Origin of the sequence: Wolbachia endosymbiont (group A) of Hylaeus communis (assembly GCF_947251915.1) — a bacterium.
GTDB lineage: Bacteria > Pseudomonadota > Alphaproteobacteria > Rickettsiales > Anaplasmataceae > Wolbachia > Wolbachia pipientis.
In genome coordinates this window covers 230686-288356 of sequence record NZ_OX366396.1, presented here as the reverse complement: position 1 = coordinate 288356, position 57671 = coordinate 230686, and the positions used below count along the sequence as shown (strand labels likewise).

Here is a 57671-nt window from a genome sequence, read left to right as displayed (position 1 = left end):
TAAAAAGCTATTTTCATACCTAGTAAATACTTGTACCTCATTGTTATTTGCTAGTTCATGAGCAAGAGTTTGGCTATAAACCTCTGAACCAGCACTATAATAAGGAGGGTAACCATGAATAACTTTTAATATTTTCATATATTACCATATCTATATTGTTAGGATATTGTTGTGTATTGTTTTGTAGACTTTTTATAAATTTACTTAATCCTACTTCTAATGAATGTTTTGGAGACCAACCAAGTAGCTCTTTAGCTCTAGTAAAATCACCATGGAACTTAGTTACATCAAAATTTCTTGGAGGATAAAAATCAATTCTAGAACCACTTTTCGTGACTTTTAATATTGTTTTTGCTAAGTTTTCTAAAGTACATGGGCTATTAGTAGTAAGATGAATAGCAGGAAGAGAAGATTTTTCGCTTTGTAAATATTTAACAGTTAAGCATATACCCTCTATAACATCATCCAAATAGGTAAAATCAAAAACACATTCTTTACCTTCTATTTTAATTGGATCACCTCTTAATGCATTAATACAGAGTGCAGGAATTACTCTACTGTTATGATCTAGTAAACCACCGTATACATTTGAAAAGCGTAATATTGCTACATTAAAATCTTTTGAACTTGTTATTTGTTCCTCAATAAATGCTTTACCTTTTGCATAATTATTTATTGGATCGATACTAGCAGATTCTGTAACTGGCAGTTCCTTCTGCTCTCCATAGACTTCCCTACTACTTGCATATATAAACCATGGTTTATTTGAAAGTGACTTACATAACCCTAAAAACTGCATTGTACCATCAACATTAATTTTTCTACACAGTTCAGGATAAAGTTCACCATGTATAACTCGAGAAATTGCAGCCAGATGAATAATTCCTGTACACTTAGCAAGTAGTGGTACTATATCTTCTGAAAAAAAACTGAGTGGATTGTTGTGAAACCTAATATCACAGCTTATTACTTCATGGCCCTGGTTTTCTAACTTTTTCACCAAGGTTGACCCTATCAAACCTGCAGCACCTGTTATTAATATCCCCATGTATACCCTCTCACTACAACTAGGAAAATTTGTCGTACCAATTATCTTACGAGTAAGAATCAAAAGGTATTATAAAACCAGTATAAAACAAATGTCAACTTAAATTAATGAATAAAAAAATGTAGTTATGAAAGAAAAGTTGGCCGCCTTTTTTTTGAAAATAGTGTTCGGCTTTAATCAAATCCTCTTTATTATTTACTCCCATTGCTTCTCTTTCATCAGAAACTACATAACCTACACTCAAGTTATTGTTTGCTGCAATGGGTACTATATCATTAAGACAATATTCATTGGTCGAATTATTAAATTTTATTTCTTTTACTAAGGTAAAAAGATCTTTAGCATATGAAACTATTATTCCAGAGTTTGCAAGAAGCATTTTATCTCCATTTTTTAGGATTTTTTGAACATTTCCGTAATTATCAATTACTAATCTTCCATATTGTTCATCTTGACTATTGAATCCAAGAAGAACTAAATTATTATACTTTAAACAATCAGTCATTTTCATAACTGTATCACTAGATATAAAGGGAGTGTCTCCATACTGTATTAAAACTATGTCTTGATCAGATAACTCCTCCAGATTTTCTAGAGCAATTTTAACTGCAGTGCCAGTACCTGTAATATCTTCTTGAATTATTAGTTTTATATTGTATTGATCGATTATACTTTTTAGGGTATCAAACTTTTCTAAATCTTTTAGAAGGGAGTTGTTAACAACAATTGATAAGCTTTTTAGACTCAGCGATTTTGCATTAGAAATTATATGCTCTAAAAGAGTAAGATTTCCCACTTGGTGCAACGCTTTTGAATATTCAGAATTCATTCTACTGCTCTTTCCTGCTGCTAATATTATCAAAATGTTACTCATACATGACTTAGGGATTGATTAGATAGTAAGTTAATTTATAATTAATAAGATGTAAAGCCCACTATAATTTTCTAAATGATCTAGATCTTGGCACCCTCATTAGAGTTTCATTTAAGAGAGCTATAACTTCAAACTCTTTACTCGATTTTCTACGCTGACATCTTGTAAACTCTGATCTGGACTTTTTAATATTTCTAATAATCTACTTGCAAGGTTTGAGTGTTTATTAATTACTGCAACCTGGACTAATGACTTGCCTTGATCATCACGAGCATTTGTTACAGCTACGCGCTCATCAGGTTTTATTGCTTTCAGCTTACTGATAATTTCAACATTACCATTTTTTGCATTCTCAAACAGCTCTTCTACTAATTTCAATAGGTTAGTAATATTCTGGTCTCGAGAAAGATCAAGTGGTGTTTTACCTTCTTTATTCTTGATGTTATAAATTGCACCATGTTTCAACAAAGACTTTACAGCTTCAAAAAAGCTATTTTCAGTAGCAACATGCAACGATGTAGTGCCTTTAACTATTGTTTTAGCATTAATAAAATCACTCAATTTATTGTGGCTTACACGTTGTAACAAAGCTTCAATAATTTCTTTATGACCTTTGGAAGCAGCAGTGTGTAATGGTGTATTACCTTTGTTAGTAACTTTAGTAGCATCAGCTCCATTTGCTAGCAAGATATTTACAACTTTTATATGCCCATTATTAACAGCATAATGTAATGGCGTTCTTCCATCCACGTTTTTCGAATTAGTGATTGCTCCATCTCTAATTGAACTCTCAATTCCTAAATAATTATTATCTTCTATAGCCTTAAATAACTTCTCAGTCAATTTTAGTAATTTTATAACTTCTGGGTTTCCTCTTCTTTCTGCAAAGTGTAATGGTAAAACATATCTATCTCCTTCAGCTCCAGCATTAAAGTATGCTCCGCTCATAAGTAGAGACCTAACTATATCTAAATTACCAATTTGTGCCCCTAAGTGTAAAGGCGTAGCATTTTTATCCATTTTTGCATTAACATCCGCTCCATTTATAATAAGAGTTTTAACTACCTTAGGATGACCATATTGAGCTGCAAGATGTAGGGCTGTGCCTTTATTTTGATTTTCTTTTACATTTACATCAGCACCATGTTTCAATAGAACGGTTGCTATCTGATCATAACCTTTTTCTGCTGCAAAATGTAAAGGAGTCCAATTTGTGTGATCTAGAGCATTAACTTCTGCCCCTTTTTTTAAGAGCAATTCAACCACCTCTAAATGATCATGGTCTACTGCAAAGTGTAGAGGTGTAGTACTTTTAACTGTTTTAGCATTAATGTCTGCTCCTTTATTAAGCAAAGATTTAGCAACTTCTAAATTACCATCATATGTTGCACAATGTAGAGGAGTCCAACTTCTGTTATCTAGAGCATTAACATCTACTCCATTTTCAACCAAGAAATTCATTATTTCCAAGTGATTATGCTCTGCGGCCAAATGTAGAGCTCTTCTACCATCATCCATCTTTGCATTTATATTTGCTCCTTTTGCAATTAAGCTCTCTACTATTTTTAAAGAAAAACCATTATATGCTGCATTATGTAAAGGAGTCCAATTCTGATCATCCACGTTGTTAATGTTTGCTCCATTTTTAATTAAAAAATCACTCACCTCGAAATGACTTTGCTGAATTGCTAGATGCAAAGGTGTAAAACCTTCGTTTTTTTTAGCATTAACATTGGCTTTTTTCTCTATTAGTAGCTTCACTACTTCTAAGTGACCATTCTGAGATCCTATATGTAAAGCTGTGGAATTATCGTGGCCTTTAGCATTAACATCAATTCCCCTTACTAGAAGAAGAGACTTAACTACTCCAAAGTGATTACGTTCTGCTGCTAAATGCAGAGGTGTAAGATTCTCATAATCCTTAGCATTAACATTAGATTTTGCTTTTATTAAAATGTCTACTAACTCTAAAAAGCCATTTTGAGACGCTAAATGTAGAGGTGTAATCTTATCACCTGTTTTTGTATTAACGTTTGCTCCCGCTTCAAGCAGAGCCTTAACTATATCTAATCTACCAGTTTGTGTTCCCAGATGTAAGGCTGTAATGTTCGCATCAACTTTATGATTACCTACTCCTAAAGATCCAGCATTAATATCAGACCCATGTGAAACAAGAGCTTTAACTACCTCGAGATTACCATTTTGTACTGCAGAATGCAAAGGTCTTGCTCGATCATTATTTACAGCATTAACATCTAATCCCTTTTCAATAAAAACATTTACTATATCTAGATGACCATTCTCTGCTGCTAGGTGTAAAGGTGTATTAAGTTTATCTGTTTTAGTACTAAGATCTGCTCCATTTGCAATCAAGGTGTTGACTATATCTAAATAGCCTTGCTGGGATGCAAAACTTAAAGGTGTAAAGCCTAGAATGGCCTTATGGTTTACATCTGCTCCATGAGCAATAAGAAAGTTAACCATCTCTAAGCGATTTTTTGCAATTGCAAAATACAGTGGCGTAAAGCCATCGTACTTAATCTCTGAATTAATATCTAAACCTTCTCCTAATAAAGTGTTGACTAAATCCAACTGACCATTTCCTGCTGCTAAATGTAGCGGTGTAAGACCAAGATGTTTCTGAGTTTCATAATTTTCATTTAAAAACTCTACAAAAAATTGCAGCTGATCCAGATTATTAGATATTCTATTAGTAAACATAAAAGCCTCGCATTGAAGAATTTATGTAAAATATAGCATCTACAAGTTTTTAAGCAAGATAAATCTTCTTCTTAAAAAAGATACTGTAATCCAATCTGTGTGCTTATAACTTTTTTATTTGATCATGAGTGATCAGCTGTCTCAGCTGCAATAGAGACACCTGCCTTAAGTAGCTACGTCAATTTTCTCTTTTTTTTCGCTGATGATGATGTCTTCATTCTTCTCAGTAACCAACATTCCTTTTAGAGTATAATCGTTACGTGCACCAAGAAACTTGGAAAGAACAATAGGAAATCCACTTAAAAAGCATTAATAATTATACACAATTCTGAAGAAATATTCAATCTTTTTATTGTTTTGAATGTGTTGATGAAAAAAACGTCTGTCAGAGATCATCTGAGAATTGCATTTTAGGCTTTAGATGTAGAAGGGGTCTTATCGTCTTTTTATAAATACTCTAAAAATAGGCTTAAATCGCCAAGAGATGGATATCATGAATTTAGTAGCGTAAAAACATCAAAGATACCTCATATCATAAAGTTTAATGTCAACATTTGGTAGCAACATTCCCGATTTACAAAGCAGAGGCAATAAAGGTTGCAAATAATCTACGTATGTTGGACGTTTCTGTTGATGCTATTTCTAAAATAACAGATTTATCTATTGAGGAACTTGAAAATCACGCTTCCAAAACTTAACCTGAATTAAAAGCAACATTAGTTTACTGATTTCTACACAATATATTAAAATATCAACGAAGGTGATTACATAATTAATTATCTGCATTGCTGAATGAAATTCTTGTGCTTCTGTATTCAATATATAATATTAAAAAAATATTTTAGTAAATTTATTAAAGTAGATACTAGAAACTCGCTTATTTCGTTTTTCTAGCTCAGTTATAGTTTTGGATTTTGCTTGCAGAATTTGTCTATCACTTTCTGGTTATCCTCTATCATTTTACTTGCCTCTTGCTGAAGAAATTTGATATTTTTGAGTGTAATATTGTCCATCTCAGTCGATGCTACTTTCAATTGCGATTGTATTCTTATGTATTTATCATCTATTACTTGTTCTAGTTGATAATCAACGCAATCCAATCCAGAAGCAAACATCACATTCAGTAGTGGCTTGATCCACCCTATTTTGCCAAATCTCCTTGAGTTAGCATACTTTATACTTCTATTTGTTCCACCAGTGCCTATTGATAGCAGTATAATCTCATCATTTGGAAATAACCTTTTACCACTTGCATATGCACAAGCCGCTGGATTATTGGCAAACACTCCGCCATCTATCAACACTCTCTCTCTTTGGCTAATTTTTAGACGTTTTGGTGTGAAGTACGTTGGAGCAGCTGTTGTAGCTCTGAGTGCATCTTTTAACTTAATGTTTTCTTCTTTCCAACTTTTGAAGAAAAATTCACAACTATTGTGAATGCCATAACTGGTGAGCAGTAGATTACTAGCAACATCGGCCATAGTGCTTTCGCCGAAGTATTTGTTGAGAATAAATTCCATATTTTTATATGAGTACTGAGAACCACTCAGCCAAGAAGCGATTGATTTTCTCCAAAGTGATGCTTGAAAGATATATGGTCCATACTCTTGGTAAAGTTCAACCAAATCATTGGCAGAGTATTGAAGTTTATTGCTTTTACAAAGTCCAGCAACAACAATTCCACCGGTTGAGGTTCCTGCCATTAAGTCAAAGATCTGGGAAATTGGCTTTTTTGTCCTAGATTCAATTTCTGCTAGAATAATGGCAGGAATTATTCCTCTAATTCCTCCTCCATCTACAGATAAAATGTACTTTGTCATTTGTTATAGTTATTTTTGTCTCTGCTCAAGCTCGTTAACTTCTTCAGCAAGGTTTTTGACCCTTTCTTCAAGACGATAGATGATTTCTGTAGTCCTTTGGTTTTGTTCTATAAATTTATCATGCATGTGTACTCTTAAGTCGAGTTTGGCCAGCCACCAGATAAATGCTATTGTTTGTATTACCATAGTAGCAATTACTGCTACAGGGATCTTTCCTGTACTTTGGTTTTTCATCTTAAAGTTCTCTTGCACAAATAGCTGCGTATTGATATATACAAGATTCATCAAAATTACGTCCAAAAAATCTTTTCTAAAATAAAGTTAATTGGTTGCACTGAACAAGCGATGCAAATAATATAAGAGACATGAAATCTAGCCTTTTTCGAAAATTATTAGTAAATTCGATAATACCAATAATATGTACTATCTTTTTGTTTCAACATTTTAGACCTTCAAAAAACATACCAATAAAAAGTAATGCAAATGGCAATAATCTGGAAAGATTGTCTACTGCAGCTAAAAAATGTAACTTAGATACTGTAAAGTCCTTAATAAAAAATGTGGTAGATATCAATGCTACTCATCATTTTGGCGCAACATCATTACACTATGCTACAAGCGGAGGCTGTTTAGAAGTTGTAAAATTTCTAATTAAAGAGGGCATTGATATAAATATTACTGATGCTTTTGGCTGGACAGCTTTGCACTATGCTGCACAGGAAGGACGTTTGGAAATTACTAAATTTCTACTGGAAAATGGAGCACATTCTCTTGCTAAAAATAAAGATAAAAAAACTCCTTTAGATCTTGCTGTAGAGGAATTAAACAATAATAAAGAAAAAAAAGATATTTATGAGGAAATTATCAATTTACTTTCCCATAACTGCTGTTAATATAGTACGATAGCCCAAATTATCAATTACATGCCCAGCCTTATTTATTATCCAATCACCATAAACTCCTTTGCGAAACCCCAAAAGGTTGATCTTTGCTTCGGCAAATAATTCAGGACTTCCTGGCATTGTGATATTATAGCTCTTTTTACAATAATCCGAACAGACCGTAATATGCTACTGGCCTGCTATAGCCATAAACACATATCTTATCGCATTCGGACTATTATAAGAAAGGCTATAAGTGTTACTGTACTGCTCATCAGCTGATTTAATTTTGCAGATGCTGCACTTTGCGCCAAATCACTGCTTGCATAAACATCTCGCAGAATATAGCTTGGTTCCTGATCACCTACTTTTTCTGTTATAGTCTCTGCTTTTTCATAATCATACCAGTAGGCAATAACCGAGCCATATTGATTACGCTCATTAAATCTTACTTTCCAATTTGTAATATCTCCAGGTGTGAAAGTAATAGTGCTTAAAGTTTTTCCGGTAACTGATTTTGCTTTTCCTTTTGAAACAAACAGTATAGCATTTCTCATAATAGTCCGAACAGGTCATAGGAAGGCAGAATCAACAGCACGACGAAAGGATTCGAATAGAGGAATGTTTTTCCTGGCTCTGTTTTTTATAGCAAACCAATGATGCTCAATTTTGTTGAAATCTGGAGAATAAGGCGGCAGATACAAAATTTCTGCACCAACCCCTTTAGCAAGCTCGATAATCTTATCAGACTTATGAAAAGTAGCATTGTCAAGAATGACAGTCTGTCCAGGTTCCAAGATCGGTGTCAAAAATTGCTCAAACCATCCATTAAAAACATCCATATTACAGTGGCCTTCAAAGGTTAACGGAACAACTATCTTTCTTCCACTTAAGGCTGCAACCATACTGATTCGTTGAGTTTTCTTTCCAGATTTTAAGGCATAAAACCGCTGTCCTTTCTGGCAATATCCGTAGGGGTAGTCTTCGGTGTTATCAATGCCAGACTCATCTATATACACTAAGTTTTTAGGTTCTTTTGTCGCTATAATTTTCAAAAATTCAGCACGTTTTTCTTCGTTTCTTTCCTTGTATCCATATGTCTTTTTTTGCGCGTAAATTCAATTTTTTTAAGGGCTCGATAGATCGTTTGGATACTAACGTTGTTCCAAAGTTTAGCCATTTCCGATAGAGTCTTTCCTCCGTGTTCTCTGGCAAATTTGGCAAAGGTATCCCAGTCGGTAATTTTGTGATTGTAACCCCCATTTCCAAGTTTTTTTGATTGAAAGTCTCCTGTTTCTTTTCTTCTTTGCTGCCACTCCCATAAAGTAGTTCGTCCAATCTTAAATCTTGCTGCCACTGTTTCTCTGCTTTCTCCTTCGTCTAGCGCTTCCATTGCTTTTTTTCTTAAATCATAACTATATGCTGCTGGCATTCAACCTCCTTATCATCATCTACCCTTATCCTATCACATCCGGACTTTTATGGAAAGAGCTCTAAGAGGTTGTCCGGAAACAAGTAAATTCAAGCATATTCCCTCTTTAACATAACCCTACTCATAGCTAGGTATATGAAATTCTCAGTGGATGTTGTGAGTAAATCATACTCCTTCGATAGCCTTCTATTCCTATTAACCCAAGCAAAAGTCCTTTCTACAACCCATCTTCTTGGCTGTACTTTAAACCCTTGTTCTCTTGTTGGTAGTAGCTCAGGTGGCGTATCTTTGTGCACCCAAAATCTACATGTAGGCCTTTTAACAATTTCAATATCTATGTCATATTCTTCCTTTATGTGATTCTTTAAATTTCTTCCTTGGTATCCCATGTCAGCCCACATTTTTTTAACTTTAGTATATTTTGTTCTCATATTGTTTAATGCTATTTTAATACCATCTCTATCATTTTCGTTAGCAGCGCCTACGTAACAACCTAGTATAAAACCCTGAGTGTCTGTAATTATATGCCTTTTTCTACCCTTTACTTTTTTACTTCCATCATAGCCTTTGATCCCCCCTTTTCTGTAGTCTTTACAGATTGACTATCTACTATACAGGCACTCGGCTGCTCATTCCTTCCTATTTTTCTTCTACTATATTTTGTAATTTCATAATTCATTTTCTCAAAAATTCCCTGCTTCTTCCATTGCCTGAACTGCTCATACACAGTCTTCCATAGCGGAAAATCATTTGGTAAATACCGCCATTGACACCCTGTACGCAATACATAGAAAATTGCTTCTAATATTTCTCTTTTGCTATACTTTGGCGGCCTTCCTCCTTTCTTGTATGATACTCTGAAGTGTTTTTCTATTCTTGCCCATTCCCTTTCGCTTAGATCTGTTGGATACTTTTTTCTCATCTTTACCCCGTACTAAAATTTCAGATATTATAGCCTTTTACTTATTTCCGGACAACCTCTAAGTTATTTATACTACTTTTCTCCGGTTGCCAATACATTACCCTTCTTCCTGACCCTGCAGCGTCCCAGGCTGAGCTTTTTATCTTTTGTTTGTTAAATAATTGCTTGAAGGTTTTTAGCAGCATTTATAAAATTCCTTTATTGGTTGAAAAAATAATCTTTCTCTTTGGCTTCATACCTGCAACTTTTAACTCAGCCTTAATTCGTTGTCTTAAATTCAATAAATCATTTATTTGAACTTCCCCGTACCGCACAACATGGTCACCATAAGCAATTGATACCACTCGTTCTCCGCTTTGCAGTTTTTGAATTGCTTTCTCAACTTGAGTTAAATATTCTTCACTGTACATTTTGACTACTAAGCCATTTACTCTGTCTTAATTTTTTGGGCTTTTTACTTTCCATTTTTCCACTCAAACTATTCCATTTACTCTCTGGCCAACGATCGATTCCAAGCGCAATAGATGCAGCTCTTGCATAAATTCGGCAATCTAGTACTTCATTTCTTTCTCTTACCTTTTGCCACTCTTGTTTGGTATATCCTTTCACCACTTTGCTGACTAATTGCTCTGCCGTTAGCTGCTTAAAATATTCAGGTGCATATTCTGGAAAGTGACAATATCCAGGTAGAGCTTTTCCTTCTTCTTCTTTTAAAATATTAAGTAGTTGAAAAAGCTCTGACTTTAATATCGATACTCCTACTGGCCAGAGCTTTATTCCTCTCTTTAGCTTTTGACCACCAACTGTTATATCTACTCTGCTTGGGCTACTCAGCGGCACTAGTGCTTTATTTGCACCTTTTACTGCCATTACTCTTCCAGATCCTTGATGACCTCTTACCCAATTGTATACTTCCTGTGTTGCATACCCAGCATCAACTGCCATCATGCTTATCATGTATTCAAGACCATTTTCACCGATAAAATGATGATTGAGTAACTCCGAAAGTTTTTTCCATACTTCTCTACCCCCAGTATCTCCTTCAAATACTCGATAGTCTATTGACCAACTTTCGCGGCTTTTTCCCCAGGCTACAACTTCTACTTCTAAACGATCTTTTTGTACATCTACTCCTGCGGTAAGTACCACTTCTCTCCTAGGTACTGTGCCTACGGGAAAAAATTCTCTCCTGTTAAATAATTGCTTCCAATCTGGTACTTCTCCCTTATCTACCCAGGTTTCTCCAAGCGTTGTGTTGATCCAAACTTTCAGTAATTGTTCACTTTCTTTGGCATGCAGAAAATCCTCTACTGCTTGTTGCCAACTATACCAGCCAACTGGGCTATAAAGACTTGAAAGATGAAATCCTTTTTTCTCCCCTTCTTTTACCCCTATAGCTCTCCATTCTCCACGCTCAAGCATCTCTGTCTTTTGATGATTTTCTATCTTTCCGCTACATTCTATGCAAATATAATGTGCTGTTCTCGAATCATTATTTTCCCATTTTATTTGTGACCATTTTAGAACTTGATAGTAATTACAATACGGACATGGTACAAAAAAGTATCTCTTATCTGTTGCTTCAAATTCTTTCTCAATTCTGCTTATTCCATGAATCGTTGGTGTTGATACCAGAAAAATCTTTCGACGTGCAAATGTATTGGTTCGAGCTATGCTGAGTAAAACTGGATCTCCTTCTCCTCCTGAATCTCCAGGGTAAGCATCTATTTCATCAAGAAAGAGGTATTTTACTGGCATAGATCTCAGTCCTACACTGCTATTTGCTCCAGTTATTACTACTATTCCACCTGGAAACTCCTTACTCTGTACAGTATTGCCTGAATCTCTTGACCTTGGGTCTTTTACTTTACTTTTTAAACATGGTGTACTCTCTATTAATGGTGCAAATCTTCCCTTCGACCAACGCTTTCCCATTTCAACTGTTGGCTGTACTACTAGCATTGGCCCTGGTGTTTGGTCTATAATATAGCCTATCCAATTATTTCCTGCTTCTGTTCCTCCAATCTGCGCTCCTTTCATGAATATTACTTTTTCCGCTGGAGAAGATGGAGATAGTGAATCCATGATTTCTTTTAAATAAGGAGTTCTCTCTGTTCTCCACTTTCCTGGCTCTGATGCTGCAGTTGGCGCTAAAACTCGATACTCATTCGCCCACTCTGATACTTTAAGCTGCGGATCTGGTCTTAAACCTTCAGAAAAAGCTCTAGCATATATCATTGCCTGCATCTACTCACAATTGGTTCTAACTCAACACCATTAACAGTAGGACTACACTCTTCCAGTTCCATAAACATCTTTTTCTGAAATTCGTTTTCTATATATCTTTTTCTTATCTCACTTAGCATTATTGCTACAGCAAGAGCAAATATCCCTGTCATTGTTGCAAAAATGATTGCACTGCTTATTGTTGTTGCTGTTAAACCTATATATGCTGCTACTGCTATTGCGCTGACCGTAATATAGATGCAGATAATGTTATTATGCTTTTTCATCCTTTTATCTGCTATTTCTCTCTGTGCTATATATTTATTATTAAGGGTTGGAAATTTGACAGCTGTATCTCTACAGAGCAATGCCCCATTTTTTTCAGTAAACAAAACTTTTAGTAATTCTAAATTGTTTGATTTGATTGCTAAATGTAAAATAGGTGTATAATTTGCTCCTTTTTTCAGCAATAACTTTACTACATGTAAATGCCCTTTTTCTGCAGCAAGGTAAATCGGTGATAAACCTTTATTATTTGAAATATCAATATCAATTTCTTCCTTTAAAATTGCATCTATAAGCTCAATTTCTCCTTTTTGTGCAGCTAAATGCAATAGACTATTCTTTTCAGAACCGTATTTATTACTCATCAAAGCCTTTTTTATCTCAGGTTTAGCGTAATCAAATGGTGTCTTGCCGCTATCGTCTTGTACCAGAGGGTCTATATCTTCTCGCGTTAGTAAAACTTCTATTGTTTTAAGTCTTTCAGCATAGTGTAGTGGTGTTTTATTTTCGTAGTCTTGCAAATTGACTTGAGCATTAGGCTCCCTTATTAAGCATTTGAGGATATCCAAACACAAATCTCTTTCATCGTAATTAGTATTACTTACAGCTATATGAATAGGTGACAATTTCATTGAGTTTTGTCCCATGCGCGCGCTATTTACATCTGCTCCAAGCTTTAGCAGTAACTTTACTATCTCCAACTTTTTGTTATTAACTGCATAGTGCATTGGTGTCTGATTTCGTGCATCAAAGACATCTATTTCAGCGTTTCCTTCTTCCACTAAAATTTTGACAACATTTCCATGTCCTATGCCTGCCGCTAGATGTAATGGCGTATGATGCAAAGCATTTCGTACATTAACGTCAATACCTTTTCCTATCAAATATCTAACTGCATTAACTTCACCTATCATTGCAGCTAAATGAAGTAAGCTATCTTGTTCTGATCCGTATTTGTTATTAATTAGCGCTTGTAATATTTCTGCTTTTTTCCCTTCTTTGGCGTAATCAAGAGATGTTTTACCGTCATTATCTTCTACAAAAGGATTAATGTTCTTCTTTGTGAGTAACAAATCTACCATACTTAATTCGTCAAACTCTATAGCACAATGTAGTGGTGTCTTTCCATTCAACCCTCTAACATTAACATCTAATCCAGGTTGATTGATGAGACACTTTATTAACTCTAAACTTAAGTTATCAGCCATTTTACATTCAAAATCTTTTTATATTTGAAATCTATTGTTAGATAATTCTTGGAGTGAGTTTGTAATCTCTTCAGTTAGCACCATATGAATCTTTTCAGTGTCACTCAGTGATGCAAGCAGCGCTGAAACTCTATTTGGAATATTAAGCAAATTATTACGAACAACTCTTGCTACGTTAAATGCTTCAGTTTTTACCTCTTCAATTGACACAAATTTGCCTATTTCAGCTTTCACTTTAGCTTCCAAAAGTTTACCACGCTCCGTTTCATTTTTTATTCGCGTTTTTAGCAATATCGTTGAAAGTTTTTCTCCGCGCTCTTTTCTCCTAAGTGGTTGACTTGGATCTCTTATTGCTGCTACCGCTTCATTTGCTTGTTCTCGGTCAATAAGTCCATCTTCCAGCTCAACTATTCCTTTTTTTACTAAAGAACAGACATATTGCCTCGAAAACCCTTTTTCCCTTGCCCACTCTGCTTGCGTAATTCTCACCTTTTTTTCTCCTTTTTAGCACTGCTCAGCTATAATTTCGTAAGTAGTTAACATTTGAAATATATCTAACGCTAAAGAAGGCCCGAGGTCAGGACCACCAAACCCGCCAGCATGGCCGGAAGGACCCACTTTCTATGGTGTTTTTAATATATTAAAATCTTTACTAAAATTCATAACATAGAACATTAAAGCTAAAGAGTCCGCTTCATTATCATCCATTGGACAAAAACCCTTTTCCTGTACTGCCTCAATGACATCAGCTTTACTTGCATTACCCTTGCCAGTTATAAAACGTTTAATAGTCTTAACCGAAACACCTTGATAGGGAATATTGCTTTCCTCACACCAAGCAGAAAGGTGTGCTAAAAACCCTCCATAGATATGTGCAGCATCAGTTCCTAGATGTCTTCTCACTTCTTCAAAGTACACAACTTCAATACCTGGAAATTTATACTTAAGTGCATTAAGCCAATTACGAAAATTTAAAAACTGCATTCCACCACCACTAAACCTGCTAACATGAAAACTCTTACTTCCACTTTGTACTATTCCATCATGTAAAATAGTCCAACCAGTTTGTTTACCAAGATCTAGTGTAAGCATTCCCCTTTCAATCGTCAGGTACATATATATACAAGATTTGAAAAAATTACGTCCAAAAAATCTTTAATTTTCGAAATTTAACAACTAAAAACTAACATGAAAACTCTTTTACAGCCAGTTTGTTTGCCAAGATCCAGTGAGCTTTCAATTGTTGTGTACATATATATACAAGATTTGGAAAATTTTTGTCCAAAAAATCTTCAATTTTTGAAAAATTTTTTATAATTCTTGAATTTGAAAACCTTCTAAACATGATTTTTCTACTTTTAGAGGTTTTTTTATTATTCTAATCTTATATTTTATATGTTTTTATATATGTGTATATTTTTATATATGTATTATATATAAGGGTTTCAGGAAGCTAGAATCCTCCATATTGGCGGACTTCAGATATGCCGTTCCTAGGAACGGTTTTAGGAACGCATGGTGAAAACCCGCCATATAGGCTAGTTCTAGATTCCTGATTCCTGATTTAGGAAGCCAGTAATTAGGAACGGAACTTAAGGTTATAGAGAGCATACTTTTCAACTATTTTCCTCTTAAAAATTTAAGCTATTCTTTTAATAGCGAAATCCACATTTTTAGCTCTTTAGGTGATATTGAATTTCAAAATATGAAATTCTTATATATTTTTAATATAACTTTAGGAAGCCTGAGCTACCCATTCTTAAAATATTGAAATCCATTTAAAATAGGTTCCAAAAACCTAAACTGTATTATTTTAAATTGCATCAGTATTATTCTCAAAAAAAAATAACAGAATATCAATAGATTAAAAATCGCATCAGTATTATTTATTTTTGCTCCTGTCCTACATAACAGCATTAATAACTCTCATCCTTAAAAGCATCAATTTGTTTTTAAGGAAAGTTATGAAATTACAAAACTACCATATAGTTATTAAAAATGTAAAATATCAAGCTTATAGACTGAAACTTGCTAAGTGCTTTATTAATGAAGCTCACGAAGATCTTGAGCAAGAACTCTTCTGTGAAATTTGGCCATGCCTTGATCAGTATGATGAAGATAAAAGTAGCTTTAACACCTTTGTAGCAAGATTAACTGAAAATAAAGCTATTAACCTGTTAAAGAAACAGCGATGTGCAAAACGTGACATCAATAACTATATTAGCATTGATGTAACAGAGCTACTTGAGAGTGAAATAACAAAACGCATTGATGTAGACTATATGATCTCGGTTTTACCAAAGGAATGGCAAAATATATGTGAGCAACTTAAATTTTTCAACTTACATGAAGTTGCCAAGATGAACAACGTTTCAAGAACCACTTTAAACAATATTATCAAGAAGATACGTGCCAAACTTTCTCCTATTTACTACGCAGGCAAAAAGAAAAATTGAACAAAATTTTTGCCTTTCTTGTATATATATACATCGTAGCATGGATAAATAATGGTTCTTACAATTTTGAATAATAATGAAAGATTGCAAACAATATCAACTGTAAAAATGGTCATCTTTGGCCCTTATGGTATTGGTAAAACAAGTCTCCTAAAGACCGTAGATGAACCAACACTTTGCCTTGCTTTTGAAGCAGGGCTTCTTGCCGTTCAAGACTGGCAAGGAGATTCAATTAGCCTTCGCACTTGGAATGAAGCTAGAGATATTGCTTGTCTTATAGGGGGGTCTAATCCTGCGCTGAAGTCTGATCAAGCATATAGCCAAAGACACCATGAACATGTATCTCGTAAGTACAAAGATCTTTTTTCGGAGTTTTCTAAATACCGATGCATCTTTGTAGATAGTATAACCGTTGCTTCACGTTTATGTCTATTATGGGCAAAAATGCAACCTGAAGCTTTTTCTGAGAGATCAGGAAAGCAGGATATGAGAGCTGCCTATGGATTACTTGCTCAGGAAATGATGGCTTGGCTCAATCAATTTCAACACATCAGAGACAAAGACATCATCATAGTTGGCACTTTAGGTCAATATCTCGATGATTTCAATCGTCCAATTTGGCTACCTCAATGCGAAGGGGCTAAAACTGCTAGTGAAATTCCTGGAATAGTTGATGAAGTAATCAGTATGGTTGGAATCAAGAGAGATGATGGAACGGAGAAACGCTCTTTTGTTTGCCATACTCTAAATCCTTGGGGATACCCAGCTAAGGATCGTAGTGGACGCCTGAGTATGCTTGAAGAACCACACTTGGGGAAGCTGCTTACAAAGATTAAAAGCAAGTTTTAAAATTTAAACATGGAGAATGATATATGTTAGAAGACCTGTTAACTGACTTTAACACTGTAAAACCGCAAAGTAGATTGATACCAAAAGGTACAATAGTAAAGGTAAAAATGACAATCAAGCCTGGAGGTCATGAACACTGGTTTACTAAAAGCCCCACTACTGGTAGCATTTATTTAAATACAGAATTTACCGTTATTGAAGGTCTATACGCAAAGCACAAGATTTATCAGATAATTGGTATTAAAAGTAGTAAAGCAGAAGATACTTGGGGAGAAATGGGTCGCTCTATGCTTCGCAGTATCTTGGAATCGGCACGTGACATTCATCCACATGATAACTCAGAAAGTGCAATCCTTGCTCGTAAGCTAAATTCAGTTGCAGAATTAAATGGGTTGGAGTTTACAGTAAAGGTAGGTGTTATAACTGATGAATATGGAGAGAAGAACAAAATTGCTTCGGTAATTACTCCAGAATACCGTAAAAATTATGAAATTGACAGAGTACCATTTTGAAGTACGACGAGGAAAAGCTTTGGTCTGCTGTCGTTACTAGAGGTATTCAGGACGCAGTAGGAAAAACCCCAAAGCTAAGAGAAGAAGCAATTAATTGGCTGAATTCAAAATCTTTTGAAACTGTTTGTGAGCTAGCTAATCTCAACTTTAAACGTATGAAAAGTATGTATGGGAGTTTTATGTCTAAAAAGCAAGAAAAGATAAAAGCATTATTAATTGATAATATCAAAGAGTGTGTTTCTTACCTACTTCCAAATGGTGAATTTTACCGAGATAAAACTTATATTGGAAACTTAAATGGAAATACAATTACAGTTAAAATAGTAGGTAAGGAAGCTGGTGATTGGCGTAATTTTACTGAAGGGACTAGCGGTGATATTATTGATCTTTAGGTTTTAATTAAAGGTGATATAGATTCTGCTAGGAAGTGGCTCAATAAGAAATCAAAGAGTGGAGAAAAAAGGGAGAGAGCAGAAAAAATATTTTCTGTAAAGCAGTACTTGAGTGATCAATCACCAATACCAGAAGACATAATAGCTCCACGAATTCTCACTCCAGGTGGTCTTTTAGTCATTGGTGGTACTCCAAAGGTTGGCAAAAGTTATTTTCTTCTCTCTTTGCTTGCACATCTTGCAGCAGGAGTATCGTTTCTTAAGATGAAGTCAGCAAGGCCACTAAAAATAATCTATCTGCAAAATGAGATGGAGTACAATTAGAGGTTGTCCGGAAACAAGTAAAAGGCTATAATATCTGAAATTTTAGTACGGGGTAAAGATGAGAAAAAAGTATCCAACAGATCTAAGCGAAAGGGAATGGGCAAGAATAGAAAAACACTTCAGAGTATCATACAAGAAAGGAGGAAGGCCGCCAAAGTATAGCAAAAGAGAAATATTAGAAGCAATTTTCTATGTATTGCGTACAGGGTGTCAATGGCGGTATTTACCAAATGATTTTCCGCTATGGAAGACTGTGTATGAGCAGTTCAGGCAATGGAAGAAGCAGGGAATTTTTGAGAAAATGAATTATGAAATTACAAAATATAGTAGAAGAAAAATAGGAAGGAATGAGCAGCCGAGTGCCTGTATAGTAGATAGTCAATCTGTAAAGACTACAGAAAAGGGGGGATCAAAGGCTATGATGGAAGTAAAAAAGTAAAGGGTAGAAAAAGGCATATAATTACAGACACTCAGGGTTTTATACTAGGTTGTTACGTAGGCGCTGCTAACGAAAATGATAGAGATGGTATTAAAATAGCATTAAACAATATGAGAACAAAATATACTAAAGTTAAAAAAATGTGGGCTGACATGGGATACCAAGGAAGAAATTTAAAGAATCACATAAAGGAAGAATATGACATAGATATTGAAATTGTTAAAAGGCCTACATGTAGATTTTGGGTGCACAAAGATACGCCACCTGAGCTACTACCAACAAGAGAACAAGGGTTTAAAGTACAGCCAAGAAGATGGGTTGTAGAAAGGACTTTTGCTTGGGTTAATAGGAATAGAAGGCTATCGAAGGAGTATGATTTACTCACAACATCCACTGAGAATTTCATATACCTAGCTATGAGTAGGGTTATGTTAAAGAGGGAATATGCTTGAATTTACTTGTTTCCGGACAACCTCTTAGAGCTCTTTCCATAAAAGTCCGGATGTGATAGGATAAGGGTAGATGATGATAAGGAGGTTGAATGCCAGCAGCATATAGTTATGATTTAAGAAAAAAAGCAATGGAAGCGCTAGACGAAGGAGAAAGCAGAGAAACAGTGGCAGCAAGATTTAAGATTGGACGAACTACTTTATGGGAGTGGCAGCAAAGAAGAAAAGAAACAGGAGACTTTCAATCAAAAAAACTTGGAAATGGGGGTTACAATCACAAAATTACCGACTGGGATACCTTTGCCAAATTTGCCAGAGAACACGGAGGAAAGACTCTATCGGAAATGGCTAAACTTTGGAACAACGTTAGTATCCAAACGATCTATCGAGCCCTTAAAAAAATTGAATTTACGCGCAAAAAAAGACATATGGATACAAGGAAAGAAACGAAGAAAAACGTGCTGAATTTTTGAAAATTATAGCGACAAAAGAACCTAAAAACTTAGTGTATATAGATGAGTCTGGCATTGATAACACCGAAGACTACCCCTACGGATATTGCCAGAAAGGACAGCGGTTTTATGCCTTAAAATCTGGAAAGAAAACTCAACGAATCAGTATGGTTGCAGCCTTAAGTGGAAGAAAGATAGTTGTTCCGTTAACCTTTGAAGGCCACTGTAATATGGATGTTTTTAATGGATGGTTTGAGCAATTTTTGACACCGATCTTGGAACCTGGACAGACTGTCATTCTTGACAATGCTACTTTTCATAAGTCTGATAAGATTATCGAGCTTGCTAAAGGGGTTGGTGCAGAAATTTTGTATCTGCCGCCTTATTCTCCAGATTTCAACAAAATTGAGCATCATTGGTTTGCTATAAAAAACAGAGCCAGGAAAAACATTCCTCTATTCGAATCCTTTCGTCGTGCTGTTGATTCTGCCTTCCTATGACCTGTTCGGACTATTATGAGAAATGCTATAGCAGTGGTTGTGGGAATTGTTGGATTAGCTTGTGTGAGTTATGCGTTGTATGATGTCCTAAAGCCGAATACGACGCTAGAGAAAGTAGAAAGTGTGGAGCAGCCTATTCAGTCTTCTTTGAATCTAACATAAAAGGCTATGCTCAAAAAACTATAAGCGTCAAGTAAATTTCAAATAAGGTAATTTCTTTAGAAGAATCTATAAGTTATTAAACTTTCTGCAATTCTTTTATCTCACTTATAGAAAGACCAGTAAACTTGATAATAGTGTCAATATCAACATTATTAGCCAGCATTGTTTTTGCTACTTCAACTTTTCCTTCAATTTTTCCTTCCTCTTTACCAATTTTTTTGCCTTGTTCAGTAGCATCATCGAGTCTTTGAGCGAGGACAGCCTGTTCATCAAGAATACGTTTTATTTCCTGTTCGTAGGCAATAAATTCTTTCTCTGACCAGTTAAATCTATTTAGCTCTTCATAGGCTTTTTTGATTATAAAATCACTCCCTATTATTTTTTCCAGCTCCTCTTCACTGGTTTCCTCTGCATACCTAAAGAAATAGACCCACTTTTCAACTATATTCTCCAACTGATCTTCCTTAGTTTTTGGAAATTTTGGCAATTCAATAAATATAAAGTAGAAATCTTTTAAATCATGTTCATTAGTGTCTTCATCCCGAATAGTATGCTTTGATTTATACTCAGATTTATCGGGAAACAAGATACAATCTGCTATAGCAATAAAGATAATTTCCTTAAGGTCATGGTATTGATCACCCTTGTCAGCTTGTCTTGAATAAGCTTTAGCAGCATAGTACTGAGCACGTTTCTCGAAGCCTTTAGTTTTAGCGACCTGCATTTCGACGATCACTTGCAGTCCATTTTCATCTCTGCAGAGAACATCAACAATACTTTGCTTTTTAGCGGCGATATCAGGGTCTTGAATAGTACTTAAAAACTCTATATCCTTTATTTCATTTTTACCAGTGAAGCCAAGGATATCATTGAGGAAGTGAATAAGAATATCCTTATTTTTTTCAGTACCAAAGATACGCTTGAACGATATATCATTTTTGGGGTCAAGAAATTTAGAAAGAGCCATAATAAGTAAACCTATAGGACGTTAACAATTATACACAATTCTGAAGAAATGTTCAACTTCTTTATGCTAAAGTCTATTAAAGTTAGCTGAATTTCAAGAGTTGGTGAAGAATCTACTTGAGGTAGGTGTTCCTATTAATATAGGCGACTGACCTAAAAAATCTTAAAGCTAGTGGTATGCTTGAAAGATCATAAATATCAAGTAATTTTTTTAGAAGAATATCTAAATTATTAACTCAATATCTAAACAGTTATTCTACTTCTGCTATCCTTTCTCAACTTGGGCTATTTTAAACTTCCACAGCTATAGGATCAACACCATTTTTAACTTCAACATTACTAAGCGCTGTATTTGCCTTATATGAACAGTAAAATCCTACTGCAAGAAAAGTTAATGCAGCTACAGCAAGTGAAATACATATTACTAAATGAAACATTGTTAAACTTGCACCAACAGCAAATACTCCTGACAACACAAAAGAAACAGAGGCATAATTACTTTGCCTTTTACTATGAGTGCTTGCCTTCGACAGCTTTTGATTTTTACAACTTAGCTCCTTAATCTGATTTTCCAGCTTGCTTTTGTTTTCAAGTTGTCCATGTGTATTATTTAACTCTTTACTTTTAAGTTTATTGTTTAACTCTTTGACTCGAACATCATTACTTTTTAGTTGATCATTTAGGCCTTCAATGTGACTGTCTTTATTTCTTAGTTGCTCATTTAGTTCTATGATGTTACTGTTTAGGTTCCCAATTTGACTGTCTTTTTCATTCACGATTTTTCGTGTAACCTCTAGATCATTCTGCAGTTTAGTATCTTCTTCAGTTGTAGTCTTTAGGGTATTTTTTATAGCATCAAAATTGCTCTGTAGTTTAGTATTTTTTTCAGTTGTAGTTTTTAAATTGTCCTTTAATTGAGTATTTTCTGCAGTAAGTTGAGTTACTTCGCTAATTCTTATACCCAATTCTTTCTGTACACTATCCAACTGCTCATCTAGTTGATTTTTTTCTTGAGTAAGTTGATCTATTTGACCATTTAGCTTGTTAATCTCTTCTTCAGCTTGAGCTTTTGTATTCTTAAGTTGTTCAGTAAGGTTAGTTACTTCATTAGCTTTTCCAACTGATTCTTGCTGTAGCTTTTCAAGCTGAGCTTGTGTCCTCTCAAGAGCTTGAGTTCTTGCATTCAAAGCTTGATTTGCAGCATCCATCTCTTTATCTTTACTTGCAAGCTGTTCTTGTAGCTCTTCGATTCGACTCTCTAGTCCTTTACTTTTGTTTTCAGATTCCTGCAGCTTTGTCTTCAGGTCGTTATTTTCATTTTTAGGCTTTTTCAGCTTTAGCTCATTCTTTAGTTCGGTGTTTTCTTCAGTTGTAGTCTTTAGGTTATCCTTTAATTGAGTATTTTCTTCAGTAAGGTGAGTTACTTCACTAGTTTTTGTATCCAGAGCTTGATTTGTATCATCAATACTTGCTTGTTGATTTAATGTCTCGTGCTCTAACTTTGAAACCTTTTCATTCACATTATCCAGCTCTTTCTTGCCGTTTTTAAGATCAGCCTCTTTCCTCTTAAGCTCCTCAGTTGTTTTATCCAATTCTTGCTTTACACTATCCCGCTCCCGTTCTAACTGAGCTTTTGTACCCTCGAATTCTTTAGTTTTTGCATCTGAGTCTTTCTGTAGCTTTTCAAGCTGAGCTTGTGTGCTATTAAGTGCCTTAGTTTTTTCAACCAAGTCTTGCTGTATACTATTTCGCTTTTTCTCTAGTTGACTTTTTTCTTCAGTAAGCTCAGTTACTTCCCTAGTTTTGCTATTCAGCTCTTTCTCTTTCTTCTTGAGCTCATCTTGCAGTTTTGTTTTCTCTTGCTCTAATTGAACTTGTACACCCTTCAGCTCTTCCTCTTTCTCTGCAAGCTGAGTTTTCATGCTTTCAAGTGCCTGAGTTTTTTCATTCAATTCTTTTTGTAGCTTTTCAAGCTGATTTCTTGTATTCTCAGATTTCTCTTGTCCTAATGAGCTTTTGACTTGCTGTTCTGTATTTGTAGGCATTTTACCCTCCCTGGAATTATGGCTTATAAGGTTCTGTATTGAACTCCCCATTCTATTTAAGGTATCATTTTTTTCTTCTTTTGCAAAAGTCTTTCTGTCTTTAAGTTCTGCAATTTTCCCATCCAAGCTTTTCTGTGCACTATTTGGTTCTTTTCCTAGTTGATTTTTTTCTTGAATAAGGTCATCAGTCTTTGCTTGTTGACTTGGTTCTTCTTGTTCCAATTGTAAAGCATTTTGCCCTGTAATGTCTAAGTTCTCTTTTCTATCTTGTGAAGTATGACCTTGAAACCTAATAGATGAGGCTACTGTTTTTTTATTTTCACCGTCACTACTGTTGCTTTCAGTTACTATAACTTCAGAATGTGCTTTACTACTATCACCTTGCGCATTCGACCCAGTTGTATTGTCTAAAGAGTTACAACCTAAACTCAAATCTTCCATTTTAAGATCTTTATTCTTCTTGCTCAACTCTTCTGAAAACTCTTTTGCTTTTTTAACTTGATCATACAATATTTCTTTGAAATACTTACTAAGCTCATCACCTTGATCAGTAACGAATACACGATGTTTAGCATTATACGAAAAAGTCTCATTGAGAATGGAAAATTTTATACCGTGATGTGCACTTAGAGCCTTGTTTAAATCTCCTACTTGTTTGTCTATTAATTGCTCAATCAGTGCTTTACTTTCTTCTAAGAATTTGCACATATTACCCAATTCTTCTGACAATTTACCATCATCTACTAACTCTGCTAAAACTTCTTTCAACAAGCCATCTACTGCTGGATGCCCGTGCTGTTTTCTTTCTTGCAAATAAAACTTCAAAATCCCTAGACAATCACTTGATGAACACTCCTGATCAAAGCGCTGATATTCAAATGACAAGCCATGATCAATTTTTGCCCATTTTCTTTCTGCTATGCCTGTGTCATTTGTTTCCGTCATTCCAAAATTTCCTAAATGAAAATCAAATTCCCTAAATATTAAACATGCAGCTAAAAACTTAGCGAAGTATTTGGAATTTTCTACGCTTTTTTGCAACTCCTCTTAGAATTTATGTTGAGCTTCATCTGAATATTTTTCTTGTTTGATATTGCTTTTGTCACGTGCTTCTATATATAGATGGTTAAATGCATTAAAGTTAGGCAGAAATTCCGAACCCAAAAAGATTTGATCCTGATCGTCTTCAATTAGCCAAATTTTTGGTGATTTGCCAAACAGTGCTAGTCTATATAGCGGACCAGCAATAACTTCTGTTATAAATGATCGTACAGAGTCGTCATTGTCAACATTCAATGGCTTAATAAAAAAATCTACTCCTTTGCGCATAGCAAACCACCCACGAGAAGAAGCCTTAATATCTCTGCTTTCGATTGCTTCGAACTCTGAGTATTTGTGAGGGATTCTACTTTCTAAACATTTTTCTAAGGCCTTTTGTATTTCCTCTCTAGGTTCAACGTCACGTGGCACTTCTGTAAACTTAGTCATATCTTTATACTTTTGTAATTGCTCAACAGTTGTAGGAGAAGCATTTTCTGAAATAGTAGCAAAACTTTCACGAAAAGGCTTTGTATTACCTTTAACTAAATTCAATACTTTTCCTAAAAATATAATGTTATCAGCACTCGATGCAGTTTTCAACATTAAATCGTAAATTTCCCTTCTACCGCGAGTTCCTATGCTTTTCAGGATTTGTTTCTTTAACGTCTCAATAATCTTATCATCTGTAAATGCTTCTTTGTAGATTGTTTGAATTGCTTCATTTTTGTCCTCAATACATTTTTTGCATAAGTATTCAACAATCGGGAAACACTCTTGACTTATTGCAGCTTCTAATAAAGTAATACAACTCTCCTTCAACAGAGTTTTGGTAGCTGGATCATTGATATTCTGTTTAGCATCTCTTTCAAACACATCTAATACTTTCTTGATAAATTCCTCATTTTGTACTAATGACGCTGCTTCAAGTACACCATACGTAGGATCAGAAGTATTATTTTTCAAAATTTCTTTTAGATTTTGAAGAGTATCTTCATTAGCAAAAACTTTATCCAGTAATTCTTGTTCTTCCCTTAGCACTATAACTGAGAAAAACCCAACTTCACCATTTTCAAGTCGGATTGCTTGATTTTTTAAACTTTGATAAAGATCGGGAAATTTCCCTATAAAGGTTTCAATATACTTTTCACCACCAACAAGCAGATGTAAAAGATTCAAGTTTCCTTTAGCAAAAAGCATATCATGGTATTTCTTTGTTAGCTCATCATTAGCTGCGATTGCCAGCAGTAACAATTCTTTTACTGAGTACCTGCTACCATTTTCTTGAGATTGAAGCACCATTAATATACGGCTTAGTACATATTGGTCTCTAACTTGCGATTGTAAATTCAAAACCTTCTTAGAGAATCCCACGAAAAGCCCTGCTTCTTCTGGATCATCAAAATTGCAAATCACCTGACTTTCGTAATCCTGAATATTATTTACAACCTCAGTCAATTTTGCATCATCATTTTCATTTGCTGCTTTATCTAGAATGTCCTGTATTTTATTCAAAGTTAAATTGTCAGGAATAATGACAAATGAATCCTCTAAACTTTTAGACTCTCTTCCCAATTTTTGATTAAATAAATTCATAAGCTCAATATTACCTTTATCGGTAGCAATTTGCATTGCATCAGGTTCTCCTATATTAGGATCAGCCCCTTTATCTAAAAGCAACTTTACAATTTCAGTACTTTCCAGGGTTACATTGCTTGAAAAATGTTTTAGCATCTCGGTATTTTGTTCAGGAGAAGTATGCTGCAACAGAATCCCCATCGTCTCCTTTTCATATTCGCTGTAGCTATCAGCAATAATTGCTTGTTCTAATTCAGGGGTAACATCAATTTTTGCTCCATATCGAAAAAGCAAACTTGCTAGATTGTGGTCATTGTTTTTTAGAGCAATAAGAATTGGTGTTTTACCCGACAGGGCACTCACTTTATTAATATCAGTTCCATGCTTTAATAGTAATTCTGCAACATCTTTGTTCTTTTCTCTGCATGCATAACTTAAAGCTGTACCACTAGAACAAACATCGGCATTAAGATCAATTTTACCACCTTCTGACAAGACATCTTTGTAAAATTCGAACCAGCCAGCATCTTTACATGCGTTTGTAACAAACAATCTTAATAAGAGTAGTAGTTTGACACCCTGTACCCGATAAGATATATTAAGGTTCTTCATCTCCCTTACTAGCTCTTTTGCTGATACCAAATCTTCACCTTCAAAAGCTTTTAGTAATTTAAAGTACAAATCTTTTTGCCCTGTATTAGCTTGCCTAAGCTGTTTCTCTATTTTGGTGAATTTCCTTGCATCTTTACACGCTCTTCTTTTTCCTGTAGATGGAATGTCTTTAACTTGAACTTTTGGCTCAAATTTTAGCTTTCTTTTTTGTTCTAATTCCTCATGAATAGAACCCTTTAATTCTTCATAGCGCACAGGCAAACTAGTATTAACTTGTTGATTTTCACTATTAGTACCAAGAACCATATTTCTCACTCATTGCAATTAATTTAGTCTATCACTAAAAAAAGATTATGTCAAACAAATTACGAATTTTGGTAAAATGCTAATACCAACCTTCGTTATTGGTTTTGCCCTATTACCTACGAGATTTGGTATTACATGTCCATTTTTCCATATCCTACAATACAGGCAACATTTTTTAGGCAAAACATTGCAATAACTAGTATCAGCAACAATTTAATTGTTTACTCTTTATGAAAAATCGTAAAGAAGGTACGTATCTTTGTGAGAACTTTTTACGTAAAAGCGGTGTTTCAAAAATAAAAACGCAAAATTATTACAACAAAGTTAGGCAAATTAGTTCATATGTAAATTTAGTTAAAGTAGGCTAAAATAGCTGCTTTTACAATATAGTAGAATTATTATAAAGAAAAGTTCGAACAGGTTATTTGGTAGTCCAATCCATACCAAAAAAACTTGTTCTCACCGCACTTGGTTTTGAGCGCTGAAAATGGTTGATTTACTTGAGATATTAATAATATAGTTTACTGAATTAATAGTAATTCATTTGAGAATAAAAAGAAAAATTTATGATAATTTTACATTTCAAATCGATATTGTTCTTTTTATAAAAAATATTCCTATACTGCGCAAGGTCAAGTTTTAACCACATCAATTTTTCTTTCAAATTAAATCTTATCTTTTACAATGGGTCTTACGTTTAAATTATTTGATACCCAAAATTAAGGAAGCCATTTTAAACGGCACACAACCTCAGCATCTAAAACTAGCTGATTTGAAGGAAATATCACTCTCATGAGAGGAGCAAATGAAGGTGCTTTACGGACAAGAGTCTTAATAATAGTCTTCTATATTATTGTTAATAAACACCACCATAAAATATCTTACTATTACCCACAAATAAAAACATAGTATTGTATTTACTCAAATAATTTAATTTTATTAACCTGAAAGCTTATTGGATTAAAATTATTAAACTAAGAGTTATAATTTTAGCAACTAAAAGCTGTAAATTGCACCATATAAACAGTTATTTCAAGCAAAAGTTATGCCATTAAGAGCTACGCAACAAACATTTATATTTGTGGGTAATAGTAAGATAAAATATGCAGAAACAACCTAGAAGACCGATTACAACCAATGCGTAAATATAGAGTAAAGAAAACTTCATCCACCTATTAACTTCTACCTACTACCTCTACTATTGCTATGGTTATAAACTCTACTCACTCCATCAATTTTATCTAATGCAGACTGCGGGTTACCCAAATCAATTGATATCACTCTTTCTCCGCCTAATTGTAATGCTCCTCCACCTCCACGCTGTGGGTATTGGAGTCCTAAAAATTGTAATAGTAATGGATCAATTTCATGTTGAATTCCTGGATGATCTTGAATCAGTCTACCCCTAGGAGAAGATAGAGGATCATTTTGGAATAATTGTGAAATATTTCTTCTCCGATTTTTAAAGTGTTGTTCATTTCTTTGAGATTGTCTAGTGTCATTTCCAATGCCTACACTAAGAAGACCACGTATATAACCTATAATACCCTCACCTTTCTCTCCAAAGTTATTATTTCCCTGTAAAGCTTGATCAATAGCTTGGTTAATATCCCTAGCATTTTCGTATACCCATATGCCACAATTATGGCCATCTGTTTGCTGATGAACGGAAACATTATGGACATTACCATCGTTAATATCACATTCTCTTAAAGCTCCTCGAATATTATTGTCAATACGACTATCTGGACCAAGTGAATCAGCATAATACCCATAATAATTTCCATTTTGGTGTACAATAACTAATGTAACCCAATGATGATTACCTACATTAATAATAGCAATTAATCTATCTTTTTCACCCGAATCTACTTTTTGTTTAAAGTTAGCTATGTGACTACTTAATAAGCCCCTACCTGTTGGATCATTTTGATTTCCATCGACTCCTACTGAAGTTATTGTAAAATCATGACGATTATTAGTTGGATTAGATCGATCATCATAGAAAGTATATTGTTGTGCAGCGAAAAACATGTCATGAGTTTGTAGCCAATAACGATCATTTTGATTATCTGTTGCAAAGTCTAGTGCAAGTAGATCATGCACATCTTCTATCTCACGAGCGTTGTTTCTACGAAGGATAGCATTTATTTGTTGTAATATTACTTGTGCTGTAGGAGTACCACCTATCCTTATTGACTTGAATGTTTCTATTACCTGTGCTTTAATACCTTCCAAGTAACTAAACGGAACATGTAGATTGCTGCCTATATTAAGCAAAAAAATCGCATTTTGTCCTGGTGCTTTTTCTTCGTAAAAACGCCTAAAGTTTACACGAGCCTGATCTGATAATAGACCTTCTGGGAAAAGTATAAGATTACCTGCTTCGCGTGCATCTCTATTAAACACAATAGGAAATAAAATCACCTCATTTCTAGAAGTAATAGGTATAAATCCTCTTTGCTTGTTCATAAGTTCTTTTATTCGATCTTTTGCATTATTCTCCTTTTGTGCTACTTCTTCTGCATTATTAGCAAATCCTAATACATATACAATCGGATGAGTATCTGGAGCATTCTCCGTAGATTGTCTTAATAATAAAAGGTCTAATCTCTGTTCTGTAATTCTTGTGAGTATTGCCCTTTCTCCTTCTTCTTCCTGCCCCCTTTTAAAACTATATGTTTGACCAACTTTATACATAGCAAGCACTTTATAAGGATTATCACTAGCATAAAATGTACCATGTAGTATAGAACGGAACTTATTCTCACTATTAACATTTATTGTATCCACAAGCGGCATCAATGCTCCAGAGATCTCTTGAAATAATCCTCTATGCTGAGCTATATTTTTCCAGCCATCATTCACAACTTGATTTAAAGTATTATGTACATTTTCAGTATTGGGCACTTGTACAAGATCACCAGCAAGAAAATTATTTGCATTATTATTTTGGTAATCGTGATATAAACCAAGGTCATTTGGTAGATCAATATCTAGTTCAAGTTGATTATTAAGTGTGCATGAAACTTCCCACACATGAACATTATTTCTATTAACATTAAGAGTCTGTAAATTGATGGCTCCTTGTTGTTGCGCATTGTAAGCTCTAATATGAAGTGTAACTATATCAGAACCTTCAGCATGAAAGACCATAGTTAAACATCTTAAACCCTCATCACCATGTCTAAATATGTACTTTGTTATAGGTGCTTCGTCTTCCTCTTCTAGTTCTAAAGGGTGCCTATCAAAAGCACTACTTCCAAAAGCAAAGCCAGTTATGCAATCAAATATTCTATTATAATTCTCTGCATTTCTTGGTATTTCAGCAGGAAAATGGTGAAGCAAGAAATCTCTAACATTTTCTCTAATGCCTTCATTCTCCAAACACTCAAATAATCTTTGTACTAAAGGAAATCTATCCTGTTGAAGTTCTACTGTATCAACACTAAAAGGATCTAGATTTAAATTAAAATTTAATCCAACACAGACAGTATTTCTTGATTCAGTATGGATAGGTATAAATGAAGAATTGTGTAACCTTCCAGCGTAGCCTATGGCACAGTTTAATGCAACATCTGACGGTGTGTCAAATATAGCAAGATTAATAACAATAGGAATATTTTCTCTTTCTGCTTGGTGACGTACAAGAAATGCAACATGTGAGTTTCTAGGAGATAAATCAAGATCGATGCCTATTGTGTAGCGATGACTAAAATTTGCTAAGAAACCTAATAAAAACCCGTGACTCTCAAATTTTTGACTGCGATTTTCAATATTATATTCCAGTTCCTGCCTGTAATTATGATAGATGCGAGCTATGTATGGGACAATTTCTTCGTACATTCTATCTCTTACATCTTGTCTTCTATCACTCGCTAGCATTTCCATAAAATTATCAATTCCTTGTTGACCCTGTGCTACTTGCGCAAAATTGACCAAGTTACCAAGTTGTCTACGCTGATTTTGACTGAGTTGTCTTCCTGCTATTTCCTTAATTGTTAGTCTGTGATCTTCTAAGAGCAGTCTAATAAGATTGATTTCAGATGCTGAATATTTGGCAAATTTATCCCTACCTTGACGATCTTTTGCACGAATTACCTCGAATACCGTTGCAATTGCCTCTCCCTGACTCTTGCCCTTTCCGTGCGTGCATACTTTGTATTGCTCAAAATCTAGGTCTTCTTCCCTTAAATTTGGATTTTGCCGTCTAATCTCTTGTACTAGAGCATTTCTCTCCCTTGTACTGAACCTCAACCCATCACTATTAGGACGATCAGAAATACTGTAGCATCTGACAACTTGCTGTCCGTCACGATAAACAGCAACTTTTAGGTTTGCCGTATTTCGATTTTCACCATTACGTGGATTAACACCATGGTTATCAAAACAAAAATAGACTCTCTCATTTGCATTTAAGATATTAGCATCATGTGCAGTAGCAAACATACTAAAAAAGAATACAGGAAGGAAACGACCTGTACTTACATGATACAAGAAAGATGGACATTGATCTAAAAAAGATTCAAATCCTTGTCTGAATCCTTCAAGATCTCCATCCACCAAACTCCTAATAAGTCCATCACCATTACTCATACAAAATACCCCTTATTTACTACGACCAGAAACACCAAGAGTTCATAAGTGGATTACTTGTTACCACTAAGCGTAAAGACGCTTTTTTCTTATAAGAAGAAACACCACTTACACTAGGAGTTCCAAGCTCAGACTGCGGACCATCATCAACTGGCAAAGTTGTTTCCTTACTACCATGAGCTTTAGATCGTGACCGTAAATTATTCCAAGGACCATCACCTACAGGACCAAGAGGTAGAGTTGTTTTCTCTAACTCAGAGAATAACTCTTCTGCAAACAGACCGTAATCTACATTTACTCTTTTACCTTCTCTACCACATAATCTAAGGTTTTCTATCATGACTTCTTTAAAAAGTTCAAACTTTTCAGGAAAGCAATCTTTGGCAAATGACATCATATCTAATATTTCTTTTTTCTCTATTTCTTTTTCTTCATCAGTCTTATAAATGTCTTCTCGTCTCCAATTGACTATTAATCCTGCAAGCATACCACTTACATGAACTGTATAATTAGAAGTATTAACGGCAGCCTTCTTGTGTTTATAAAAGTGATCACATTCCCAAATCTTCATAATAAGAGATCTAGCTTGAACACTTGACTCAGAATTTTTCAACATTACATCTGAGAGTGATGAAAGAAGAAGTTCATACTCTCGCTGTGAGAATATTTTGTCTGAATGGTCTCCTCCTGCTGAAACGTCTTTATAGCACCAGCACTTTACCAAATCATGAACTGTATCAAAAAAACATGACTCTATTAATTCAGCAAGAAGAGCATATACTCCCTTATCTTTCTGCAATAATTTCTGTAAAAGAGTATCTTTATCGACTATCTTATTTACACAAAAATCTAAAATAGGAGCATCTTTCTCAACAGATTGAACGCGAGATAGAGCAAGAATAGCTTCTGTGAGCTTCTTTTCTTTATCTTCTTCTTTCAACAGATTATAAAAATACTCTACTCCTTCACTCCACTTAAGTTTTACAGCACTGTCAAAACCTTCTACTGCATCATACTTCTTTAATTCCCCAGATTCTCTATCGATCCAGAAATCAAATACAGGACCTTTCCTCTTTATGCTATCTAGTAACGAGTTTCGTACGTATTTGCCAAATTCAGTTTCAGTTTTACCATCAAATGCACCAGGAGGAAACTTGTTCCTATAAGATTCAAATCTTTTTTGAAAGAGAGGATGAATTTTATCCACTACACAGTAACTACAAGCCATCTCATATTTGCGAAGTGGATTATCTATTCCACCTATTTTTTCTTCAGTAAACCTTTGACCTAAAGCAGCATTATCCAACCTTACACCTGACCAGCAACCTTCATCTTGAAATACATTGTGCAAAAACTTCAACTTATCACCCTTAAAGTATTTTATGTGCTCCATAAAGTTATCTTGAAGGACTCCCACCCATCTCTTGATAGCTGACTTCCTCCCGGCAACAACTGCTGGATCTGGATGTTTAATAGCTTCCTGTAATTTTTTGGACATCGTAGCCCGAAGCTCTTTCTGTGTTGACATTATCCCCCCTATTAAGTATTAACAGTGTCATGTAAAAAAGGCATTATACAGACATTAGAATGGATTGCAATATTAAAATTACCAGAATAGAGGGTTTAATAAAAAAACGTTATGGCTAAAACTTCTTTTCTTGAATTTTCTCAATATAATCAACAGAAAGACCAGTAGTTTGAGTTATAATGTCAATAGAAACTCCTGCTTTAAGTAGATTCTTTGCAACCTCAATTTTCTCTGCTTTTCTGCCTTTTTCATGGCCGATTTGGATGCCTTCTTGTCTACCTTCTTGTCTACCTTTTTGAGTGGCATCATCGAGTTTTTGAGCGAGGACAGCCTGTTCATCACGAATACGCTTTATCTCTTGTTCATAGGCTATAAATTCTTTTTCTGACCAGTTGAACCTATTTAATTCTTCATACGCTCTTTTAATTATTAGATCACTTCCTATTATTCTCTCTAGCTCTTCTTCACTAGTTTCATCTGCATATCTAAAGAAGTAGACCCATTTTTCAACTATACTTGAAAGCTGATCTTCTTTTGTTTTTGGAAATTTAGGCAACTCAATAAATATAAAGTAAAAATCTTTTAGATCACGTTCATTAGTATCTTCATCGCGAATAGTATGCTTTGATTTGTACTCAGACTTATCAGGAAATAAAATACAATCTGCTATAGCAATAAAGATAATTTCCTTAAGGTCCTGGTATTGATCACCTTTATCGGCTTGTCTTGAATAGGCTTTAGCAGCATAGTATTGGGCACGTTTCTCGAAGCCTTTGGTTTTAGCGACCTGCATTTCAATAATCCATTGCACCCCCGTGGAATCTCTACATAATACATCAACAATGCTTTGCTTTTTAGAGGCAATATCAGGGTCTTGAATAGTACTTAAAAACTCTATATCCTTTATTTCATTTTTGCCAGTAAAACCCAGAATATCATTGAGAAAGTGAATGAGGATGTCTTTATTCTTTTCAGTGCCAAAGATACGGCGAAATGCGACATCATTCTTGGGATCCAGAAACTTCGAGAGAGCCATAGGGAATCGACTTAAAAAGCATTAATAATTATACACAATTGTGAAGAAATATTCAACTAAAATGCAAACATAGAAGTTTTTGTATATCTTTGTTTGGTAGTATTAACATGTATAATATTTATGGCAAACATCTCAATAAGGTATCAGATAGCACAAAAAGTAAGGAACTGGAGGTTAAAGCGAGGATATACTCAAAAAGATTTAGCGAAGAAAGTCAGTGTAACGTATCAAGTAGTACTACAATATGAAAAAGGAACACGTAAAATTTCGATTGAAAAGTTGTATGCTATAGCAGAGATATTGTCGATTGGTATTGTAGACCTAATTCCTGTATCAAATGAAAAAATCTGTCTTGAAGATGAGGGAGAAGAAATACTAAATCTAGTAAGAGAATATAAAAAGATTAATGATCAGGAATTACGTAAGATGTTTTGTTTGCTAACCAAATTTGTCCAAGTCAGTGAAAGAAGTAGTAGGAAAGCAGAGAAAGTAAAAATTGCAAAAGGTCTGGTTAAAGCAGGAGTTTCTGTTGATACTGTTTCAAAAACAATTGGTCTATCTGCTGATGAATGTGTTGAAGAAAAAGGAGGTTCTATTTACTGCCAAATAGGAAAGAAGATAAAAGAATGGAGGCTAGTGAGAGAGTATACTCAAAAGGATTTGGCTGAGAAAATGGATACAACACGTGATGAAATAAGCAACTATGAACAAGGACGTGTAGCTATTCCACTGGAAAAATTATATGCAATAGCAGAAACATTATCGATTAATATTACAGATCTGCTAATAGAGGAAGGTAGTAAAGTAGAAAATGAACTACCGAATTTAATTGAAGAATACAAAAAGATTGAAAGTCAAGAACTACGTAATGCATTAATAAGATCTCTATTTGAAGGCATACGGATTTGCGAAGAAAAAGTGAAAAGAGCAGAAAAGATCAAAATTGCAAAAGACTTAGTAAAAAAAGGAATTTCTATCAATATTATTTTAAAAATAATAGGCATCTCTTTAGATGAAATTCGACAAGTTTAAAATAAAAAAATCACCATATATTAATATCTTTACTTATTCATGAAAAAATAAGTAAAAAAGATTGAAAAATTGATTTGACTTCACTCGGAAGCTATGGCTCTATGCCAATGCTGATAAAAAACAGCAGTAAATATCTAAAAAAAGTTTGTTGTTAGTGAAGGGTAAATTATATGAATAAAAGTAAAGAAGAAATCGAATTCAGAATATTAGAAAGCAAAGGCAAGGCATTACTTGATCGTGAAATAATGGAAACATTTTTAAGTGCAGTACATGAAAGGCCACAAGCTCAAGAAATTGCTAAAAATCTGGTGAATACTTATGCAGGAGTAGGAAGGATTTTAGGTAGAGAAATGGATGACCTGAAAGTTATAGAAGGAGTAACTGATTCTGCAGTAGCAATGATTATGTGTGTTAAGGAAACACTAGAAAGAGTACTGAGAGAAAAGCTAAAAAGTGAGCCAATAATGGACTTACAAGGGCTAGTAGAGTACTTAAACGTAAGTATAGGCCACTCAGAAAGGGAATGTGTAAAAATACTGTACTTGAATAAAAGGCGCCAATTAATCGGAGAAGAATCCTATATTGGTGAAATGGAAAAAGCACCAGTATACATAAAGGAAATTACAAGAAAAGCATTAATAAAAGATGCAACATTAGTAATAATGTCACATAACCATCCTGGAGGGAGTTTAGAACCATCAGAAGAAGATCAAGAAGTAACGAAGAGTTTAGCAGCAGCATGTAGTACTGTAAGCGTTAGATTATTTGATCACATTATTATCACAAGTGGAGGCTATTTTAGTTTTAGAGAAAACGGATTGTTATAGCAGAAAGTATTTGCAAATCTACTCATTATAATTTATACTGAGTAATAGAATGTATAAACTAAGATTTATATACTTAAAAAGTATTTTTAATATGGGGGTTATATGACTAGTAAAGACAAGTTATTGAAGAAAATATTTGGTGCTCTTGAAGGCGTTGATATAAAGCAGTCTAAGTTTGTGAGCAAAATTAATAATCAGAAGGAGATAAAACCGGAAGATGCAATGCCTTTCCCTGGTAGAGAAGTTCGCGAAAACAAAATCAACTATGGGAAAGGATTTGACTATATTTATGGCACAAAACCTTTGAGTAATCAAGCAGATTATCCAGAAGGATTAAATCCATTTGCTTCAGCTTTGCAAAAAATAAAGCCAAATACAGAAAAGTTGAGCTGGTTTAAGAGTGCTGTGGTAAGAGCAAAAAATCCAAATGAACTGCACAAGGTTGTAGACGAAGCACTAGCTGCTGGAGCAAGGCTAAATGCATGTAATGATGGCGAATGGAGTTTTGCAGAATATGTAGTATTAGGTACACATTTTCACAAATTAGAAAAAAGTGATCGTAAAAAGCTAATACGAAAATTAATGCTAAGCGGTGCAGAGTTTCATGATACTCTACTACAGAATAAACTGATAGGTGAAATCTATAATGAGCTACAACCAGAAATTCAGCCACAGAGAGATAAGCAACTAGAAGAACTAGAAAAAGCTGGCGAAAGTGCTGTTCAAGAAGGATCCTTAATAGATTTCGAGATAGACAATACAACATCATATATAGAATTTTCTGATGATAGCAAGGTAGAGGTAGCCAAAATACTGAGAGAGTTAGGAAGTAATATTTTAAAAATTGGCAATGATGCAGTTGAGGTTAAAAGTGAGAAGGGAGGTATAAGAAACTATATCGATATGTCAGATGAAAGCTCTATTATATTAGAGTTTCCTACGAGCATTGGTAAGCTAAATGTTATATTGTACCACGATGTAAAAAAATATGATCAAGTACAAGTCAGAGTAGAAAACAAGGAAATGTGGGCTGAGTTACAAAAAAGAGGCGAAGAAATTGGAAAAAATTGCCTTTTTGCTGGAGTAAAACTTAAAGAAGCAGTAGAGAAAGGTAATTTCACTAGGTGCGGCATATGGAGTGAAAAGCAGAAGGAAGTAAGTGAAAAATTGTTTTCATGGGCAGACAAAGTACGTGAAAATAGTAAAGAAACTTGTAGAGCACTTTAATTTAAAGGTTCCAGAGTCTGGCTATTATATCTGGAGCCTTTGAGCTATAGTAGAAAATATTATATATGGTTCTTTGCGTGGAAAGAAGTCTAGACTATGAAGTAGGGCAAAAAGTAAAAAGTTGGAGGTTAGAGCGAGGGTATACTCAGAAGGATTTAGCTGAGAAAATTGGTGTAAAGTATTGGGTAATACTGCAATATGAGAAAGGGAATCGTAGAGTTCCAATTGAAAGGTTATATGCTATAGCTGAGGCACTATCAATCAGTATTACGGATCTCATTCCTGTATCAAATGAAAAAATCTGTTTTGAAGATAAGGGAGAGGAAATATTAGATCTAGTAAGAGAATATAAAAAGATTAATGATCAAGAGTTACGTAAGATATTTTGTTTACTAACCAAGTTTGTTCAAATTAGTGAGAAAAGTGGTAAAAAAGCAGAGAAAATAAAAATTGCAAAGGATCTGGTTAAAGCAGGAGTTTCTGTTGATATTGTTTCACAAGCAATTGGTCTCTCTGCTGATGAATGTGTTGAAGAAAAAATAGGTTCTATCTACTACAAAATAGGGAAAAAGATAAAGGAATGGAGACTGGTAAGAGAGTGCACTCAAAAGGATTTAGCAGAGAAAATGACTACAACACGTGATGAAATAAGTAACTATGAGCAAGGAAGGGTTGCTGTTCCACTTGATAAATTATATGAAATGGCAGAGGCGTTATCGATTAATATCGTGGATCTACTTGAACCAGCAGAAGATGCAGATGAAAGAGTAGGAAATGAATTACCGAATTTAATTGAAGAATACAAAAAGATTGAAAATCAAGAACTACGTAATGCACTAATAAAATCTCTGTTTGAGGGAATACGTATTTGTGAGGAGAAAGTGAGAGAGATAGAAAGGATTAAAGTTGGAAGGGATTTAGTAAAAGGGGGAATTTCTATTGATATTATTTTGCAAATAGTTGGTTTATCTGCTGATCAAATTGGATGAAAATTTATTTCTAAATAAGGTATATATGTTTGTTTCTGTAAGAGATGTTAGTTCTATACACTACAAAATAGGGCAAAAAATAGAAGATTGTAGATTAATGCAAAGGTGTACTCAAGCAGAGTTAGCAAGTAAAATCGGATTAGCATATAAAGAAGTAACCAATTATGAAAATGGGTATATTCCTATTCCGATTGAAGTACTATATGTAATAGCAAGAGTATTGTCAGTTAATGTTGTAGATCTATTACCTAAACCAATAACAGTAAGAGAGTATAAAGATGAAGACGAAGAAATACTCTATCTAACAAAAATATACGAGAATCAAAAGTTAGGCAAAATAGTACCTTCATTAGTCAGGTTTGTTCATATTAGCGAGAAAATCAATCAAGAGGAGGCAAGATTAGAAGTAGCAAAAAATCTAGTTAAAGAAGGAGTTTCAGTTGACATAATTTCCCAAGCAACCGGCTTATCTATTTACGAGTATAATGATACAGAACAAGAAATTTACACTGATTCTATATATTACAGAATAGGGCAAAGAATAAGAGAATGGAGATTGATAAGAAGATATACTCAAAAAGATTTGGCGGATAAAATTGATTTAATGCTCAAGGAAATACACGAATATGAAAAAGGATATACTGCCATCTCATTTGATAAATTATATGAAATAGCAAGAGCATTATCAGTGAATATTAAAGTTCTACTGCCTAAAACAAGAGAAAGCAAAAAGCTATTGAGTTTAATGGATGAGTACAGAGAACAAGAATCATTAGATGCATTAGTCAAATCTCTATCTGAAGATATGAAAAGCGGCAAGGAAAAAGTTAAAAAAGCAGAGAAAATCAAGATTGCAAAAGATCTAGTTAAGGCAGGTGTTGCTAGTGATATTATTGTGCGAGCAAGTGGCCTAACTGCTGATGAGTGTAAAAATTGAATTGTGTTTAAGATATAAGTAAAAATGGTTAATATATTATCTATTCTAAATCCTTATTTAGCTCTGCAGAATTTGACGTATCAAGATATAATATTACAGAATTTTTCTATCACTTTCTGATTGTCCTCTATCATTGCATTTGCCTCTTGCTGAAGAGATTTGATATTTTTTGATGTAATGTTATCCATGTCAGCCGATGCTAGCTTCAATTGCGATTGTATTCTTACGTATCTATTGCCTATTACTTGATTCATCTGATAATTTACGCAGTCCAATCCAGAGGCAAACATCACATTTAGAGGTTGTCCGGAAACAAGTAAATTCAAGCATATTCCCTCTTTAACATAACCCTACTCATAGCTAGGTATATGAAATTCTCAGTGGATGTTGTGAGTAAATCATACTCCTTCGATAGCCTTCTATTCCTATTAACCCAAGCAAAAGTCCTTTCTACAACCCATCTTCTTGGCTGTACTTTAAACCCTTGTTCTCTTGTTGGTAGTAGCTCAGGTGGCGTATCTTTGTGCACCCAAAATCTACATGTAGGCCTTTTAACAATTTCAATATCTATGTCATATTCTTCCTTTATGTGATTCTTTAAATTTCTTCCTTGGTATCCCATGTCAGCCCACATTTTTTTAACTTTAGTATATTTTGTTCTCATATTGTTTAATGCTATTTTAATACCATCTCTATCATTTTCGTTAGCAGCGCCTACGTAACAACCTAGTATAAAACCCTGAGTGTCTGTAATTATATGCCTTTTTCTACCCTTTACTTTTTTACTTCCATCATAGCCTTTGATCCCCCCTTTTCTGTAGTCTTTACAGATTGACTATCTACTATACAGGCACTCGGCTGCTCATTCCTTCCTATTTTTCTTCTACTATATTTTGTAATTTCATAATTCATTTTCTCAAAAATTCCCTGCTTCTTCCATTGCCTGAACTGCTCATACACAGTCTTCCATAGCGGAAAATCATTTGGTAAATACCGCCATTGACACCCTGTACGCAATACATAGAAAATTGCTTCTAATATTTCTCTTTTGCTATACTTTGGCGGCCTTCCTCCTTTCTTGTATGATACTCTGAAGTGTTTTTCTATTCTTGCCCATTCCCTTTCGCTTAGATCTGTTGGATACTTTTTTCTCATCTTTACCCCGTACTAAAATTTCAGATATTATAGCCTTTTACTTGTTTCCGGACAACCTCTAACTTTTGCATTTAATTTAAAGTAAAAAAAACAGAAATGTTTTGGTTTGAGGTTTAATTGCCGGAATTTACAATTGGGAGTTGCCTGTATGAGCTTTGAAAGAGGTACTATTCATTTGATAATTCAAAAAACTTGAAAGAATAAAGATAGCTATTGAAATTATCTTGATTTACATCAGTTATCCAAGTTTGACATTGAATACTTAACACTTCCTCCATTAACGCCTTTCTGTAATGTTTATCCAGATGAGACATTATATCATCAAGTAGAAGAAGTGGTGCCTTATTGTAATGAATACACCTTGCTTTTACACTGGATAAAATAATAGAAAGCAGTAATAACTTTTGTTCTCCAGTGGAGCACAGATTTATTGGTACGTTTCTTTTTTGACAAAAAACCCGAAAATTATCGTTATGCACACCAAAGGTTACTCTACCAGTCAATGAATCTTTTTCTCTGTTTTCCTTTAGACGATTCTGAAAATATTCTGCAGTATCGTCCAAAGTTAGCTGGCTGCTGAATTTCAAACTTGCCTTCGGAAAAAACTCACTGGAATGGTTATCAATTGTGTCTTGTAGTGTCTTTAAAACAGACGATCGCATACGTAAAATACTAACTGCATTAACGGCCATTATGTTTTCAAGACTAGAGAGCCAATTTTCGTCCAAGGTGTTCTCTCTCAACAGTTTACTTCGCTCACGTTTAGCTTTTCTGTGTTTCATGTAGCAGCAAGTGTAATTTTCCTCAAACAGTGAGACTATACGGTCTAAAAATTTTAATCTGTCACTTGGAGAATTAAGAAGAACATAGTCCATTTGTGGAATCAGCCATATTACATTGGATATCTTATACAGAGATGAATAACTCGATTGCGTTTTTCCATCAATTTGTATTAGTTTCTTATCAAAACTCTTTGCGATACCAATTGAGTTAAAATCCGTTCCATTAAAAAAATCATAGTGCACTACCCAATCTTCATTACTGAATCTATTTTGTATCTCACTGGCTTTTGCTTTTTTCATTCCATTGCTTTTAGCAAGCAACGAGATTGCTTCAAGTATATTAGTTTTACCAATACCGTTTTTGCCAGTTATTACAACTGAGCTATCATCTGAATCCAGTTCAAAGTTTGAGTGGCTACGAAAATTATGTAATTTCAGCTTTTTTATGTAGCAATGGGTAGCCATTAACCTATTCTTTAGTTTATATTCTCTTTACTTCTTCCAGAACCTCATCAACATGTCCACTAACTTTTACATTTTTCCAGATCTTCACTATTTTACCTTTTTTATCTATTAAAAAAGTAGTGCGTTCTATTCCCATATACTTTTTGCCAAACATACTTTTCTCTACCCAAACACCATATTTTCCCAACATTTCAGCATTCTCATCAGAAACTAAAGAAAACGGCAGAGAATATTTTGCTTTGAAGTTAGTGTGACATCTAACACTATCTTTTGATACACCAATTATCACTGTGTCAAGGAAAGAAAAATCATCTATTTTATCTCTAAAGCCTTTTGCCTCCATTGTACAACCCGGAGTATCGTCTTTAGGATAAAAATAAAGAACTACATTTTTTTTATCAAAAAATTCACTCAGTGATAAATTTTCACCAGAATCTGTTGGTAAGCTAAAATCGGGTGCATTATTTCCTACTGCTAATTCCATACCTTGCTCCATTAATAACACTTCTATCTATAGTAGTATATTGTAGTCAGAGTATCAAATTTTATATATAGCTAACAGATAAGATTCTTGATGGGGGCTTATTGATGAATTTCTGCCTACCTTCTCGGCTTGCCGCTTTTGATAAAGTGTGGTTTTCGTCTGATGTAAGGCCATATCAAATAGATCCTATTAAAAATCAATCGAATCTTCACATGTTTGTTCTTCATAAAAGAAGTTCAATGTTATCGTAGTACCAAGTTTTGCTTCACTTTTAATGTCAAAAGTTCCACCCATTAACTCTACTAATTTCTTGCTTAGCGGCAATCCGATGCCCGTACCTTCGTTTCTATACCCCGAATCTGCTTGGCCAAAAACAGACATAACTTTATATATGTCCTGCTGCATTATCCCTATTCCATTGTCATGAAACTCAATAGTTAATAAGTTTTTTTCTATATTTTCTTTTACCACCATTCTTATTAAACCACCCTTTGGGGTAAATTTGATTGAGTTTGATAATAAATTTATTATAACTTGTTTCATTCTCTTAGGATCTGCAATAACTAATAATTGCTTATTAGGTATCTCTTTTTTTAAATTAATCTCAGTTTCTCTTAATTTAGGTAATAGCATATTTATGCATGAATCCATTATTTTGTTCAGGTTAAACTTCACTTTTTCTACTGTTAAACTACTTGATTCAGCTTTAGAAAAATCGAGCACATCGTTAATTAAAGCAAGTAAATGCGTCCCTGCATTATATATATCGTCTGCATACTCCTTGTATTGAGAGTTATCCATTGAACCTAAAGTTTCATTTTTGATCAACTCTGCAAATCCAATAATAGCATTAAGAGGTGTGCGTAACTCATGTGTAACGCCTGCAAAAAACTTTAGCTTGTTTGCATTTTCTTGCTCTAATGCCTCTTTTATCTGCTGTAATTCAATGTTAGTTTTATGTTGCTTGGCCAGCATTTTGGTATTAGAAAAGTGCAAATAGAACATTATTAATATTAAAATTATTAATAATAAGCCTAAAAATAGGCCATATGCTATAACATAAGAATTATTGTAGCTTCGAAGAATCTTCAAAAAAAACGACGGTTTAGCGCTATTTTCATGGAATATAGGGAAAATAGAAGTTAATGTATTTCCTGTAGTATAAAATATTTCTTGGTTACTTAATAGTTTATCAATTTCATCGTTTGTAAGTAACTGTTCATAATCATAATCTTGAGTGTTAAAATTACTGAATATTATTCTGCCGTTTTGATCATACAGTATTAAGCTGAAATCCTTTACTTTGCTCACTGATTGTAATAATTCAGCACGTAGTTTTACTAGTTGGTTTATGTAGTCAAAATTTTTGTATTTAATGTGATGCTTTTCTATTAGTAAATAATGGTATTTTTTTATTATGCCATTTTCCAGTACGCTTTTTAAGTTTACACTTGAATCACGGTAAGAAGAAAGGAAATTACTCCTTAGTAAATAATTACAATATATCACACTGAATAAAATCATAAAAATTGATGAGAATAATGCGATAACTTTTGTGTATTTGTTTTTCCCCAGTGCAGAAAACATTAATTTACCTATCTTATACATATCCTTACTCATTGCGAAACAACGGCTTTTATGTTATTAATAATAAAATTTAGCATATAATATTTTATGACAATTTCTCCTATTTTGCCAGTTTATTCTCCTGTTAATATAAATTTTTCTCATGGCAAAGGTATCTACCTATATGATGTTGATGGTGAGCGCTACGTAGATTTTCACTCCGGAATAGCCGTTAGTAGCTTAGGTCACACTAATTCGCGATTAATTAGTGCTCTTAAATTGCAAGGAGAAAAATTATGGCATATATCAAATACCTATAATATACCTGCTGCCAATAATTTTGCAGAAAAATTAATAAACAATAGTTTCGCTGACACTGTATTTTTCTCAAATTCTGGATCAGAGGCAGTAGAATGTGGACTTAAGATTGCTAGGATCTATCAAAATGGAAAAGGCAATAAAAATCGTCACAGAATTTTAACATTTCATGGTGCATTTCATGGAAGAACCTTTTTAACTTGTGCTACAAACGATAAACAGAAATTTTCTGAATTACTAAATCCCTACATTGATTGGTGTGATAACATCGAGCCCAATATTGAGAGCGTAAAGAAAGCAATTTCAAGTGGTATAGGCGTTATATTAATAGAACCAATACAAGGGCAAGGTGGTATCAAAGTAATGAATGAAGTCTTTATGAAAGAACTAAGAAGGCTGTGTGATGAAAATGACATATTGTTATTTTTTGATTGCGTACAATGCGGTGCTGGTAGGACAGGAAAATTATTCGCATACGAACATATAGGAGTGGAACCTGATATATGTGCTCTTGCAAAGGGAATAGGCGGGGGGTTTCCGCTGGGGGCTTGTCTTGCAACTGAAAAGGCTGCTAAATATATGGCAGTTGGTATGCACGGTTCCACTTTTGGTGGCAATCCGCTTGCAACCTCAGTAGGTAATGCTGTGCTCGAAGAATTGCTCAGCCCCGGCTTTTTGAAAAATGTTGAAATTAGAGGTAAGTACTTAAAAAATAAACTAGAAGACTTAGCAAGTAAATTTCCAATAATAGAGGAAGTAAGAGGGAAAGGGTTAATGCTTGGAATAAAAGTGAAAGCAGACAATCAAAAGTTTGCAGAAGAGTTAAGTCATCGCGGCTTGCTTACTGTTGGGGTAACATCAGATAACGTTGTGAGAATTTTACCTCCACTCATTATCACTGAAAAAGAGATTGATGAAGGCATCGAGATTTTGACTCAATATTTATCTGAGAAATCTTCTGATTAGATACTTGCATTAATATGAACGACAATCTGGTATGCTTAGGAATTATTACCTCTCCTCACGGAATTAAAGGAGCTGTTAAAGTAAAAACCTTTACTGAAAAGCCTGAAAATATCTCCTTATATGGTAAGCTAATAAGTGGTGATGAGAATTATAAAATAGACTCAGTATCCGTCATAGGTGATAATTTAGTAATAGCTACAATAAGCGGAGTAAATTCCCGTAATGAAGCAGAGCTTTTAAGGAATAAGAAGCTATATATAGAAAGAAGCAAGTTACCAGAGCTAAATGATGAGGATGAATTTTACCAAAGTGACCTTGTAGATATGGAAGTAAGGCTGAAAAGTAATGAATTATATGGCTATGTAAAATCTGTGTATAATTTCGGCTCAGGGGATATATTAGAAATTTTAGTTATCAGCACAAAAAAACGTATTATGCTGTCTTTCACTAAAGAGATATTTCCACATATAAATATAAAGGGGAGGTATATAGTATTAAATATACCAGAATTTATTGACTAATAAAGACTTTGATATTTATATAAAGCTATTTATAATTGTAAGATCAAACTGAAAATGTAATTATGGCAGAAAGAGCTAACGATATTAGACCAGGTCAGGTGTTGGAACATAACGGCGGATTATTTTTGGTTGTAGGTATTATGCATACTCAACCTGGTAAAGGTGGTGCATACATACAAGCCGAAATGAAAAACATCAAAACCGGAGCAAAACACTATGAAAGATTTCGTTCTGATGCAACAATCAGAAGGGCAATTTTAGATGAAGAGGAATATGTTTACCTTTTCACTGAAGGAAACATTGTAAATCTTATGCATCCAAGTAATTACGAGCAAATCACTATAAATTTGGACTTATTGGGAGAAAAAAAAATTTATTTACAGGATAACATGAAAATTAAAGTTGTAGCTTATCAAGACAAAATAATTTCTGCGCATGTGCCTGATTATGTTACACTTGCTGTGAAAGAAACAGAGTCTGTTATTAAAGGACAAACTGCTACTGCTTCTTATAAGCCTGCAATTTTGGAAAACGGAATGCGCGTTAACGTGCCTCAGTTTATAAAAGAAGAGGATAAAATTGTAGTATATACTCCAGATGACAGCTATTATGAAAGAGTGAAAGAGTAAAAAGAAGAATGTCCATCTCATCACCACGAATTAATGTGATGCTTGATTCTGTGCGTAATGCTTCCAGGCAGCTTATGCGCGATTTTAATGAATTGCAAATTTCTAATGTTAAATCAGCAGACTTTATTAATAAAACTTATTCAAAATCCAAGCAAACCATATACGATTGCTTGCACGACTACAAACGAGACTATGGGTTTATTTCCGAAGATGATACTGATCAAGAAGTAAAAGATGACACTTATACCTGGTTTATTATGCCTATAGAGGGCAGGGAGAACTTTTCCAGTTGTATGGTTTATTTTGCAGTATCAGTCTGTCTCATTCATAAAAATAAAGTTGTGGCGGCTGTAATTGATGCTCCGGCTCTTAGAGAAACTTTTTGGGCAGAAGAAAAGAAAGGTGCTTTTCTTGAGGATTTTAGATCTCGTCATATAAAAATGCGAGTGAAAAGCCGTGAAGGGGGTCTAATAGATGTAAGTGGTAATTTATTAAATAAATTGCTGCCTGGTAATAGTAATGTACGCTCCATAGGTTCAACAATTTTAGGCTTTGCATACCTTGCAGCAGGAAGGCACAGAGGAACAGTTTACTCTGGAGTTAACAAATATAAAGCCTTGCTCGGTAGACTTTTTCTGCAAGAAAGCGGTGGAAGGCTAACGGAAGACAACGGGCTAATCATTGCTGGAGATATAAAACTATAGCTAAAGTAATTTATGTTTACCTACAATTTGATAAGCGTAAAACTCGTCATTCCGCTACTTGTTAGCGGAATCCATGCTGAGATACCGCGAATAAATCGCGGTATGACGTAGGGCTGTACTAGCTATAGCATAAACAGGCTAAAGGGATAGACAATTTTTCGAAAACTTTTACAAGAGATTCTGTTAAATGCTCTATCATTTCATCTGTATGATAAGGTGTAGGGGTAATACGGAAACGCTCAGTTCCTCTTGGAACTGTCGGGTAATTTATATGTTGAACGTATATTCCATACTCATCAAATAATAATTTTGATGCTTTTTTGGATAACTCTGGGTCGCCAATTATTATTGGAATTATATGAGTTTCTGTTGGAATGAAGTTAATTCCTGCATTTCTCAGCGAGTTTTTTACTTTTTCAACGACTTGCTTTTGCTTTTCCCTTTCAATGTTGCTCGATTTTAGGTGCTCAACGCTTGCCTTTGCTGCCGCTGCTAAAACAGGCGACATAGCAGTGGTAAAAATAAATCCTGGAGCGGAACTTCTTATTACATCTACCAAGCTCTTTGAAGACGCTATATACCCACCCATCACTCCAAAAGCCTTCGATAGTGTACCTTGAATAACGGTTATTCTATCCATCAGACCTTCTCTTTCTGCAATTCCGCCACCATGTGAACCATACATGCCAACTGCGTGCACCTCATCCAAATAGGTAATTGCATTATGTTGATCTGCAAGATCACATATCGCTTCAAGCGGCGCTATATCGCCATCCATTGAATATACGGATTCAAGCGCTATTATTTTTGGTGTCTTTTTGTCTATAGACTTGAGTAACTGCTCTAGATGATTAACATTATTGTGTTTAAATATATGTTTTGGCCTTTTTCCTGATTTTATGCCTTCTATCATCGAAGAATGGTTCTTCTCATCTGAAAAAATTACTACGCCAGGAATAACAGACGATAAAGTGCTAAGTGTTGTCTGGTTAGCAAGGTAGCCACAAGCAAAAGTTAAAGCAGCCTCTTTTTTATGCAAACAAGCTAAGGATTTTTCAAGTTCGACAACCTCTTTTGTTGTACCAGATATATTTCTTGTTCCTCCAGCGCCAACAGATGAATTTTGGATAGCGGCAATTACACTCTCATTTTGTGACATTCCCAAATAGTTATTACTGCACCAGACTATTACTTCCCTATTTCTTTCATAGTCCATAATGTGGGGAAGCCTACCTGGCAATGACGCAAAGTGCGTAAATTCACGGTAGCGCCCCTCATCTTTTATATCTTTTATTTTATTCAAGAATATTTCTTCGTAGTTTACCAAGTCCTTATTTACCGATAATTAACATAATTATAATAAATTATTAAATGGTAAACTACAATATTTATTCCTTATTGTGCTGTTAGTTCAGCTGTTTTAACAGTTTCAACATTGCTGTTTTCAACTGAGCTTTTAGGTGTGCAGTAGTATATAACTGCAGCAGCAACCAGACAACAAGCTCCAACTGCTATTCCTGCAGCTAGCATTTCCAAATAAACTGTAATAGCTACTCCTGAAACAACTCCAGCTACTGCTAACGTCCATGTAGCTACGGTAGGCCACTTACTCTTTTGCGTATTTTGTGCTGCAGTAATACTTCCATTTCCTGGATTATTAGGCAGCTTGCCATTGGTTTGAGTATCATTCACCTGCTCAGATTTGTTGTTAGCTACTGAAGGTATTAGTGTTGGCTTCAGTGCCGGTGTTGTTTGTGGTGTCGGCTCTGGCGTAGGTGTTGGAATTGGGTTCGGTGTTAGGTTCGGCGTTGGCGCCGGTGTAGGTGTTGGAATTGGATCTTCCTCTGAAAGCCTATGACCGTCAATATCATCCTGTGCCCCAGTGCCAATAGCATTGCGAGTTCTATCATTAAGTGCACCATTCTTATACAAATCTGTAAGTACTTTTACTATATTTTGCAATTCTTCTGGACTTGCTTCGTTGATCACATTCAAATTAAAGGTAATGCAACCATTAGAGGCAGGAAGTTGGATTTCCGATATTCCATTGTTAAGAAACTCCTGTACCGTAAGCTTAAGCGGAGTAAAATCCTCTCTACCATGCTTGTTGAAAATTTCAATGACATTGAGGGAAGCAAGCTGTTGACTACTTAAAACTGCAGATTGCAAATTCTGTGCATTTCTTGTTTTGACAGTAATATTTCTTTCATGCGCAACTTTCAATGGAGTATAGCCAAAACTATCTCGTACCCTAATAGATTGAGGAGAATGCGTGTTATCTTCTGGAGGTGGAGAAACTTTAACAAACTCGTTATCACTACCGTCAGTAACATCCTTATCACTCACAAGACTATCTACTTTTTTAGGTATAGTTACTGCTGCATTAGCAGAGGCTTCTGTATCTTCAACATCACCACTCGCAGAACTCTGTGGTGAAAGTGGTGGTGAATCTGGCTGCTCATCGCCGCTTTGAACATCATTCACTTGTCCAGAGTTTTCGCTAGCTACCATATTGTCATTAATATTTTCAGCCGTAGACACGTTGCCGACATCTGGAGAAACGCTAGATGATGGTACTAAAATTTATGATCGTATATCTTGTGAAACATCCTCACTAACAGGAGCTGCTTGACTACTTGTAGTAGCACTAACATCATTTACTGATGATGCAGCAGTCTTAGCATTCATTTCAATGTTGCTGATCTTTTCTGTAAGCAATTCTTTAGCTTCTGTGAGTCTTTTCTTCTGATTAATTCTTATGTTCTTCTTAGCAAGATCTAGACCTCTAGTGTTCTCCTTCTTTGTAAGTTCAGTATTTACTTGGTTTAGGGCTTTCTTCAAAACAAGCTTATCATCATTGCTTTCTAGGAAATTCTTCATCCGCTTAACATCGTAGATAACATCAATAAACAATCCCTGCTTTATACTTTTTTTATTTTTAGACATTTTACCTCTCCTATAATTATTACCTATAGCTTCTTCTATTGAAGCCTCTTCATTGTTCATAATATTTTTTCCTTTGTCAACATTTTCTTGTGGCTGCTTACTGCCAGCACTTTCAAGTCCTGGATTTTCTGATTGATTGTTATCTTCTTCATTCACTACTTGACTTGAAGTTGCAGTTTCATTTACTAAGTTACTATTTGATCGTACATTATCCTTAAGAAAATTTAGTATTTCTGTACGATTCCGCTCCTCAGCCTTCATTCCATCTGGATACTGCGATATACAAACTCTTCCCTCCTTATATTTTTCATAAGCATTTTGTACGTATTGTATGATTTTTTCAGTTATAACAGCACCTTTCTCTACAAACAATTTTACTCTTTCTAGATTACCTAATTTAATGGCTTCTTTAAATTGATCTTTACTAGTCTTCATAAGAAACGTTAATACGCTTAAATGAGCTTGCTTTTTATCTTCCCTACAAATTTTACAAGCATCTCGTGTGCATTGTATGATTTCTCCAGATATAACAGTACCTTTGTCTACATACGATTTTATTTTTTTCAGATCACCTTGTTCAATGGCCTTTTTAAATAGCTGTTCATTATGAATATCCACAAGAAACGTTAATACGCTTGAATGAGCTTGCTTTTTATCTTCCTCACATTTTTCATAAACACCTCGTGCGTATTGTATGGCTTTTTCAGTTATAACAGCATCCTTACTCACAAGCAATTCTATTACTTCCAGACTACCTGCTCCAATGGCTTTGTTAACTTCCTCCTTACCAATTTTTGCTCTCTCTTCAAGAAATAACTTAACTATCTTCAAGCGATTATTTTGAATAGCTACACTTAAAGGACTCTCACGATGACTATTTTTAGCATTAACATCCTTACCCTTCGCAAGAAGTCTTTTAGCCCTGTCAATATTACCTTCCTTAGCAGCATGATGCAAAAGCCCTCCTGGGTGTAACACGTTAAGAAGGAATGATTTAGTTCCTGAAGCTACCATGTCTAAAAATGTCTTACCAGATTTATCTTTAATTTCCTCATTAGCTCCCTCTTTTAAAAGCAACCTTACTATTTCATCCTTATTGGAAGCAGCAGCATAATGTAGAGCTGTTTTGCCATCGCTATCTTGAGTGTCAATCTTAGCACCACTTCTAAGAAACTCCTAAGAACCTTCTTCATCTATCGGCTCCTCTTTCATTAGTATATAACCAAATTCCTTTGCTTTTTTAGTCAAATTTTTGACTACTCTCTCTTTGTAGAGTGTTTCATAATAGTTCATTCCTTTTTCTACATATTCTTGTCCATATTTTAGCATATTATAAAAAATACATGCTAATTTCCTTGCTGTAGCAGTGATCGCTTTTGGTATCCCTAGTCGCTTCTTTAACCTCCTGCAGTATGCACCAAGTGCAGTGTTGCTTCTTGATACACAATGAGCAGCAAGTCGCAAGGCAGTTGCAGCACGATTAACAACTTTACGAGTTCTTGTTCCAATAATTTTCCCTCCTGTAATTTTATTAGCAGGACTTAATCCGAGCCAGGAAGAAAAATGCTTTTCTGTCCTCCATTTATTGTGATTTATACCTGTTTCTGAAATGATAGCTTGTATACTTAATACATCAAGTCCTGGAACTCTAGTAAAATCCATCCCCGTTATTCGATATAAATCTTCATCTACGGCAAAATCTGGACTATTCTTCTGTTTTCTCTTTCGTGTCTTATTCAATGCCCTGTTCTCATTCGACTTTGTTTCAAATGTTTTATAGTAATTTTCTATACTTTTATCACATCCCGTTATTTGCTCTTGAAAAAAAGTATATGCTGCATATTCTTGTTTTAGCACAAACAAGTGTTCCTCTCTATAATCACCAGCTAACGCTTTTGCTATAGTAGACTGATCATTTTTTATTCGTGCATCCCTGAATTTAGCCAATTTCTCAGGATCTCTTTCGCCTTCAATTATAGCTTCAATGATTTTCATACCAGTTATCCCAGTAATATGACTAATAACCTTGTGTAATTGAATATTCATTTGAATTAGCGCTTTTTGCATACGTTGAGTATGTTTAGCTGCATTTTCAATTAGATTAGCACGTTGTCTAACGTAACTACGCAGTACACACATTTGATTATCCGGTCTAAATGATCCTTGAAGCAGTCCATAGCTGTGCAATTGTTGCAGCCATTGACAATCTTGAACATCAGACTTTCTACCAGGCACATTTTTGACATGTCGCGCATTTACTAATTTTACTTCAAATTTATGTGATTCTAATATTTGAAATAAGGGAATCCAATATACTCCAGTTGACTCCATGGCTACAGTTCTAACCTGACACTTTTTTAACCACTTTGCTAAGTTGTGTAGATCTACTGTAAAGCACCCAAATTTTTGGATACGTTGTTCATCTCTTCCTTCAGGTACACATACATAATGTACAGTCGAGCCAATATCAATCCCTGCTGCATCAAGGTTTATTGTTTTTAATTTACTTTTTGCTTCTGCCATATAAAATCCCTCCTATATTATTATGATAAGAAGCACTTCAGCTTGGGACGGTTAGGTTATACAATCTTCTAAACGAGGTAGCCCAAAAAGAACTCCATCAATGGTTTTACCATTTCCCCCAAAACCATGCTTTCAAACGGGCATTTATAGCACCATTGATTGTTTCGGTTATAGCTGCAGAAGCGCTTCTTCATAACACTATACCCAAAGAACATAAAGTAAAGAGGGAGTTTCTTTTTGGTTTTACAGATTTTATCTGTTCTGGGCTTTCAACAAGCAACATTACCATTTTATTAACATTTTGAATGTCACCATAAGAGGAAACGGCATAATGTAAAGCTGTTTTGTTATTCCTATCTTGAATATTAACATTAGCGTCATTTTTAATAAGTGAGTTTACTAAATCATAATCGCCTTTTTCTACAGCATAGTGCAAAAGTTTCGATGATATAGCAGGATCTCTACTCTCAGTATCTTCAAATCTATTTAGTATCGCTTCCACGCATTCCTGATTGCCAATTGACGACGCCCTTTTAAGTTTTTCACATATATTATTCCAAGAGAGTACACGACTTTGTTTTTCTTCTAAAAATTCTAATAAAGCTTTAATATACCCCTGTCCACCAGCACCAAGAAGTAGCCTATCCAAATCTTCATCTTGCGTGAATAATATACCTTCGTGCATCTTTGCACATTTTTCCACAAGCGTATCATTAGCAGCAATGGCCAGCAGTACAAGCTCTTTCACTGTATTATTATAGTTACCCTTTTTATAATTCGACAGCATCGTGTACATAGGCTTAGTCAAATTAAGTTGTTGAGAGCAAAAACTCTTAAAATTACCACGATTCAAGTCAGCGATAAACCTATCATTCTTCTTATCTTCTCTTATATTATTTATAACTTCATCCAAATCCGTATAATCACCATTTTTTGCTTTATTTATACTATCTACCAATTCATCAAAGGCTAAACTTTTAGGAATGATATCAAATGAATTATCAACATCTGAATCCACCTCTGCTGGCGAACCTGCAACAACCGCATTATCGGCACTTTAAAATACTTATTGATATCATCTAGTAAACTTTCTCTACCAGTTTTTAACTGCTCGGGAATGGTAAGTGTTACTTTACCTTCTTCATACTCTACCTTACCATTCTGAGATTTAAGCGTGAACTCTAAAATAGCATCAAGCCTGCATATTTCTATATTTGTATCCTGTTGCTTAACAGGCATACTTGGACAATACTGAATATTTAGGGAATCTTGGCTATTACATATAATACTTATCTTTCTATCGTTAGCGTCAGACAATTGTAGGTTATGCTCAAAAAATATAGGAAAGAGCTGCATGAACAAAGAGCCGTCATACCCGGCTTGATTGCAATTAGTAATTAACTCTTTCAGTATATGATCATCTGGAACTTCTGCCTTAGCATGCTTAAACATTTCTATTAGAACATGCTTTGCAACTTGGCGTTTATTACTTTGAAGCTCTTGATTATACCTATCGCACAACTGGCCAACAAAATCTTTACTTATGGTTTTACCATTGATTATAAAATTCATTCTAGGTAAGTCTTTATAAGCTTGCTTACCAGAATTCGCATCAGCATTATTTTTGTCTGCCCTTACTTGACTGAGCAAAGATTGCGTTAGCTGGAATTCTAATGTAGTCGCTCTGTTGGTATTTTGTTCTTCTTCAGCCTCTGAACAATTACCTGAATCCCCAGAATTTTTCGTACTTTTAACTTTATTTTCTTTTGCAGCATCTGCTGCTGGTGGCATGAGCCCACCAAGTAAACTCCAAGTCATGTTTTCCCCTACTAAAACAACTTAACTAAAGTATAGCATTAAACAGAAATCTTGCCAAGCAAATTATTCAGTCTCTTAGCAAACAGGCTTGCATTGTCCATCTCTTCGCCTTCCACGATGCAAGCTTGGTAAAACAATAAGTGAACCATGTCCTCCAATGTTGGGTTTTCACCACTTTCAGCATAAGATTTCATTATACTCTTTATTACAGGATGCTTAGTGTTAATTTCCAGCACCTTTGGCGTGCGGTAATTTAGCTGCTTTTGTTCACGCAAAAAACGCTCCATGCGAAGATCCATAGCACCTTCATCAACCGCTAGGCATACGGGACTATCAGTCAATTTTTTGGAAATTTTTACGCTTTTTACTGAATCTCCAAGCACTGTGGTAAAATATTGCAATATAGTTTCCTCAGTTTTTTCTTCATTCGATTTGTTTTCTTCATTTTTCTTATCTTCTTCTGAAGAGAATTTTTCCAAATCAACATCAGCGCGAGTCACAGACTTAAACTTTTGATCTTTATATTCATGAATTACACTAGTCCAGAAATCATCCACTGGATCAACGAACAGAAGAACCTCCAGCCCTTTACTGACGAACCCCTCAAGTTGCGGACTGTTTTTCACTGAATCGAGGCTATTTCCGGTGAGATAATAGATATGTTCCTGCTCAGGCTTCATTCTGCTTATATAGTCATCAATGCTGACTAATTTCTCATCACCAGTACTATGAAATCTGCAAATTGAGAGTAGTGCTTCTCTCTCATCAGTTGGCATAGCTTCACAAAGACCTTCCTTTAAAACTGCACCAAAATTGGTCCAGAATTTTGTATATTCCTCTAAATTCTCTTTTGCTTTTTTACCGAGCTCTGATATCACACGCTTAGTGAGAGATTTTCTGATCTGCTCAACAACACGATTATTCTGCAGCGTTTCTCTGCTGATATTAAGAGGCAAGTCCGGTGAATCAACCACGCCTTTCAGAAAACGCAAGTATTGTGGTATAATCTGTACGTTATCTTCAGTGATAAATACTTTATTTACATATAACTTCACAGAGCAACGTCTATCTGGATGGAATAAATCAAAAGGTTTTATAGAAGGAACATAAAGCAAATTTGTATATTCTATTGCACCTTCATTTTTATTATGCAATATCATCCAGGGCTCCCCGCCAACGTGAGCAACACTGCGAAAAAAATCGTTGTGCTCCTCTTGAGTAACGTCATTTTTTGGCTTAGTCCAAATTGCAGCCTTACTGTTTAACTTTTCACTTTTTCCTTCTTCGTCTATAAATTCAACAGGAAAATTTATGTGATCAGAGTAAGTAGTGACAATATTTTCAACACGAAATTTATCTAAAAACTCGTTTTCTTCAGGATGCATAATGAGCGTAATTTTGGTTCCGCGAGGGACTTGATTATCTGACTTGCTGATTGAATATTCCCCATCTCCTTTGGATTGCCAGATCCAAGACTCCTCTTCTCCAGCTTTTCTCGATTCTACTATTACTTCTGATGCAACCATAAAGCTTGAGTAAAAACCAACACCAAACTTCCCAATCAGCTCCACAGTTTGGCTTGAATCCTTGCTATTCTTAATCGCATCCAAGAACTTTTGCGTACCAGAGCTTGCAATTGTACCAAGATTGTCTATTAAATCCTGTCTATTCATTCCAATGCCATTATCAGTGATATATAGCTCGTTCTTATCTTTATTGGAGCTGATAGTGATTTTTAATTCGTCACTCAAATCTAGCAAATTAGGGTTTAGTTGAGATTCATAGCGCAACTTATCACATGCATCTGATGCATTTGATATTAATTCACGCAGAAAAATGTCTTTATTGGTGTAAAGTGAATGAATCACTATATTCAGTACTTTCCCTACCTCAGCGTCAAATTTTAAATTTTCAGTTTCTTGTACATTATGCATTTTGAGCTCCATTATTTGCCTACTACCCTAATAATTTAAGTATTGAATCACGATCTTTCAAGGTCACGTACACCAAAATTAATGTGGGTGTAGTTATTATGACACCCAATTTATGGGATCTCTTGCATAACAAACTTTTGGCAGCGCATTGGATGAAACGAAAAACTTCCTTGACACCCTTCGCCAGCCCCCTTATCATGAAACTGAAGCTATTTATTTATCTTCGCAATCTCTGCAGTGGATTAATGACAAAAAAACTTAATGTATTTGGCGTAAATCATGCTTAATTTTTTGCACTATGTGCACCTCATGTCTTTATCAAATTTCTAGCTACACAAGCTGAAATACGCTATTTAAAACATCAAAAAACGCCAACTTAAAAAATGGATAGTGAATAATTAGCTACCCTAGGGTTTCTTTGCCTTTTTTTCTGTTTAGTAAATTTCTTAACGTTTATAATTTAGATTAGTTGCGGCTTAAAAGCGGCTGAGTCACGGTTATTAAGCGTTTAGAATAAAAAAACGCCATACTTGAAAGTATAATGTAAGTATAGCTCTTTCCATAAAAGTCCGGATGTGATAGGATAAGGGTAGATGATGATAAGGAGGTTGAATGCCAGCAGCATATAGTTATGATTTAAGAAAAAAAGCAATGGAAGCGCTAGACGAAGGAGAAAGCAGAGAAACAGTGGCAGCAAGATTTAAGATTGGACGAACTACTTTATGGGAGTGGCAGCAAAGAAGAAAAGAAACAGGAGACTTTCAATCAAAAAAACTTGGAAATGGGGGTTACAATCACAAAATTACCGACTGGGATACCTTTGCCAAATTTGCCAGAGAACACGGAGGAAAGACTCTATCGGAAATGGCTAAACTTTGGAACAACGTTAGTATCCAAACGATCTATCGAGCCCTTAAAAAAATTGAATTTACGCGCAAAAAAAGACATATGGATACAAGGAAAGAAACGAAGAAAAACGTGCTGAATTTTTGAAAATTATAGCGACAAAAGAACCTAAAAACTTAGTGTATATAGATGAGTCTGGCATTGATAACACCGAAGACTACCCCTACGGATATTGCCAGAAAGGACAGCGGTTTTATGCCTTAAAATCTGGAAAGAAAACTCAACGAATCAGTATGGTTGCAGCCTTAAGTGGAAGAAAGATAGTTGTTCCGTTAACCTTTGAAGGCCACTGTAATATGGATGTTTTTAATGGATGGTTTGAGCAATTTTTGACACCGATCTTGGAACCTGGACAGACTGTCATTCTTGACAATGCTACTTTTCATAAGTCTGATAAGATTATCGAGCTTGCTAAAGGGGTTGGTGCAGAAATTTTGTATCTGCCGCCTTATTCTCCAGATTTCAACAAAATTGAGCATCATTGGTTTGCTATAAAAAACAGAGCCAGGAAAAACATTCCTCTATTCGAATCCTTTCGTCGTGCTGTTGATTCTGCCTTCCTATGACCTGTTCGGACTATTATGAGAAATGCTATAACTAGCCAACCATCGGGCTTTTTTTGCCTTTTTTTTCGCTTGGTAAATTTTTTAATACTTAGATTAGTTGCAATTTAAGAGACCAGAAATGGTCAGTGCTTGGCACTGGGATGACACCATTCTTTTTCCTGGATTCCAGACTGGAATGACACCATTTGTTGTGTTTAACAAAGTTCGTACTTAGCTTCATATTAGCCGTAAATATTTAAGAAATTTACCAAGCGAAAAAAAAGGCAAAAGAAGCCCTGGGGTTATTATCCGCTTTAAAATATTGGCGTTTTTTTATTCTAAACGCTTAATAACCGTGATTCAGCTGCTTTTAATTGCAACTAACTTACGCTGCAAATGTTTAAGAAATTTACTAAGCAGAAAAAAAGACAAAGAACCCCCGAGTTAGCTAGTCTTTTACTATCTCTGTCGAGTATTGGCATTTTTTGATGTCTTGTAACGCTTTATAAGCGCGTTCAGCTTATTTAGATAAAAATCTAGATGTAGATGAAGTTTTGTAAAGACATACAGTATCTATATACTGCAAAAAATTGAACATAAGACGCCGATACATTAAGTAATCCTTACCTTTTAATCTGCAGATTGGCGAAAGCAAATACAATAGCTTCACTATCATGATAAGGGCGCTGGCGAAGGGTGTCAAGTAAGTTTTTTCGTTTCTATTCCCAATAAAAGTTTGT

Annotated in this window: 50 protein-coding genes and 3 pseudogenes (1 of these 53 running past the window's edge); 20 read left to right on the top strand and 33 right to left on the bottom strand. The window is 34.7% G+C overall.

All coding sequences use genetic code 11. The features are described 5' to 3' along the window. The 4 genes from OPR52_RS01470 to OPR52_RS01455 form a co-directional block, all read right to left on the bottom strand. Positions 1-138, bottom strand: the 5' portion of a protein-coding gene (locus OPR52_RS01470) for a glycosyltransferase (protein ID WP_264951393.1). Its footprint begins 2190 nt before the window's first position; only the first 138 of its 2328 coding nucleotides appear in the window; the start codon lies at positions 136-138; its stop codon lies beyond the left edge, outside the window. Then, positions 95-1048: an NAD-dependent epimerase/dehydratase family protein gene (locus OPR52_RS01465; RefSeq protein WP_264951391.1), complete on the bottom strand. Its 954-nt coding sequence runs from the start codon at positions 1046-1048 to the stop codon at positions 95-97. Before OPR52_RS01465 ends, OPR52_RS01470 begins: the two co-directional genes overlap by 44 nt. 94 nt (positions 1049-1142) lie before the next feature. After that, positions 1143-1877 carry an NTP transferase domain-containing protein gene (locus OPR52_RS01460; protein ID WP_265038306.1) on the bottom strand — a complete coding sequence of 245 codons (735 nt, stop codon included), beginning with the start codon at positions 1875-1877 and terminating at the stop codon, positions 1143-1145. A 165-nt stretch (positions 1878-2042) separates the two neighbouring features. After that, positions 2043-4643, bottom strand: a complete 2601-nt coding sequence (locus OPR52_RS01455; protein ID WP_264373665.1) for an ankyrin repeat domain-containing protein — start codon at positions 4641-4643, stop codon at positions 2043-2045. 554 nt (positions 4644-5197) lie between these two features. On the opposite strand from OPR52_RS01455, the gene OPR52_RS01450 reads away from it, so the two are divergent. Further along, positions 5198-5341 (top strand): hypothetical protein, encoded by a 144-nt coding sequence (locus OPR52_RS01450; RefSeq protein ID WP_245610998.1) that lies wholly within the window; start codon positions 5198-5200, stop codon positions 5339-5341. 201 nt (positions 5342-5542) lie between these two features. On the opposite strand, the gene OPR52_RS01445 is transcribed toward OPR52_RS01450, so the two are convergent. Further along, positions 5543-6463 (bottom strand): patatin-like phospholipase family protein, encoded by a 921-nt coding sequence (locus tag OPR52_RS01445; RefSeq protein WP_264373666.1) that lies wholly within the window; start codon positions 6461-6463, stop codon positions 5543-5545. 9 nt (positions 6464-6472) lie between these two features. Further along, positions 6473-6697, bottom strand: coding sequence for a hypothetical protein (locus OPR52_RS01440; protein ID WP_065094365.1), 225 nt, complete (start codon positions 6695-6697; stop codon positions 6473-6475). A gap of 197 nt (positions 6698-6894) precedes the next feature. Between OPR52_RS01440 and OPR52_RS01435 the strand changes: the two genes are divergently transcribed. Further along, positions 6895-7356 (top strand): ankyrin repeat domain-containing protein, encoded by a 462-nt coding sequence (locus tag OPR52_RS01435; RefSeq protein WP_265038305.1) that lies wholly within the window; start codon positions 6895-6897, stop codon positions 7354-7356. Here the strand turns inward: OPR52_RS01435 and OPR52_RS01430 are convergent. From OPR52_RS01430 to OPR52_RS01390, 9 genes and pseudogenes are all read right to left on the bottom strand, one after another. Beyond that, on the bottom strand, positions 7333-7485 hold the full coding sequence (locus tag OPR52_RS01430; RefSeq protein WP_265038304.1) for a hypothetical protein: 153 nt from the start codon (positions 7483-7485) through the stop codon (positions 7333-7335). The genes OPR52_RS01435 and OPR52_RS01430 overlap by 24 nt on opposite strands. A gap of 80 nt (positions 7486-7565) precedes the next feature. Beyond that, positions 7566-7901, bottom strand: a complete 336-nt coding sequence (locus tag OPR52_RS01425; protein ID WP_265038303.1) for a hypothetical protein — start codon at positions 7899-7901, stop codon at positions 7566-7568. Positions 7902-7916: 15 nt separating this feature from the next. Next, positions 7917-8776 (bottom strand): IS630 family transposase gene (locus OPR52_RS01420; RefSeq protein ID WP_265037751.1). Its coding sequence is split into 2 segments (ribosomal slippage): positions 7917-8452 and positions 8452-8776, totalling 861 coding nucleotides; the frame shifts between segments, so codons are not numbered across the junction. A gap of 89 nt (positions 8777-8865) precedes the next feature. After that, positions 8866-9698: pseudogene (locus OPR52_RS01415) on the bottom strand (IS5 family transposase). A gap of 185 nt (positions 9699-9883) precedes the next feature. Further along, a complete protein-coding gene (locus OPR52_RS01410) occupies positions 9884-10108 on the bottom strand; it encodes a gpW family protein (protein WP_265038302.1) in 225 nt (74 codons plus the stop codon). After that, positions 10098-11936, bottom strand: coding sequence for a phage terminase large subunit family protein (locus OPR52_RS01405; RefSeq protein WP_265038488.1), 1839 nt, complete (start codon positions 11934-11936; stop codon positions 10098-10100). Before OPR52_RS01405 ends, OPR52_RS01410 begins: the two co-directional genes overlap by 11 nt. Beyond that, the gene (locus OPR52_RS01400; protein ID WP_265038249.1) at positions 11933-13417 is read right to left on the bottom strand and encodes an ankyrin repeat domain-containing protein; all 1485 of its coding nucleotides are present in this window, start codon (positions 13415-13417) and stop codon (positions 11933-11935) included. Before OPR52_RS01400 ends, OPR52_RS01405 begins: the two co-directional genes overlap by 4 nt. A gap of 18 nt (positions 13418-13435) precedes the next feature. Continuing rightward, entirely contained in the window at positions 13436-13906 is a 471-nt protein-coding gene (locus tag OPR52_RS01395; RefSeq protein ID WP_065094962.1) for a hypothetical protein, read from the bottom strand. Between the two features lie 132 nt (positions 13907-14038). Beyond that, positions 14039-14509 carry a RuvC family protein gene (locus tag OPR52_RS01390; protein WP_065094961.1) on the bottom strand — a complete coding sequence of 157 codons (471 nt, stop codon included), beginning with the start codon at positions 14507-14509 and terminating at the stop codon, positions 14039-14041. A gap of 872 nt (positions 14510-15381) precedes the next feature. Between OPR52_RS01390 and OPR52_RS01385 the strand changes: the two genes are divergently transcribed. The 8 genes from OPR52_RS01385 (at position 15382) to OPR52_RS01350 (ending at position 19952) form a co-directional block, all read left to right on the top strand. After that, the gene (locus OPR52_RS01385) at positions 15382-15873 is read left to right on the top strand and encodes a sigma-70 family RNA polymerase sigma factor (RefSeq protein WP_065094960.1); all 492 of its coding nucleotides are present in this window, start codon (positions 15382-15384) and stop codon (positions 15871-15873) included. Positions 15874-15924: 51 nt separating this feature from the next. Beyond that, positions 15925-16722 (top strand): ATP-binding protein, encoded by a 798-nt coding sequence (locus OPR52_RS01380; protein WP_265038301.1) that lies wholly within the window; start codon positions 15925-15927, stop codon positions 16720-16722. A gap of 23 nt (positions 16723-16745) precedes the next feature. Next, complete coding sequence (locus OPR52_RS01375; RefSeq protein WP_065094958.1) at positions 16746-17234, top strand: hypothetical protein; 489 nt, start codon at positions 16746-16748, stop codon at positions 17232-17234. Next, positions 17231-17626, top strand: a complete 396-nt coding sequence (locus OPR52_RS01370; protein ID WP_265038300.1) for a hypothetical protein — start codon at positions 17231-17233, stop codon at positions 17624-17626. Before OPR52_RS01375 ends, OPR52_RS01370 begins: the two co-directional genes overlap by 4 nt. A gap of 108 nt (positions 17627-17734) precedes the next feature. Beyond that, entirely contained in the window at positions 17735-17950 is a 216-nt protein-coding gene (locus OPR52_RS01365; RefSeq protein ID WP_265038299.1) for a helicase RepA family protein, read from the top strand. Positions 17951-18008: 58 nt separating this feature from the next. After that, a protein-coding gene (locus OPR52_RS01360; protein WP_265037890.1) for an IS5-like element ISWpi1 family transposase occupies positions 18009-18841 on the top strand; the annotation gives its coding sequence in 2 pieces (ribosomal slippage) (positions 18009-18378 and positions 18378-18841; 834 coding nt in all). Positions 18842-18930: 89 nt separating this feature from the next. After that, positions 18931-19790 (top strand): IS630 family transposase gene (locus OPR52_RS01355; protein ID WP_265037751.1). Its coding sequence is split into 2 segments (ribosomal slippage): positions 18931-19255 and positions 19255-19790, totalling 861 coding nucleotides; the frame shifts between segments, so codons are not numbered across the junction. Between the two features lie 15 nt (positions 19791-19805). After that, a complete protein-coding gene (locus tag OPR52_RS01350) occupies positions 19806-19952 on the top strand; it encodes a hypothetical protein (protein ID WP_265037749.1) in 147 nt (48 codons plus the stop codon). Positions 19953-20028: 76 nt separating this feature from the next. Here the strand turns inward: OPR52_RS01350 and OPR52_RS01345 are convergent, their stop codons facing one another. The 6 genes from OPR52_RS01345 to OPR52_RS01320 form a co-directional block, all read right to left on the bottom strand. Continuing rightward, positions 20029-20919: an Rpn family recombination-promoting nuclease/putative transposase gene (locus tag OPR52_RS01345; RefSeq protein WP_264328568.1), complete on the bottom strand. Its 891-nt coding sequence runs from the start codon at positions 20917-20919 to the stop codon at positions 20029-20031. 289 nt (positions 20920-21208) lie between these two features. Next, positions 21209-24004: a TomO hydrophobic C-terminal domain-containing protein gene (locus OPR52_RS01340; RefSeq protein ID WP_265038298.1), complete on the bottom strand. Its 2796-nt coding sequence runs from the start codon at positions 24002-24004 to the stop codon at positions 21209-21211. Between the two features lie 6 nt (positions 24005-24010). Then, positions 24011-26497 carry a host RNA manipulator TomO gene (locus tag OPR52_RS01335; RefSeq protein ID WP_265038297.1) on the bottom strand — a complete coding sequence of 829 codons (2487 nt, stop codon included), beginning with the start codon at positions 26495-26497 and terminating at the stop codon, positions 24011-24013. A 1182-nt stretch (positions 26498-27679) separates the two neighbouring features. Beyond that, complete coding sequence (locus OPR52_RS01330) at positions 27680-31093, bottom strand: C48 family peptidase (protein WP_320109378.1); 3414 nt, start codon at positions 31091-31093, stop codon at positions 27680-27682. 19 nt (positions 31094-31112) lie between these two features. Further along, positions 31113-32591 (bottom strand): cytoplasmic incompatibility factor CifA, encoded by a 1479-nt coding sequence (locus OPR52_RS01325; protein WP_320109376.1) that lies wholly within the window; start codon positions 32589-32591, stop codon positions 31113-31115. A 145-nt stretch (positions 32592-32736) separates the two neighbouring features. Continuing rightward, positions 32737-33657: an Rpn family recombination-promoting nuclease/putative transposase gene (locus OPR52_RS01320; RefSeq protein ID WP_264337290.1), complete on the bottom strand. Its 921-nt coding sequence runs from the start codon at positions 33655-33657 to the stop codon at positions 32737-32739. A gap of 120 nt (positions 33658-33777) precedes the next feature. Here OPR52_RS01320 and wmk (OPR52_RS01315) point away from each other — a divergent pair, with 120 nt between their 5' ends. From wmk (OPR52_RS01315) to wmk (OPR52_RS01295), 5 genes are all read left to right on the top strand, one after another. After that, positions 33778-34689 carry a WO male-killing family protein Wmk gene (gene wmk / locus OPR52_RS01315; protein ID WP_265037741.1) on the top strand — a complete coding sequence of 304 codons (912 nt, stop codon included), beginning with the start codon at positions 33778-33780 and terminating at the stop codon, positions 34687-34689. A 170-nt stretch (positions 34690-34859) separates the two neighbouring features. Then, positions 34860-35516: a JAB domain-containing protein gene (locus tag OPR52_RS01310; protein WP_265037738.1), complete on the top strand. Its 657-nt coding sequence runs from the start codon at positions 34860-34862 to the stop codon at positions 35514-35516. 102 nt (positions 35517-35618) lie between these two features. Next, positions 35619-36743, top strand: a complete 1125-nt coding sequence (locus OPR52_RS01305; protein ID WP_265037736.1) for a hypothetical protein — start codon at positions 35619-35621, stop codon at positions 36741-36743. 65 nt (positions 36744-36808) lie between these two features. Continuing rightward, positions 36809-37732, top strand: coding sequence for a WO male-killing family protein Wmk (gene wmk, locus OPR52_RS01300; protein WP_265037927.1), 924 nt, complete (start codon positions 36809-36811; stop codon positions 37730-37732). Positions 37733-37757: 25 nt separating this feature from the next. Next, positions 37758-38669, top strand: coding sequence for a WO male-killing family protein Wmk (gene wmk, locus OPR52_RS01295; protein WP_265037926.1), 912 nt, complete (start codon positions 37758-37760; stop codon positions 38667-38669). Positions 38670-38749: 80 nt separating this feature from the next. On the opposite strand, the pseudogene OPR52_RS01290 reads toward wmk (OPR52_RS01295), so the two are convergent. From OPR52_RS01290 to OPR52_RS01270, 5 genes and pseudogenes are all read right to left on the bottom strand, one after another. Further along, positions 38750-38968, bottom strand: a pseudogene (locus tag OPR52_RS01290) (patatin-like phospholipase family protein); the annotation flags it as partial. A gap of 23 nt (positions 38969-38991) precedes the next feature. Next, a pseudogene (locus OPR52_RS01285) lies at positions 38992-39824 on the bottom strand (IS5 family transposase). A gap of 167 nt (positions 39825-39991) precedes the next feature. Next, positions 39992-41071, bottom strand: coding sequence for a DNA replication/repair protein RecF (recF, locus tag OPR52_RS01280; RefSeq protein ID WP_265038296.1), 1080 nt, complete (start codon positions 41069-41071; stop codon positions 39992-39994). A gap of 16 nt (positions 41072-41087) precedes the next feature. Beyond that, positions 41088-41555, bottom strand: coding sequence for a thioredoxin-dependent thiol peroxidase (gene bcp / locus OPR52_RS01275; RefSeq protein WP_006279715.1), 468 nt, complete (start codon positions 41553-41555; stop codon positions 41088-41090). A 189-nt stretch (positions 41556-41744) separates the two neighbouring features. Continuing rightward, complete coding sequence (locus tag OPR52_RS01270) at positions 41745-43163, bottom strand: sensor histidine kinase (RefSeq protein ID WP_265038487.1); 1419 nt, start codon at positions 43161-43163, stop codon at positions 41745-41747. A gap of 66 nt (positions 43164-43229) precedes the next feature. On the opposite strand from OPR52_RS01270, the gene OPR52_RS01265 reads away from it, so the two are divergent. The 4 genes from OPR52_RS01265 (at position 43230) to OPR52_RS01250 (ending at position 46259) form a co-directional block, all read left to right on the top strand. Then, the gene (locus OPR52_RS01265) at positions 43230-44405 is read left to right on the top strand and encodes an aspartate aminotransferase family protein (RefSeq protein WP_065094478.1); all 1176 of its coding nucleotides are present in this window, start codon (positions 43230-43232) and stop codon (positions 44403-44405) included. A 14-nt stretch (positions 44406-44419) separates the two neighbouring features. Further along, on the top strand, positions 44420-44926 hold the full coding sequence (gene rimM, locus OPR52_RS01260; protein ID WP_006279718.1) for a ribosome maturation factor RimM: 507 nt from the start codon (positions 44420-44422) through the stop codon (positions 44924-44926). 62 nt (positions 44927-44988) lie between these two features. After that, positions 44989-45555, top strand: coding sequence for an elongation factor P (gene efp / locus OPR52_RS01255; protein ID WP_012673415.1), 567 nt, complete (start codon positions 44989-44991; stop codon positions 45553-45555). 8 nt (positions 45556-45563) lie between these two features. After that, positions 45564-46259 (top strand): inositol monophosphatase family protein, encoded by a 696-nt coding sequence (locus tag OPR52_RS01250; RefSeq protein ID WP_151807552.1) that lies wholly within the window; start codon positions 45564-45566, stop codon positions 46257-46259. A gap of 118 nt (positions 46260-46377) precedes the next feature. Here the strand turns inward: OPR52_RS01250 and hemA are convergent, their stop codons facing one another. The 7 genes from hemA to htpG all read right to left on the bottom strand — a co-directional run bounded on the left by hemA (position 46378) and on the right by htpG (position 55480). Beyond that, positions 46378-47586 (bottom strand): 5-aminolevulinate synthase, encoded by a 1209-nt coding sequence (gene hemA / locus OPR52_RS01245; RefSeq protein WP_264723076.1) that lies wholly within the window; start codon positions 47584-47586, stop codon positions 46378-46380. Between the two features lie 68 nt (positions 47587-47654). Next, positions 47655-48800: a TomO hydrophobic C-terminal domain-containing protein gene (locus tag OPR52_RS01240; protein WP_265038295.1), complete on the bottom strand. Its 1146-nt coding sequence runs from the start codon at positions 48798-48800 to the stop codon at positions 47655-47657. Positions 48801-48842: 42 nt separating this feature from the next. Continuing rightward, on the bottom strand, positions 48843-50357 hold the full coding sequence (locus OPR52_RS01235) for an ankyrin repeat domain-containing protein (protein WP_265038486.1): 1515 nt from the start codon (positions 50355-50357) through the stop codon (positions 48843-48845). 24 nt (positions 50358-50381) lie between these two features. After that, the gene (locus tag OPR52_RS01230; RefSeq protein WP_264373686.1) at positions 50382-51728 is read right to left on the bottom strand and encodes an IS110 family RNA-guided transposase; all 1347 of its coding nucleotides are present in this window, start codon (positions 51726-51728) and stop codon (positions 50382-50384) included. A 190-nt stretch (positions 51729-51918) separates the two neighbouring features. After that, positions 51919-52746, bottom strand: a complete 828-nt coding sequence (locus OPR52_RS01225) for an ankyrin repeat domain-containing protein (RefSeq protein ID WP_265038294.1) — start codon at positions 52744-52746, stop codon at positions 51919-51921. Further along, on the bottom strand, positions 52698-53519 hold the full coding sequence (locus OPR52_RS01220) for a hypothetical protein (RefSeq protein WP_265038293.1): 822 nt from the start codon (positions 53517-53519) through the stop codon (positions 52698-52700). The genes OPR52_RS01225 and OPR52_RS01220 overlap by 49 nt, the downstream gene beginning before the upstream one ends. Before the next feature lie 65 nt (positions 53520-53584). Further along, complete coding sequence (gene htpG / locus OPR52_RS01215; RefSeq protein WP_264723072.1) at positions 53585-55480, bottom strand: molecular chaperone HtpG; 1896 nt, start codon at positions 55478-55480, stop codon at positions 53585-53587. Positions 55481-56092: 612 nt separating this feature from the next. Here htpG and OPR52_RS01210 point away from each other — a divergent pair. Continuing rightward, positions 56093-56952 (top strand): IS630 family transposase gene (locus OPR52_RS01210; RefSeq protein WP_265037751.1). Its coding sequence is split into 2 segments (ribosomal slippage): positions 56093-56417 and positions 56417-56952, totalling 861 coding nucleotides; the frame shifts between segments, so codons are not numbered across the junction. Positions 56953-57671 lie beyond the last annotated feature (719 nt).

Coding starts and splice junctions, on each gene's coding strand:
- OPR52_RS01465 (WP_264951391.1), bottom strand. CDS start 1,048: ATGGGGATATTAATAACAGGTGCTGCAGGTTTGATAGGGTCAACCTTG.
- OPR52_RS01460 (WP_265038306.1), bottom strand. CDS start 1,877: ATGAATTCTGAATATTCAAAAGCGTTGCACCAAGTGGGAAATCTTACT.
- OPR52_RS01455 (WP_264373665.1), bottom strand. CDS start 4,643: ATGTTTACTAATAGAATATCTAATAATCTGGATCAGCTGCAATTTTTT.
- OPR52_RS01445 (WP_264373666.1), bottom strand. CDS start 6,463: ATGACAAAGTACATTTTATCTGTAGATGGAGGAGGAATTAGAGGAATA.
- OPR52_RS01440 (WP_065094365.1), bottom strand. CDS start 6,697: ATGAAAAACCAAAGTACAGGAAAGATCCCTGTAGCAGTAATTGCTACT.
- OPR52_RS01430 (WP_265038304.1), bottom strand. CDS start 7,485: ATGCCAGGAAGTCCTGAATTATTTGCCGAAGCAAAGATCAACCTTTTG.
- OPR52_RS01425 (WP_265038303.1), bottom strand. CDS start 7,901: ATGAGAAATGCTATACTGTTTGTTTCAAAAGGAAAAGCAAAATCAGTT.
- OPR52_RS01410 (WP_265038302.1), bottom strand. CDS start 10,108: ATGTACAGTGAAGAATATTTAACTCAAGTTGAGAAAGCAATTCAAAAA.
- OPR52_RS01405 (WP_265038488.1), bottom strand. CDS start 11,936: ATGATATATGCTAGAGCTTTTTCTGAAGGTTTAAGACCAGATCCGCAG.
- OPR52_RS01400 (WP_265038249.1), bottom strand. CDS start 13,417: ATGGCTGATAACTTAAGTTTAGAGTTAATAAAGTGTCTCATCAATCAA.
- OPR52_RS01390 (WP_065094961.1), bottom strand. CDS start 14,509: ATGCTTACACTAGATCTTGGTAAACAAACTGGTTGGACTATTTTACAT.
- OPR52_RS01385 (WP_065094960.1), top strand. CDS start 15,382: ATGAAATTACAAAACTACCATATAGTTATTAAAAATGTAAAATATCAA.
- OPR52_RS01380 (WP_265038301.1), top strand. CDS start 15,925: ATGGTTCTTACAATTTTGAATAATAATGAAAGATTGCAAACAATATCA.
- OPR52_RS01375 (WP_065094958.1), top strand. CDS start 16,746: ATGTTAGAAGACCTGTTAACTGACTTTAACACTGTAAAACCGCAAAGT.
- OPR52_RS01350 (WP_265037749.1), top strand. CDS start 19,806: ATGAGAAATGCTATAGCAGTGGTTGTGGGAATTGTTGGATTAGCTTGT.
- OPR52_RS01345 (WP_264328568.1), bottom strand. CDS start 20,919: ATGGCTCTTTCTAAATTTCTTGACCCCAAAAATGATATATCGTTCAAG.
- OPR52_RS01335 (WP_265038297.1), bottom strand. CDS start 26,497: ATGGTTCTTGGTACTAATAGTGAAAATCAACAAGTTAATACTAGTTTG.
- OPR52_RS01330 (WP_320109378.1), bottom strand. CDS start 31,093: ATGAGTAATGGTGATGGACTTATTAGGAGTTTGGTGGATGGAGATCTT.
- OPR52_RS01325 (WP_320109376.1), bottom strand. CDS start 32,591: ATGTCCAAAAAATTACAGGAAGCTATTAAACATCCAGATCCAGCAGTT.
- OPR52_RS01320 (WP_264337290.1), bottom strand. CDS start 33,657: ATGGCTCTCTCGAAGTTTCTGGATCCCAAGAATGATGTCGCATTTCGC.
- wmk (WP_265037741.1), top strand. CDS start 33,778: ATGGCAAACATCTCAATAAGGTATCAGATAGCACAAAAAGTAAGGAAC.
- OPR52_RS01310 (WP_265037738.1), top strand. CDS start 34,860: ATGAATAAAAGTAAAGAAGAAATCGAATTCAGAATATTAGAAAGCAAA.
- OPR52_RS01305 (WP_265037736.1), top strand. CDS start 35,619: ATGACTAGTAAAGACAAGTTATTGAAGAAAATATTTGGTGCTCTTGAA.
- wmk (WP_265037927.1), top strand. CDS start 36,809: ATGGTTCTTTGCGTGGAAAGAAGTCTAGACTATGAAGTAGGGCAAAAA.
- wmk (WP_265037926.1), top strand. CDS start 37,758: ATGTTTGTTTCTGTAAGAGATGTTAGTTCTATACACTACAAAATAGGG.
- recF (WP_265038296.1), bottom strand. CDS start 41,071: ATGGCTACCCATTGCTACATAAAAAAGCTGAAATTACATAATTTTCGT.
- bcp (WP_006279715.1), bottom strand. CDS start 41,555: ATGGAATTAGCAGTAGGAAATAATGCACCCGATTTTAGCTTACCAACA.
- OPR52_RS01270 (WP_265038487.1), bottom strand. CDS start 43,163: ATGTATAAGATAGGTAAATTAATGTTTTCTGCACTGGGGAAAAACAAA.
- OPR52_RS01265 (WP_065094478.1), top strand. CDS start 43,230: ATGACAATTTCTCCTATTTTGCCAGTTTATTCTCCTGTTAATATAAAT.
- rimM (WP_006279718.1), top strand. CDS start 44,420: ATGAACGACAATCTGGTATGCTTAGGAATTATTACCTCTCCTCACGGA.
- efp (WP_012673415.1), top strand. CDS start 44,989: ATGGCAGAAAGAGCTAACGATATTAGACCAGGTCAGGTGTTGGAACAT.
- OPR52_RS01250 (WP_151807552.1), top strand. CDS start 45,564: ATGTCCATCTCATCACCACGAATTAATGTGATGCTTGATTCTGTGCGT.
- OPR52_RS01230 (WP_264373686.1), bottom strand. CDS start 51,728: ATGGCAGAAGCAAAAAGTAAATTAAAAACAATAAACCTTGATGCAGCA.
- OPR52_RS01220 (WP_265038293.1), bottom strand. CDS start 53,519: ATGCCACCAGCAGCAGATGCTGCAAAAGAAAATAAAGTTAAAAGTACG.
- htpG (WP_264723072.1), bottom strand. CDS start 55,480: ATGCATAATGTACAAGAAACTGAAAATTTAAAATTTGACGCTGAGGTA.